Source organism: Streptomyces sp. NPDC001480 (assembly GCF_042894725.1).
In the GTDB taxonomy this organism is placed as follows: Bacteria; Actinomycetota; Actinomycetes; order Streptomycetales; family Streptomycetaceae; genus Streptomyces.
Genome location: NZ_JBIAVX010000016.1, coordinates 1 through 57,671, shown reverse-complemented (window position 1 = coordinate 57,671; position 57,671 = coordinate 1). Strand labels below are relative to the sequence as shown.

General features: G+C 70.8%; 47 protein-coding genes (1 of these 47 running past the window's edge). 29 read left to right on the top strand and 18 right to left on the bottom strand.

Annotated elements, in window-relative coordinates; genetic code table 11:
- The 6 genes from ispG to ACFY01_RS33930 form a co-directional block, all read left to right on the top strand.
- Positions 1-987, top strand: the 3' portion of a protein-coding gene (ispG, locus tag ACFY01_RS33955) for a flavodoxin-dependent (E)-4-hydroxy-3-methylbut-2-enyl-diphosphate synthase (protein ID WP_132856061.1). It extends 171 nt beyond the left edge of the window; 987 of the gene's 1,158 nt are visible here — the last part of the coding sequence; its start codon lies beyond the left edge, outside the window; the stop codon is at positions 985-987.
- Positions 988-1,158: 171 nt separating this feature from the next.
- A complete protein-coding gene (locus ACFY01_RS33950) occupies positions 1,159-2,931 on the top strand; it encodes an alpha-L-fucosidase (protein WP_390739607.1) in 1,773 nt (590 codons plus the stop codon).
- Between the two features lie 101 nt (positions 2,932-3,032).
- The gene (locus tag ACFY01_RS33945; protein WP_390739606.1) at positions 3,033-3,881 is read left to right on the top strand and encodes a GNAT family N-acetyltransferase; all 849 of its coding nucleotides are present in this window, start codon (positions 3,033-3,035) and stop codon (positions 3,879-3,881) included.
- Between the two features lie 29 nt (positions 3,882-3,910).
- Entirely contained in the window at positions 3,911-4,441 is a 531-nt protein-coding gene (locus tag ACFY01_RS33940) for a GNAT family N-acetyltransferase (RefSeq protein WP_390739605.1), read from the top strand.
- Positions 4,442-4,513: 72 nt separating this feature from the next.
- Entirely contained in the window at positions 4,514-6,217 is a 1,704-nt protein-coding gene (locus tag ACFY01_RS33935; RefSeq protein ID WP_390739604.1) for a proline--tRNA ligase, read from the top strand.
- A 72-nt stretch (positions 6,218-6,289) separates the two neighbouring features.
- Positions 6,290-6,511: a hypothetical protein gene (locus tag ACFY01_RS33930; protein WP_390739603.1), complete on the top strand. Its 222-nt coding sequence runs from the start codon at positions 6,290-6,292 to the stop codon at positions 6,509-6,511.
- A 111-nt stretch (positions 6,512-6,622) separates the two neighbouring features.
- Here the strand turns inward: ACFY01_RS33930 and ACFY01_RS33925 are convergent, their stop codons facing one another.
- From ACFY01_RS33925 to ACFY01_RS33915, 3 genes are read right to left on the bottom strand one after another with little or no spacing between them, the layout of a single operon-like run.
- Positions 6,623-7,522 carry an aminoglycoside phosphotransferase family protein gene (locus tag ACFY01_RS33925; protein ID WP_390739602.1) on the bottom strand — a complete coding sequence of 300 codons (900 nt, stop codon included), beginning with the start codon at positions 7,520-7,522 and terminating at the stop codon, positions 6,623-6,625.
- 46 nt (positions 7,523-7,568) lie between these two features.
- Positions 7,569-8,084, bottom strand: coding sequence for a ferritin-like domain-containing protein (locus ACFY01_RS33920; RefSeq protein WP_390739601.1), 516 nt, complete (start codon positions 8,082-8,084; stop codon positions 7,569-7,571).
- Positions 8,081-8,632, bottom strand: a complete 552-nt coding sequence (locus ACFY01_RS33915) for a hypothetical protein (RefSeq protein WP_390739600.1) — start codon at positions 8,630-8,632, stop codon at positions 8,081-8,083. Before ACFY01_RS33915 ends, ACFY01_RS33920 begins: the two co-directional genes overlap by 4 nt.
- Before the next feature lie 195 nt (positions 8,633-8,827).
- Here ACFY01_RS33915 and rimP point away from each other — a divergent pair, with 195 nt between their 5' ends.
- From rimP to ACFY01_RS33870, 9 genes are all read left to right on the top strand, one after another.
- Complete coding sequence (rimP, locus tag ACFY01_RS33910) at positions 8,828-9,325, top strand: ribosome maturation factor RimP (protein ID WP_390739599.1); 498 nt, start codon at positions 8,828-8,830, stop codon at positions 9,323-9,325.
- A 2-nt stretch (positions 9,326-9,327) separates the two neighbouring features.
- Positions 9,328-10,314 (top strand): transcription termination factor NusA, encoded by a 987-nt coding sequence (gene nusA / locus ACFY01_RS33905; protein ID WP_390739598.1) that lies wholly within the window; start codon positions 9,328-9,330, stop codon positions 10,312-10,314.
- A gap of 102 nt (positions 10,315-10,416) precedes the next feature.
- Complete coding sequence (locus ACFY01_RS33900; protein WP_390739597.1) at positions 10,417-10,713, top strand: YlxR family protein; 297 nt, start codon at positions 10,417-10,419, stop codon at positions 10,711-10,713.
- A gap of 145 nt (positions 10,714-10,858) precedes the next feature.
- Positions 10,859-13,960: a translation initiation factor IF-2 gene (infB, locus tag ACFY01_RS33895; protein WP_390739596.1), complete on the top strand. Its 3,102-nt coding sequence runs from the start codon at positions 10,859-10,861 to the stop codon at positions 13,958-13,960.
- 155 nt (positions 13,961-14,115) lie between these two features.
- The gene (locus tag ACFY01_RS33890; protein ID WP_086173326.1) at positions 14,116-14,409 is read left to right on the top strand and encodes a DUF503 domain-containing protein; all 294 of its coding nucleotides are present in this window, start codon (positions 14,116-14,118) and stop codon (positions 14,407-14,409) included.
- A gap of 36 nt (positions 14,410-14,445) precedes the next feature.
- Positions 14,446-14,898: a 30S ribosome-binding factor RbfA gene (gene rbfA, locus ACFY01_RS33885; protein ID WP_361447034.1), complete on the top strand. Its 453-nt coding sequence runs from the start codon at positions 14,446-14,448 to the stop codon at positions 14,896-14,898.
- Positions 14,895-15,800: a tRNA pseudouridine(55) synthase TruB gene (gene truB, locus ACFY01_RS33880; RefSeq protein ID WP_390739595.1), complete on the top strand. Its 906-nt coding sequence runs from the start codon at positions 14,895-14,897 to the stop codon at positions 15,798-15,800. Before rbfA ends, truB begins: the two co-directional genes overlap by 4 nt.
- 255 nt (positions 15,801-16,055) lie before the next feature.
- Positions 16,056-19,580, top strand: a complete 3,525-nt coding sequence (locus ACFY01_RS33875) for a trypsin-like peptidase domain-containing protein (RefSeq protein ID WP_390739594.1) — start codon at positions 16,056-16,058, stop codon at positions 19,578-19,580.
- Between the two features lie 120 nt (positions 19,581-19,700).
- The gene (locus tag ACFY01_RS33870; protein ID WP_390739593.1) at positions 19,701-20,648 is read left to right on the top strand and encodes a bifunctional riboflavin kinase/FAD synthetase; all 948 of its coding nucleotides are present in this window, start codon (positions 19,701-19,703) and stop codon (positions 20,646-20,648) included.
- An 80-nt stretch (positions 20,649-20,728) separates the two neighbouring features.
- Here the strand turns inward: ACFY01_RS33870 and ACFY01_RS33865 are convergent, their stop codons facing one another.
- The 3 genes from ACFY01_RS33865 to eccE form a co-directional block, all read right to left on the bottom strand.
- The gene (locus tag ACFY01_RS33865) at positions 20,729-24,241 is read right to left on the bottom strand and encodes an SCO5717 family growth-regulating ATPase (protein WP_390739592.1); all 3,513 of its coding nucleotides are present in this window, start codon (positions 24,239-24,241) and stop codon (positions 20,729-20,731) included.
- Positions 24,242-24,567: 326 nt separating this feature from the next.
- Positions 24,568-25,320 (bottom strand): hypothetical protein, encoded by a 753-nt coding sequence (locus tag ACFY01_RS33860; protein ID WP_390739747.1) that lies wholly within the window; start codon positions 25,318-25,320, stop codon positions 24,568-24,570.
- Positions 25,321-25,352: 32 nt separating this feature from the next.
- Complete coding sequence (gene eccE / locus ACFY01_RS33855) at positions 25,353-26,690, bottom strand: type VII secretion protein EccE (RefSeq protein ID WP_390739591.1); 1,338 nt, start codon at positions 26,688-26,690, stop codon at positions 25,353-25,355.
- Positions 26,691-26,874: 184 nt separating this feature from the next.
- Here eccE and eccB point away from each other — a divergent pair, with 184 nt between their 5' ends.
- The 3 genes from eccB to ACFY01_RS33840 are packed head-to-tail and all read left to right on the top strand — an operon-like array spanning position 26,875 to position 31,156.
- The gene (gene eccB, locus ACFY01_RS33850; protein WP_390739590.1) at positions 26,875-28,398 is read left to right on the top strand and encodes a type VII secretion protein EccB; all 1,524 of its coding nucleotides are present in this window, start codon (positions 26,875-26,877) and stop codon (positions 28,396-28,398) included.
- 20 nt (positions 28,399-28,418) lie between these two features.
- The gene (gene mycP / locus ACFY01_RS33845) at positions 28,419-29,654 is read left to right on the top strand and encodes a type VII secretion-associated serine protease mycosin (protein ID WP_390739589.1); all 1,236 of its coding nucleotides are present in this window, start codon (positions 28,419-28,421) and stop codon (positions 29,652-29,654) included.
- Complete coding sequence (locus tag ACFY01_RS33840) at positions 29,651-31,156, top strand: PQQ-binding-like beta-propeller repeat protein (RefSeq protein WP_390739588.1); 1,506 nt, start codon at positions 29,651-29,653, stop codon at positions 31,154-31,156. Before mycP (ACFY01_RS33845) ends, ACFY01_RS33840 begins: the two co-directional genes overlap by 4 nt.
- Positions 31,157-31,449: 293 nt before the next feature.
- Here the strand turns inward: ACFY01_RS33840 and ACFY01_RS33835 are convergent, their stop codons facing one another.
- The gene (locus tag ACFY01_RS33835; RefSeq protein ID WP_390739587.1) at positions 31,450-31,743 is read right to left on the bottom strand and encodes a DUF397 domain-containing protein; all 294 of its coding nucleotides are present in this window, start codon (positions 31,741-31,743) and stop codon (positions 31,450-31,452) included.
- A 284-nt stretch (positions 31,744-32,027) separates the two neighbouring features.
- Between ACFY01_RS33835 and ACFY01_RS33830 the strand changes: the two genes are divergently transcribed.
- Both ACFY01_RS33830 and ACFY01_RS33825 read left to right on the top strand, forming a co-directional pair.
- On the top strand, positions 32,028-32,366 hold the full coding sequence (locus ACFY01_RS33830; protein WP_390739586.1) for a WXG100 family type VII secretion target: 339 nt from the start codon (positions 32,028-32,030) through the stop codon (positions 32,364-32,366).
- 34 nt (positions 32,367-32,400) lie between these two features.
- Positions 32,401-32,712: a WXG100 family type VII secretion target gene (locus ACFY01_RS33825; protein ID WP_390739585.1), complete on the top strand. Its 312-nt coding sequence runs from the start codon at positions 32,401-32,403 to the stop codon at positions 32,710-32,712.
- 141 nt (positions 32,713-32,853) lie between these two features.
- Here the strand turns inward: ACFY01_RS33825 and ACFY01_RS33820 are convergent, their stop codons facing one another.
- The 9 genes from ACFY01_RS33820 to eccCa all read right to left on the bottom strand — a co-directional run bounded on the left by ACFY01_RS33820 (position 32,854) and on the right by eccCa (position 45,252).
- Complete coding sequence (locus tag ACFY01_RS33820; RefSeq protein WP_390739584.1) at positions 32,854-33,801, bottom strand: hypothetical protein; 948 nt, start codon at positions 33,799-33,801, stop codon at positions 32,854-32,856.
- A gap of 15 nt (positions 33,802-33,816) precedes the next feature.
- Entirely contained in the window at positions 33,817-34,035 is a 219-nt protein-coding gene (locus ACFY01_RS33815; RefSeq protein ID WP_390739583.1) for a hypothetical protein, read from the bottom strand.
- Positions 34,036-34,283: 248 nt separating this feature from the next.
- Complete coding sequence (locus tag ACFY01_RS33810; RefSeq protein ID WP_390739582.1) at positions 34,284-34,952, bottom strand: hypothetical protein; 669 nt, start codon at positions 34,950-34,952, stop codon at positions 34,284-34,286.
- 10 nt (positions 34,953-34,962) lie between these two features.
- Positions 34,963-37,224 carry a hypothetical protein gene (locus ACFY01_RS33805; protein ID WP_390739581.1) on the bottom strand — a complete coding sequence of 754 codons (2,262 nt, stop codon included), beginning with the start codon at positions 37,222-37,224 and terminating at the stop codon, positions 34,963-34,965.
- Between the two features lie 10 nt (positions 37,225-37,234).
- A complete protein-coding gene (locus ACFY01_RS33800; protein WP_390739580.1) occupies positions 37,235-37,666 on the bottom strand; it encodes a hypothetical protein in 432 nt (143 codons plus the stop codon).
- 51 nt (positions 37,667-37,717) lie between these two features.
- Positions 37,718-39,124, bottom strand: coding sequence for a type VII secretion-associated serine protease mycosin (gene mycP, locus ACFY01_RS33795; protein ID WP_390739579.1), 1,407 nt, complete (start codon positions 39,122-39,124; stop codon positions 37,718-37,720).
- A 25-nt stretch (positions 39,125-39,149) separates the two neighbouring features.
- Positions 39,150-40,697, bottom strand: coding sequence for a hypothetical protein (locus tag ACFY01_RS33790; RefSeq protein ID WP_390739578.1), 1,548 nt, complete (start codon positions 40,695-40,697; stop codon positions 39,150-39,152).
- On the bottom strand, positions 40,697-41,212 hold the full coding sequence (locus ACFY01_RS33785; protein ID WP_390739577.1) for a hypothetical protein: 516 nt from the start codon (positions 41,210-41,212) through the stop codon (positions 40,697-40,699). Before ACFY01_RS33785 ends, ACFY01_RS33790 begins: the two co-directional genes overlap by 1 nt.
- A gap of 77 nt (positions 41,213-41,289) precedes the next feature.
- The gene (gene eccCa / locus ACFY01_RS33780) at positions 41,290-45,252 is read right to left on the bottom strand and encodes a type VII secretion protein EccCa (protein ID WP_390739576.1); all 3,963 of its coding nucleotides are present in this window, start codon (positions 45,250-45,252) and stop codon (positions 41,290-41,292) included.
- Positions 45,253-45,413: 161 nt separating this feature from the next.
- Between eccCa and eccD the strand changes: the two genes are divergently transcribed.
- The 6 genes from eccD (at position 45,414) to ACFY01_RS33750 (ending at position 52,545) form a co-directional block, all read left to right on the top strand.
- A complete protein-coding gene (gene eccD / locus ACFY01_RS33775) occupies positions 45,414-46,883 on the top strand; it encodes a type VII secretion integral membrane protein EccD (RefSeq protein WP_390739575.1) in 1,470 nt (489 codons plus the stop codon).
- 196 nt (positions 46,884-47,079) lie between these two features.
- Positions 47,080-47,367, top strand: a complete 288-nt coding sequence (rpsO, locus tag ACFY01_RS33770) for a 30S ribosomal protein S15 (protein WP_016432306.1) — start codon at positions 47,080-47,082, stop codon at positions 47,365-47,367.
- A gap of 322 nt (positions 47,368-47,689) precedes the next feature.
- A complete protein-coding gene (locus ACFY01_RS33765; RefSeq protein WP_390739574.1) occupies positions 47,690-49,912 on the top strand; it encodes a polyribonucleotide nucleotidyltransferase in 2,223 nt (740 codons plus the stop codon).
- Positions 49,909-51,288, top strand: coding sequence for a M16 family metallopeptidase (locus ACFY01_RS33760; RefSeq protein ID WP_390739573.1), 1,380 nt, complete (start codon positions 49,909-49,911; stop codon positions 51,286-51,288). Before ACFY01_RS33765 ends, ACFY01_RS33760 begins: the two co-directional genes overlap by 4 nt.
- 35 nt (positions 51,289-51,323) lie before the next feature.
- The gene (gene dapB / locus ACFY01_RS33755) at positions 51,324-52,076 is read left to right on the top strand and encodes a 4-hydroxy-tetrahydrodipicolinate reductase (RefSeq protein ID WP_390739572.1); all 753 of its coding nucleotides are present in this window, start codon (positions 51,324-51,326) and stop codon (positions 52,074-52,076) included.
- A 16-nt stretch (positions 52,077-52,092) separates the two neighbouring features.
- Positions 52,093-52,545 (top strand): hypothetical protein, encoded by a 453-nt coding sequence (locus tag ACFY01_RS33750; RefSeq protein ID WP_390739571.1) that lies wholly within the window; start codon positions 52,093-52,095, stop codon positions 52,543-52,545.
- A gap of 81 nt (positions 52,546-52,626) precedes the next feature.
- Here ACFY01_RS33750 and ACFY01_RS33745 read toward each other — a convergent pair whose 3' ends face one another.
- Both ACFY01_RS33745 and ACFY01_RS33740 read right to left on the bottom strand, forming a co-directional pair.
- The gene (locus ACFY01_RS33745; RefSeq protein ID WP_390739570.1) at positions 52,627-53,181 is read right to left on the bottom strand and encodes a hypothetical protein; all 555 of its coding nucleotides are present in this window, start codon (positions 53,179-53,181) and stop codon (positions 52,627-52,629) included.
- Between the two features lie 90 nt (positions 53,182-53,271).
- A complete protein-coding gene (locus ACFY01_RS33740; RefSeq protein WP_390739569.1) occupies positions 53,272-53,508 on the bottom strand; it encodes a hypothetical protein in 237 nt (78 codons plus the stop codon).
- Positions 53,509-53,709: 201 nt separating this feature from the next.
- On the opposite strand from ACFY01_RS33740, the gene thyX reads away from it, so the two are divergent.
- From thyX to ACFY01_RS33725, 3 genes are all read left to right on the top strand, one after another.
- A complete protein-coding gene (gene thyX, locus ACFY01_RS33735) occupies positions 53,710-54,450 on the top strand; it encodes an FAD-dependent thymidylate synthase (protein ID WP_390739568.1) in 741 nt (246 codons plus the stop codon).
- Positions 54,451-54,642: 192 nt separating this feature from the next.
- Entirely contained in the window at positions 54,643-55,542 is a 900-nt protein-coding gene (gene dapA, locus ACFY01_RS33730) for a 4-hydroxy-tetrahydrodipicolinate synthase (RefSeq protein WP_390739567.1), read from the top strand.
- A gap of 167 nt (positions 55,543-55,709) precedes the next feature.
- Entirely contained in the window at positions 55,710-57,395 is a 1,686-nt protein-coding gene (locus tag ACFY01_RS33725; protein ID WP_390739566.1) for a ribonuclease J, read from the top strand.
- Positions 57,396-57,671: the final 276 nt, after the last annotated feature.

Here is a 57,671-nt window from a genome sequence, read left to right as displayed (position 1 = left end):
GCGGAGCTGACCGCGTCCGGCTGCCAGATCGTGCGGGTCGCCTGCCCGACGCAGGACGACGCGGACGCGCTGGCGACGATCGCCCGGAAGTCGCAGATCCCGGTGATCGCCGACATCCACTTCCAGCCGAAGTACGTGTTCGCCGCGATCGAGGCCGGCTGCGCGGCGGTCCGCGTCAACCCCGGCAACATCAAGCAGTTCGACGACAAGGTCAAGGAGATCGCGAAGGCGGCCAAGGACCACGGCACGCCGATCCGCATCGGCGTCAACGCCGGCTCCCTCGACCGTCGCCTGCTCCAGAAGTACGGCAAGGCGACCCCGGAGGCGCTGGTCGAGTCGGCGCTGTGGGAGGCGTCCCTGTTCGAGGAGCACGACTTCCGGGACATCAAGATCTCCGTCAAGCACAACGACCCGGTCGTGATGATCGAGGCCTACCGGCAGCTCGCCGCGCAGTGCGACTACCCCCTCCACCTGGGCGTCACCGAGGCCGGTCCGGCCTTCCAGGGCACCATCAAGTCGGCCGTCGCCTTCGGCGCCCTGCTCTCCCAGGGCATCGGTGACACGATCCGCGTCTCCCTCTCCGCGCCGCCCGTGGAGGAGGTCAAGGTCGGCAACCAGATCCTGGAGTCCCTGAACCTCAAGCAGCGCGGCCTGGAGATCGTCTCCTGCCCGTCCTGCGGCCGCGCCCAGGTCGACGTCTACAAGCTCGCCGAGGAGGTCACCGCGGGCCTGACCGGCATGGAGGTCCCCCTCCGCGTCGCCGTCATGGGCTGCGTCGTCAACGGCCCCGGCGAGGCCCGCGAGGCCGACCTCGGCGTCGCCTCCGGCAACGGCAAGGGCCAGATCTTCGTCAAGGGCGAGGTCATCAAGACCGTCCCCGAGTCCAAGATCGTGGAGACCCTGATCGAGGAGGCCATGAAGCTCGCCGAGCAGATGGAGGCCGACGGCGTGGCCTCCGGCGAGCCGTCGGTGTCCGTCGCCGACTGAACCACAGCGGCTTTTCCACGCCCCGTCACATCTCCTGTGGCGGGGCGTAAGCATTGCTCCCATTCCCTTGACAGATCCGATGTATGACGGGATCTTGAGGGGCGCGCCAGCGACCCTACCCCACCCCATGCGTACGCCCTCGTCTATACATCGGATGACCAAGGGGACCGTATGAGACGCCGCAGACTCCTCGCCCTCTGGACCGCCCTCCTCGCCCTGCTGCTGGCCACCGCCCCCGCGGCCCACGCCGGTACGGCACCCCCGTACCCCGCCCGGCAGGCCACGCTCCGCAACGCCACCGCCGGCCTCTTCCTCCACTGGGGAATGTTCACCGCCCCCAGGCACTACGACTGCGCCTCCTGGGAACAGGCCGTCACCGACGGCGGCTGGAACCCCGACTACTGGGTCGACGAGGCCCGCAAGATCCGCGCGAGCTACATCGTGCTCGCCACCTTCCACTCCCGCCTCGGCTACGCCCGCCCCTGGCCGTCGAAGATCCCCGGCTCCTGCTCGACGAAGCGCGACATCCTCGGCGAACTCGTCGACGCCGCGGCCCAAAAGGGCCTCAAGGTCATCCTCTACATGACCGACGACCCCAAGTGGCACGCCGAGCAGGGTGTCGAGACCCTCGACTCCGCGGGGTACTCCGCCTACAAGGGCCACGACGTCGACCTCACCACCCGCGAGGGCTTCGGCGAGTTCAGCTACGACAACTTCTTCGAGGTCATGCGGAACTACCCGAAGCTCGCCGGCTTCTGGATCGACAACGACAACGAGTACTGGGAGCAGCACCAGCTCTACGAGCAGATCCGGCAGCTGCGCCCGGACATGACGCTGAGCAACAACAACGAGGACACCCCGATCATGGACATGGTGTCCCACGAGCAGAAGACCGGGATGACCCCGCCCTACGACCAGCCCTCGGCCATCTGGACCCCGCAGCCGCGCCTGACCGAGTCCTGCTACAAGGTGCCGGACACCGGTAGTTGGTGGTACGACGGCCAGGACCGGCCGGTGTCCACCGGCCTCAACGTCGACCGGTACATCGCCAACGCGGGCAACTCCATTCTCTCCCTCATGGACTTCACGGCGATGGTCGACGGCCGCTTCCCGCCGGCGCAGGAGAAGTTCATCGACCTGCTGAAGGACTACCTTGGCCCCATCTGGGAGTCCCTGCACGACGTCCGCGCCGGCGGATTCCTGTACGGCGGCATGCAACCGGGCAGCTGGAACGACGGCTCCTACGGCTACATCACCGTCAGCCGCTCCCGTCCCGCCGCCACCCAGTACATCCACGTCACCACCCGCCCGGCCACCGGCGACCAGGTCCGCGTGCGTGACAACGGCTACCGGGTCACGCGCGTCACCGACCTGCGCACCGGAAAGCGGCTCCACTTCGACCAGCGGGACGGCACACTCACCGTCCGGGGCATCACCGACTGGGACCCGTACGACACGGTGTTCAAGGTGCGCACGTCCGGGCACCGCCGCGGCGTCTACCCGGCCGGCTCCGTCAGGGCGAGTCAACCCGCCCTCACCGACGGTGACTTCACGACGTACACCGACAACCAGGGTGTCCTGCCCGCCGGTTACACCCTCGACCTCGGCAAGTCCCGCAAGGTGTCCTACCTGGGGATCAACCAGAGCGAGTGGTCGCCGACGTACAACAGGGAGTCCTTCGGCCGGAAGGAGGACTCCGCGCGGATCAAGGACTACACGGTGTCCGTGAGCGACGACGGGACCGCATGGCGTGAGGTCGACGCCGGGGTGCTGGAAAGCGCCCGCGGTATCCGCTTCATCGACCTCGGCGACCGCCTCCGCACCCGGTACATCCGGCTCGACGTCCCCACCACCTGGTCCGCGGCCACCGTGCCGAACTACTACCGGCAACTGCGCATCGACGAGATACAGGTCGGCTACGGCCATCCCACGAGCCACGGCTGACCCCGGCCGTCCCCCCGCGCCGCCCCCCGCGGGGCGGCGCGGCACAATTTCGGCAGGTACAGTGCGGAGATCAGCAGATCCTCAGGGTGAGGCCCCGCAACGTGTTGACCCAGACCACCTCTCGGGTGCTCGAACCGAGCGACCTGGACGCCGCGCTCGCCGTCCTCGACCGCGAGCCCGTCGCCAACGCCTTCGTGACCTCCCGCGTCCAGATCGCGGGCCTCGACCCGTGGCGGCTCGGCGGCGAGATGTGGGGCTGGTACGAGGACGGCATGCTGACCTCCCTGTGCTACGCGGGCGCCAACCTCGTCCCGATCTGCGCCACCCCGCGCGCCGTACGCGCCTTCGCCGACCGCGCCCGCCGGGCCGGGCGCCGCTGCTCCTCCATCGTCGGGCCCGCCGAATCCACCGCCGAGCTGTGGCGCCTGCTCGAACCGCACTGGGGCCCCGCCCGCGAGATCCGCACCCGCCAGCCCCTCATGGTCACCGACCGCATGCCCGCCGACATCGCCCCCGACGCCTACGTCCGCCGCATCCGCAAGGACGAGATGGACACGATCATGCCGGCGTGCGTGGCGATGTTCACCGAAGAGGTCGGTGTCTCCCCGATGGCCGGCGACGGCGGCCTCCTCTACCAGGCCCGGGTCGCCGAACTCGTGGGCTCCGGCCGCTCGTTCGCCCGCGTCGACGAACGCGGCAAGGTCGTCTTCAAGGCGGAGATCGGCGCGGCCACCTCCCAGGCCTGCCAGATCCAGGGCGTATGGGTGGCCCCCGAGTACCGGGGGAAGGGACTGGCCGCCCCCGGCATGGCGGCGGTCCTGCGGTATGCGCTGGCCGACGTGGCCCCGATGGTGAGCCTGTACGTCAACGACTTCAACACCCCGGCGCGGCGCGCCTACCAGCGGGTGGGCTTCCAGGAGATCGGCGCCTTCATGAGCGTGCTGTTCTGAGAATTCAGGCCCCCCTGTAGTCTCCCCGCATGGACGTCGTGATCGGCCCCCTGGACCTTTCAGCCCATGTCGACGAGGCCCTGGCCGTCCAGGCCGTCGCCTTCGGGCTGGGCCCCGACGAGGTGGCCGTGCGCCGCCAGATCGTTCTGCGCCACATGCAGTACCCCGGAGCGAGGGCCTTCGGCGCCACGGTCGGCGGGCGGCTCGTCGGATTCGTCTACGGCATGCCCAACGACCGCGCCCACTGGTGGTCCACCGTCGTCGAACCGTATCTGCGGGCCCGCGGCCACGACGACTGGCTCGACGACACCTTCGTGATCACCGAGCTGCACGTCCACCCGGGCCACCAGAACCTCGGTATCGGCCGCACCCTGATCACCACGATCACCGACGGTGCCGCCGAACCCCGCTCGATCCTCTCCGCGATCGACACCGACAGCCCCGCCCGCGGCCTCTACCACTCGCTCGGCTACCAGGACCTGGCCCGGCAGGTGCTCTTCCCCAGCGCCCCCAAGCCCTACGCCGTCATGGGCGCCCCGCTGCCCCTGCGCCGGAAGTAAGGATTTCCGGGCGGGGCGGCCCCCCGGCTAACCTCCTAGCCATCACCGTTACCCGGCAGGAGTACGAGAACCATGGCGAACGCACCCGTCCAGCGCATGTCCCAGCTGATGGCGAAAACGCTGCGCGACGACCCGGCCGACGCCGAGGTGCTCAGCCACAAGCTCCTCGTCCGCGCCGGCTACGTCCGCCGTACCGCCGCCGGCGTCTGGAGCTGGCTGCCGCTCGGCAAGAAGGTCCTCGCCAACGTCGAGCGGATCGTCCGTGAGGAGATGGACGCGATCGGCGCCCAGGAAGTGCTGCTCCCGGCCCTCCTGCCGCGTGAGCCGTACGACGCGACGGGCCGCTGGGACGAGTACGGCGCCGAACTGTTCCGCCTGAAGGACCGCAAGGGCGGCGACTACCTGCTCGGCCCCACCCACGAGGAGATCTTCACCCTGCTGGTGAAGGACCAGGCGTCCTCGTACAAGGACCTGCCGGTCATCCTGTACCAGATCCAGCACAAGTACCGTGACGAGGCCCGCCCGCGGGCCGGCATCCTGCGCGGCCGCGAGTTCCTCATGAAGGACTCGTACTCCTTCGACACGGAGGACGAGGGCCTCGCCCAGTCCTACGCCCTGCACCGCGAGGCCTACCAGAAGGTGTTCGCGCGCCTCGGCCTCGACTACCGCATCTGCGCCGCCACCGCCGGTGCGATGGGCGGCTCCAAGTCGGAGGAGTTCCTCGCCCCGGCCGGCGCCGGCGAGGACACCTTCGCGGACTGCCCGAACTGCGACTTCGCGGCCAACACCGAGGCGATCTCGTACGAGCTGAAGCCGGTGGACGCCGACGGCGTGGCCGCGCTCGAGGAGATCCCCACCCCGGACACCCCGACCATCGAGACCCTCGCCGCCCACCTCGGTGTCCCGGCGTCCGCCACGCTGAAGAACCTCCTCGTCAAGGTCGACGGCGAGATCGTGGCCGTGGGCGTCCCGGGCGACCGCGAGGTCGACATGGACAAGGTCGAGGCGCACTTCGCCCCGGCCGCCGTCGAGCTGGTGACGGCCGAGGACTTCGTGGGCCGCCCGGACCTGGTCCGCGGCTACGTCGGTCCGCAGGGCCTGGGGGAGAAGGTCACGTACATCGCCGACCCGCGGGTGGCCCCCGGCACCTCCTGGATCACCGGCGCCAACAAGGAGGGCACGCACGCCAGGAACGTCGTCGCGGGCCGCGACTTCGACGTCGACGCGTACGTCGACGTGGTGGTCGTCCAGGAGGGCGACCCCTGCCCGAAGTGCGGCACCGGCCTCAAGCTGGACCGGGCCATCGAGATCGGCCACATCTTCCAGCTCGGCCGCAAGTACGCCGACGCCCTCAAGCTCGACGTCCTCGGCCAGAACGGCAAGCCGGTCCGCGTCACCATGGGCTCCTACGGCATCGGCGTCTCCCGCGCGGTCGCGGCGCTGGCCGAACAGACCGCCGACGACAAGGGGCTGTGCTGGCCGGCCGAGGTCGCCCCGGCCGACGTGCACGTGGTCGCCGCCGGCAAGGCGCTCCAGACCGAGCTGGCGCTGGAGGTCTCCGAGAAGCTGCGGGCCGCCGGGCTGCGCGTCCTGGTCGACGACCGGGCCGGGGTGTCCCCGGGCGTGAAGTTCACCGACTCCGAGCTGATGGGCGTACCGAAGATCCTCGTCGCCGGCCGCCGCTCGGCCGAGGGCGTCCTCGAGCTGAAGGACCGCAAGACCGGTGAGCGCGAGGAGCTCACGGTGGACGAGGCGATCACGCGCCTGACCGCCTGAAGGCACTCCTCAGGTCCGGACACCTGAAGGCACCTCACAGGCTTCTCCCAGACCGTTCCCCGACCGTAGGGCGTGACAGAACGTCACTACGGAGGGGAACGGTCATGGCGACCAGGGAAGAGGAGCGGGGGCCGCGGCGGCGGCACCGGTTCCAGCACGAGCAGCGCCGACGACGGCACGGACACGTCGGCGAGCGGCTCCGGCGACTCCTCGTCCTCCCCCGGCCTCCAGCCGTCCCCCGACGGCCTCACCTCAGGCAACGGCTCCACCGACGCCACCTCGGGGGCGTCGTGACCACCACAGCCCCGCGCACGACCTCGCCCCCGGCGGCGCCCCCCGCCGCCCTGACCACGTACGAACAGCGCTACGGCCGAAGCTCGGCGCACGCCGGACCGGCCGGGGCCGCTAGAGCCAGCCCGCGAACTCCAGCAGCAGTTCCGCGTCCTGTTCCCGGCCCACCCGGCGGGCCCGTACCCCGGACTCCACCGCGCGGAACAGGGTCCAGCCGCGCAGCCGCTCCTGGTCCACGTCCAGTGACTCCGCGAGCCGCTTGACCCGCCGCCGGGTCGTCGACGCGCCCGACGGCGTGGCGATCAGGTCCTCCACCCGGTCCCGGACCAGCCGGGCCAGGTCGAAGGCGCACTCGCCGACCAGCGGGTCCGGCCCCACCGCCAGCCACGGCATCCGCTCCCCGGCGAGCACCTTGCTCTGCCGGAAGGTGCCGTGCAGCAACTGGTGTTCCGGCGGCGCGGCGAGCAGTTCCGCACGGGCCGCGAGCGCCGCCTCGACCAGCGGGGCGACCTCGGGGTCGGTGGCCGCGCTCGCCCGCATCGCCTCGGCCTGCCGCCCGGTCCGCCCGTCGACGGTCTCGAAGGAGAAGTCCGCCGGAGGCTCCACCCACAGCCGCCGCAGTGTCCCGGCCGCCTCCAGCAGCGCCTTCGACTCGGGCAGCGACCGCACGGACACGTCCGGGTGCAGCCGTTCCAGCAGCAGCACCCCCGCGGTCCCGTCCGCCTCCAGCAGCTGTACGGCGCCCAGGCCGCCCCAGTGCGCCAGTGCCGCGCGCTCGGCCTCCGGCCGGGCCCGGGGCGGGGCCAGCTTCAGCACGGCCGGGGTCCCGTCCGCCCGGCGCACCAGCACGACCAGACTGCTGCGGCCGCCCGGCACCTGCACCCGCTCGACGGTCAACCCGCGTAGCGCGACGGCCTGCCGCACGGCCTCCGACAGCCCGTCCAGCCAGCCGTCACCGTCCCGTGCCGTCTCACCGAGCGCCCTGACGAGACGCTGCGGCGGTTCGAAAGCCATGCGCGAGTCGTTCCCTTCCTGGGTGCCGGCCCCTCCTGGCGCCGGGTCATGCCGTCGGTGTCGCCGAGCCGGAGCCCGAGGCCGGTGCCGGGGTCGCGGACGTACCGGCCGCGGCACCGTTCCGCTCGGCGAGACCAGGGAAGGCTACGCTCTTCCCGCGCCAGCGCACCGCCCGCACCGCGGCCTCCCGCAGCGCCCCGGCGGCCTCGCCGCGCCGCCCGCCCGTGGTCGCCCGCACCACGTCGGAGTAGACCCCGGCCACGCGTTCCTCCAACTCGGCGGCGAGCCGCACCGCCGCCGTGGAGTCCTGCACCGGGAACGGCAGCGCGTACGCCGCGTCCGCGGGCACCGGGGAGCCGCCCAGGTCGCGCACCTCACGGACCAGCGCATCCCTGCGCGCCCGATGCGCGTCGTACGCCGCCCGTGCTTCAGTGCGCCGTCCCGCGCCGATCCGCCCGCCGACCACGCCGTACCCGTACACGGCCGCGTGCTCGGCGGCCAGCGCGGCCTGGAGGGCCTTGAGTTCGCCGTCCCTCGCCTTGGCCCTCGCCTTGTCGCTCACCTGTCACCCTCCGTCAGCAGATACGCGTGCGTCGCCCCGGCCGCCGCCACCGAGGCCAGCAGCCGGGCCAGCTCCCCCTCCACCGTCTCCAGCGCCTTAGCCCGCCGGTCGGCGAGGGCGCGTTCGGCGGCGGCGAGCGCGGCGAGCGCGTCCTTCTCGTCGGTCGGCACGGCCGGCGCCCCTGACGCTTCGGCGGACAGCGACGGGGACGAGGAGGCCGACGAAGCCGAGGAGGACGACCGTGAGGGGGCCGCCGAACCCTCCCCGAACGCCTCCGCGTGGGCCGCGACCTCGGCCCGCAGCGGACCCAGCCGGTCCGCCAGCGCCGGATGCACGGTGAGCACCGCGTCGTACCGCGCCACCAGCCCCTGGCTCTCCCGGGCCGCACGCGCGCGTGCCCGCTCGGACACCGACAGGCCGCCGTCCCCGCCGCCGGAGTCACCGCTTCCGTCGGAGCAGCCCGCGAGCAGCACCGCTCCGGCGGCCGAGGCGAGCAGCGTTCTTCTGCGCGGCCACGAGAGGGCACGCGTGGGAGGGGTGAGGGGCACGGCAGACGTCCTCGGGCACTCGTACGAAGTCGGGGGCGGGCACGCCCGTGATCACCGTACCCGCGCCCCCACCCGGCACCGGTCATCGGCACCGTCCGGGCGCAGGTGGACGGCAACACCCCCTGCGACCCGATACCCTTTGACCAGACACGCGACCCATCCCACAACAGCACACGCGGCCGAGGAGTCACCCGGATGAGCACCACCCAGAGCGAGAGGCTGCGAGAACTGCTGGAACCGCTCGTCACCTCCCAGGGCCTGGATCTCGAAGAGATCGCCGTGGACTCCGTCGGCCGCAAGCGGGTGCTGCGCGTCGTCGTCGACTCCGACACCGGGGCGGACCTGGACCAGATCGCCGATGTGAGCCGCGCGCTCTCGGCGAAGCTCGACGAGACGGACGCGATGGGTGAGGGCGCGTACGACCTGGAGGTCGGAACCCCGGGCGCGGAGCGCCTCCTCAAGGAACCCCGGCACTACGCCCGTGCGGTCGGCCGTCTGGTGAAGTTCCAGCTGGCCGAGGACGGGGAGCTGGTCGCCAGGATCCTGACGGTCGACGACGAAGGTCTCGACCTCGAAGTGCCCGGAGTGAAGGGCCGCAGGGCCACCACCCGCAGACTCGGCTTCCCGGACGTCGTCAAGGCGCGTGTGCAGGTCGAGTTCAGCCGCAAGGACAAGAAGGAAGAGGAGGCGTAGCCGTGGACATCGACATGAGTGCCCTGCGGGGCTTGGTTCGGGAGAAGGAGATCTCCTTCGACCTGCTGGTCGAGGCGATCGAATCGGCCCTCCTCATCGCCTATCACCGCACCGAGGGAAGCCGCCGACACGCGCGCGTGGAGCTCAACCGGGAGACCGGGCATGTGACCGTGTGGGCGAAGGAGGACCCCGAGGACCTCGAGGAGGGCCAGGAGGCCCGCGAGTTCGACGACACCCCGTCCGGCTTCGGTCGCATCGCCGCCACCACCGCCAAGCAGGTCATCCTCCAGCGGCTGCGCGACGCCGAGGACGACGCGACGCTCGGCGAGTACGCCGGCCGCGAGGGCGACATCGTCACCGGAGTGGTGCAGCAGGGCCGCGACCCGAAGAACGTGCTCGTCGACATCGGCAAGCTGGAGGCCATCCTGCCGGTGCAGGAGCAGGTGCCGGGAGAGACGTACCCGCACGGCATGCGGCTGCGCAGTTACGTCGTACGGGTGGCGAAGGGCGTCCGCGGACCCTCTGTCACTCTTTCGCGCACCCATCCCAACCTGGTGAAGAAGCTCTTCGCGCTCGAGGTGCCGGAGATCGCCGACGGCTCGGTCGAGATCGCGGCCATCGCCCGTGAGGCCGGTCACCGTACGAAGATCGCCGTACGTTCCACTCGTTCGGGCCTGAACGCCAAGGGCGCCTGCATCGGCCCCATGGGCGGCCGGGTGCGCAACGTGATGGGCGAGCTGAACGGCGAGAAGATCGACATCGTCGACTGGTCGGACGACCCGGCGGAGATGGTCGCGAACGCGCTGTCACCCGCTCGGGTGTCCAAGGTCGAGGTGGTCGACCTGGCCGCCCGGTCCGCCCGGGTGATCGTGCCCGACTACCAGCTGTCGCTGGCGATCGGCAAGGAAGGGCAGAACGCCCGGCTGGCCGCCCGGCTCACCGGCTGGCGGATCGACATCCGTCCGGACACCGAGCAGGCCGGGGAATAGATCCAGGCCGCAGGGCGCTCAGATCACGACAGTTATATGCACGACAACTGTTCGACCCATGACCCAAAGGGGTGAGGTCGGTACGGGGAGGTAGACTTAGAGGTGTCTGGCCGGACGCATGCCCGAGCATGCCCTGAACGCACCTGTGTGGGGTGTCGGGAGCGAACGGCCAAGACCGGTCTACTACGGATCGTGGCGATCGAGGACGCGTGCGTCCCCGATCCTCGCGGTACGCTGCCCGGCCGGGGTGCGTACGTACACCCCGCCCTGGTCTGTCTCGACCAGGCGGTACGCCGCCGGGCGTTCACGCGGGCACTGCGCGCCCCGGGAGCGCTCGACACAAAGGCGTTGCGCCAGTACGTCGAGCAGACGACAGTTGCTGAGCAGGCAACACCGTAAGACGTGCCGCACGGAACCCCGTGCGGTCTGGTACCTCGCGAGTCGAAAGCAGGTCGAGATTGCGATGAGCACTCGATGAGTACGCGATGAGTACGCCCATGAACTAGGGACGGTCCGGCCGCAACCCGGACCTCAAAGGAGCGAAGTGGCTAAGGTCCGGGTCTACGAACTCGCCAAGGAGTTCGGTGTCGAGAGCAAGGTCGTCATGGCCAAGCTCCAGGAACTCGGTGAATTCGTCCGTTCGGCGTCTTCGACGATCGAAGCGCCCGTAGTACGCAAGCTGACCGACGCCTTCCAGGGCGGTGGCAACGGCAAGTCCGCCGGCAAGCCCGCCCCGCGCAAGGCCGCCCCCAGGCCCGCCGCGCCCTCTCCGGCGCAGGCGGCACGTCCGGCTGCCCCGAAGCCGGGCGCCCCCAAGCCGCCGTCGGCCCCGCAGCCGGCCGCCCCGCAGCCCACGGCCCAGCAGCCGTCGGCTCCGTCGGCGCCCGCGCCTGCCCCCGGCCCGCGTCCGGTTCCGGGTCCCAAGCCCGCGCCGCGTCCGGCGCCGGCCGCCCCGGAGTTCACCGCTCCGCCGGCGCCTCCGGCCCCGCAGACTCCGGCCCCGCAGGCTCCGGCCGCCCAGGGCCCGCGCCCCGGCGCGCGTCCCGGCGCCCCCAAGCCCGGCGCCCGTCCGGGCGGTCCCGGCCAGGGCCAGCGGGGCGAGCGTCCCGCTGCCGCCCAGGGCGGCGGTCGTCCCGGCGGTCAGGGCCCGCGTCCCGGCGGCCGTCCGGCCGGTCCGCGACCGGGTAACAACCCCTTCACCTCCGGTGGCTCCACCGGCATGGCCCGCCCGCAGGCCCCGCGCCCGCAGGGCGGTCCCCGTCCGGGCGGCCCCGGTGCCCCCGGCGGCGGTCCCCGTCCCCAGGCGCCCGGCGCCCAGGGCGGCGGTCCGCGTCCGCAGGCTCCGGGCGGTCCGCGCCCGACCCCGGGCTCGATGCCGCGTCCGCAGGGCGGTCCCCGTCCCGGCGGCGGCCCCGGCGGCCCGCGTCCGAACCCGGGCATGATGCCGCAGCGTCCCGCCGCGGGTCCGCGTCCCGGCGGCGGTGGCCCCGGCGGCCGTGGCCCCGGTGGCGGCGGCGGTCGTCCCGGTGGCGGCGGCGGTCGTCCGGGCGGCGGCGGTTTCGCCGGTCGTCCCGGTGGCGGCGGCGGCTTCGCCGGTCGTCCTGCCGGTCCCGGTGGCGGCGGCGGCGGTTTCGCCGGTCGTCCCGGTGGTCCCGGTGGCGGCGGCGGTGGCCGTCCCGGCTTCGGTGGTCGTCCCGGTGGTCCGGGTGGCCGTGGTGGCACGCAGGGCGCCTTCGGCCGTCCCGGCGGTCCCGCGCGCCGTGGCCGCAAGTCGAAGCGGCAGAGGCGCCAGGAGTACGAGGCCATGCAGGCCCCGTCGGTCGGCGGCGTGATGCTGCCTCGCGGCAACGGCGAAGCCATTCGCCTGTCGCGCGGTGCGTCGCTCACCGACTTCGCCGAGAAGATCAACGCCAACCCGGCGTCGCTCGTCGCGGTGATGATGAACCTGGGCGAGATGGTCACGGCCACGCAGTCCGTCTCCGACGAGACGCTCCAGCTCCTCGCCGACGAGATGAACTACACGGTTCAGATCGTCAGCCCGGAGGAGGAGGACCGCGAGCTGCTCGAGTCCTTCGACATCGAGTTCGGCGAGGACGAGGGGTCCGAGGAGGACCTGGTCGTCCGCCCGCCGGTCGTCACCGTCATGGGTCACGTCGACCACGGTAAGACCCGCCTGCTCGACGCCATCCGCAAGACGAACGTCATCGCGGGCGAGGCCGGCGGCATCACCCAGCACATCGGTGCCTACCAGGTCGCGACCGAGGTCAACGACGAAGAGCGCAAGATCACCTTCATCGACACCCCGGGTCACGAGGCGTTCACCGCCATGCGTGCCCGTGGTGCGAAGTCGACCGACATCGCGATCCTGGTCGTCGCGGCCAACGACGGCGTCATGCCGCAGACGGTCGAGGCGCTGAACCACGCCAAGGCGGCCGACGTGCCGATCGTCGTCGCGGTCAACAAGATCGACGTCGAGGGTGCCGACCCGACCAAGGTGCGCGGTCAGCTGACCGAGTACGGCCTGGTGGCCGAGGAGTACGGCGGCGACACGATGTTCGTCGACATCTCCGCCAAGCAGGGTCTGCACATCGACTCGCTGCTGGAGGCCGTGGTCCTCACGGCCGACGCCTCGCTCGACCTGCGGGCCAACCCGAACCAGGACGCGCAGGGCATCTCGATCGAGTCCCGTCTCGACCGCGGCCGCGGTGCCGTGGCGACGGTCCTCGTCCAGCGAGGCACGCTGCGGGTCGGCGACACGATGGTGGTGGGCGACGCCTACGGCCGAGTCCGCGCCATGCTCGACGACAACGGCAACAACGTCGCCGAGGCCGGCCCGTCGACGCCGGTCCAGGTCCTGGGCCTGACCAACGTCCCGGGTGCGGGCGACAACTTCCTGGTGGTCGACGAGGACCGTACGGCCCGTCAGATCGCCGAGAAGCGCGCCGCCCGTGAGCGCAACGCCGCGTTCGCCAAGCGCACGCGCCGTGTGTCGCTGGAGGACCTGGACAAGGTGCTCAAGGCCGGCGAGGTCCAGCAGCTGAACCTGATCATCAAGGGTGACGCTTCCGGTTCCGTCGAGGCCCTCGAGTCCTCCCTGCTCCAGCTGGACGTCGGCGAAGAGGTCGACATCCGCGTCCTGCACCGCGGCGTCGGTGCGGTCACGGAGTCCGACATCGACCTGGCGATGGGCTCCGACGCCATCGTGATCGGCTTCAACGTCCGCGCGGCCGGCCGCGCGGCGCAGATGGCCGAGCGCGAGGGCGTGGACGTCCGGTACTACTCGGTCATCTACCAGGCGATCGAGGAGATCGAGGCGGCCCTCAAGGGCATGCTCAAGCCGGAGTACGAGGAGGTCGAGCTCGGCACGGCGGAGATCCGCGAGGTCTTCAAGTCGTCCAAGCTGGGCAACATCGCCGGTGTCCTCATCCGCTCCGGCGAGGTGCGCCGCAACACCAAGGCCCGCCTCATCCGCGACGGCAAGGTGGTCGCGGAGAACCTCAACATCGAGGGCCTGCGTCGCTTCAAGGACGACGTCACCGAGATCCGCGAGGGCTTCGAGGGTGGTATCAACCTCGGAAACTTCAACGACATCAAGGTCGACGACGTCATCGCGACGTACGAGATGCGCGAGAAGCCGCGCGCGTAAGCGCTCGGGCTTCCGGGACGGTCCGGTCCGGGGCCGGTCGACGGAGAGTAATTTCCGTCGATCGGCCCCGGCCGTTCGTTGTACGGTTCTGATGTTCCCGCCGATCTGCCGGCGGGCCCGTCAATCCCGTACCGGCGGGTCATCCGGACACACACATGTATGTGGGGACTCTGTCCTTCGACCTCCTGCTCGGCGACGTCCGGTCGCTGAAGGAGAAGCGCTCCGTCGTCCGCCCGATCGTGGCCGAGCTTCAGCGGAAGTACGCGGTGAGCGCGGCGGAGGTGGATCACATGGACCTCCATCGCAGGGCCGTCATCGGCCTGGCGGTGGTCTCCGGCGACGCGGGGCACCTGACCGACGTACTGGACCGGTGCGAGCGGCTGGTCGCCGGGCGCCCCGAGGTGGAGCTGCTGTCAGTGAGACGCCGCTTCCACGGGGACGACGACTGATTTCGAACGTAGAACAGGAAGAACGGGAGACGACCAGTGGCCGACAACGCGCGTGCCAAGAGGCTGGCGGACCTCATCCGAGAGGTGGTGGCCCAGAAGCTGCAGCGCGGGATCAAGGACCCGCGGCTCGGCTCGCACGTCACCATCACGGACACCCGGGTCACCGGGGACCTGCGGGAGGCGACCGTCTTCTACACGGTGTACGGCGACGAGGAGGAGCGGAAGGCCGTAGCGGCGGGCCTGGAGAGCGCCAAGGGCATCCTGCGCTCCGAGGTCGGCCGTGCGGCCGGTGTGAAGTTCACGCCGACCCTCGCCTTCGTCGCGGACGCCCTCCCCGACACCGCCCGGAGCATCGAGGACCTCCTCGACAAGGCGCGCCAGTCCGACGAGAAGGTACGCGAGGCGTCCGCGAGCGCCACGTACGCCGGTGACGCGGACCCGTACCGGAAGCCGGACGCCGAGGACGAGACGGACGACACCGCCGAATGACCCAGAAGCGCACCACGCCCGACGGCCTTGTCATCGTCGACAAGCCGTCGGGCTTCACTTCGCACGACGTGGTCGCCAAGATGCGCGGCATCGCCAGGACCCGCCGCGTCGGCCACGCCGGCACCCTCGACCCCATGGCGACGGGCGTCCTCGTCCTCGGCGTCGAGAAGGCGACGAAGCTCCTCGGGCACCTCGCCCTCACCGAGAAGGAGTACGTCGGCACAATCCGCCTCGGCCAGACCACGGTCACCGACGACGCCGAGGGAGAGATCACCGCCTCGGCCGATGCCTCCAAGGTCACCCGGGAGGCCGTCGACGCCGGCGTCGCCAAGCTGACCGGCGACATCATGCAGGTGCCGTCCAAGGTCAGCGCCATCAAGATCGACGGCGTGCGGTCCTACAAGCGGGCCCGTGAGGGCGAGGACTTCGAGATCCCCGCCCGGCCCGTCACCGTCTCCTCCTTCACCGTGTACGACGTCCGGGACGCGGTCGCCGAGAACGGCACGCCGGTCCTCGACCTGGTGGTGTCGGTGGTCTGCTCCTCCGGCACCTACATCCGCGCCCTCGCCCGCGACCTGGGCGCCGACCTCGGTGTCGGCGGACACCTCACCGCGCTGCGCCGCACGCGCGTCGGGCCGTACAAGCTGGACGCCGCGAAGACGCTGGAACAGCTCCAGGAGGAGCTGACCGTGATGCCGGTCGCCGAGGCGGCCGCGGCCGCGTTCCCACGCTGGGACGTCGACGCCAGGCGCGCCCGGCTGCTCATCAACGGTGTGCGGCTGGAGATGCCGGACGAGTACGCGGGCAGCGGCCCCGTCGCCGTCTTCGACCCCGAGGGACGCTTCCTCGCGCTGGTCGAGGAACAGAAGGGCAAGGCCAAGAGCCTGGCCGTCTTCGGCTGACCCGGACCCGGGGGGCCATGGGCCCTGCCCGTGGAGCGGCGGCCACGGGATGTCGCCGCCGCTCCACGGTCCCCCCTCGGTTCCCCCACCCCTAGGGTGTATCCAGCCGCCCCCGCCTATTCACCCGACCGTGCGGGCGCTCGGAGTGAACGGGGGGAGCGGAAGGGGGCGCTTTCGTCGCACGATCTGTCCCGCTGATCATTCCCGGCCTACCGTCGTGCACAGAGCACGGGTGCACGGTCGGGAGGTTCGATCATGGCGGGACGGGGCCCGCGGACCGGAGGCGGCGCCGGACGGGACCGCGAGGACGCGACCGGCCGGGAGCGGCGGCGGGACACTCCCGGTGAGGACCGGTACCGGGCCCTCGACGCACGTCTGGTCCGGATCCGCGACCTGGCCGGCCGCCCGCGCGGCACCGGCTTCCTCGCCGACCACCACGGCACCCTCGTCACCAGCCACGAGGCCGTCGACGGGCCGGCCCGGCTGGTGCTGTGCACCGCGGACGAGCGGACCTGTGTCGTGACCGCCGACGCCGTCACCCCGCTGCCCGCCCTGGCCCTCGCCCTGGTCCGCACCGAGGGCCTCGGCGTGGAGCCGCTCCCGGTGAGCGCGCGGGATCGGATCACGACCGGCGCGTACGTGCGTATCGCCGCCGGCGGCTGGCGCGAGGCACGGGTACTGGGCGCAGGCCAGGTGACCTACACGGCCACGGACCACCTCCATCTCCTCGACGACGTCCTTGAGTTGGCGATGGGCACGGCGGGCCGGGACGCGCTGCGGCTCGGCGGCGGAGCGGCCGGCGGGCCGGTGCTCGACTGGGAGACCGGTGCCGTGCTCGGCGTCCTCGGCACGGCCCTGCGGTCCGGCGACCGGGAGGCCGGCTTCGCCGTGCCGCTGCGCGCGGCGGCCGACGGCCCGCTCGCCGCACTCCTCGACCGCAACGCCGAGACCGTGCCCGCCTACGGAGCCGACCTCAATCTGGCGGGCGTCCTGGAACTGACCGTCACCTCGGTGGGGCAGGACGGCCCGCCCGGAGCCCTCGCCGGGCGCGTCGGCCGGATCGGCGCCACCGGACCCGGCCCCGTGGAACCCGTCGAACGGACGGAAGTCGTACGTCACTTGACCTCCTTCTCCGAAACCGGCGGCGCCGCCGTCCTCGGCCTCGTCGGCGCCCCGGGCAGCGGCCGTACGACGGAACTCGCGGCCCTCGCCGCCCGCCGCGACCGCGCACCGGAACCGGCGCCCACGCTGTGGCTGCGCGGAGCCGACCTGGAGGACGCCGACGACTCGGTGGCCGACGCGGCGCACCGCGCCCTGGAACGGGCGGCCCGGATCATCGCCGCTTCCCGGACGCCGCTGGCCGGTGACGATGTCCGTGACGCAGGTGACTTCCCTGATGGTGGAGACTTCCGTGGCTGCGGTGGCGTCGGTGACCCGGCCGACGCCGGTGACGCGGTTGGTGCCGGTAACCCTGGTGGCCTGCGCGGTCCGGCCGGCCCGGGGGACGTCACCCCGGAGTGCCTCGCCCGTGTCGCCGGGCGGGCCGGCCGCCCGCTGCTGCTCCTGCTCGACGGCCCCGAGGAGATGCCTCCCGTCCTCGCCCACCGGCTCCCCGAGTGGACCGCGGGAACGGCCAAGTGGCTGCGCGCGACCGGGGCGCGGCTGGTCGTGGCGTGCCGGGAGGAGTACTGGGAGAGCGCCGGGGCCGAGTTCCCGCCGGAGTTGCTGTATCCCCACGCGCCCGCCACCGTTGCCGCCTCCACCCCGGGCCCCACCTCCGCCCCCGCCCCCACCTCCGCCCCTGCCGCCCCGCCCCGTCCGCTCCCGCCCTGCGTGCACCTGACCGACCTCACCCCGGACGAGGCCCGCCGCGCCCGCGCCCGCTACGCCGTCCCCGAGGACGCCCTCACCGACCGCGACGCCCGGCACCCCCTCACCCTCCGCCTGCTCTCCGAGGTCCGCGCCGCCCTGCCGCCGGACACCCCGGCGAGCCCCGCCGACCGGCACGAGGTGTTCTCCGCCTACCTGGACCTGATGTGCCTGCGCGTCGCGGTCCGCCTCGCCGCCGCGAACGGCCTGCGCGGCACCGCCGTACGGCGCCTCGCCGCCCGGGTCTCCCGCCAGGTCCACGAAGCCGCCCGGCGCAGCCTCGGACCCGGGCAGGGCGAGCTGGACCGGGCGACCTTCGAGTCGGTGTTCCCCTGGGGCCCCGCCCCCGCCTGGCTGGGCGGCGGCACCGGCTGGGCGTCCGCCGTCCTCACCGAAGGCCTGCTGGTGCCCGCCGGGAACGGCTACCGCTTCGCCCACGAGGAGCTCGCCGACTGGATCCAGGGCATGCACCTCGACCTGGACGAGGCCCTGCGCGCCCTGGTCCACCGCCGCCGCGCCCCGCGGGACCCGGGGGAGGGCCGGCCCCTGCCCGTCCCGCACCACCGCGTCGGCCCCGTCGTCCAGGCCCTGCTGCTCCTCGCCCGTCAGCACGGCACGGCCGAACTCGCGCGGTACCTGGAGGAGTTGGTCCACGCCCTGGACGCGGACCCCGCCTCGTGGTGGGCCGCGCGCCTGCTCGCCCAGGCGCTGTCGCAGGTCCCCGACGCGACCCCGTACACCGGTGTGCTCCGGCTGCTGGCCGACCGCATCGTCGCCCGGCGGCGCCGGCACCACCCCGTCTCCGCGGACTTCGGCCCCGCCTTCTGGACCGCTCTGCCGATCCCGGACCAGGAGCGCTTCGACCTGCTGCGCCGCCTGGTCCAGGCGGACGAGGCCCCGCAGGAGCCCGCCGGGGTGACGACCCCGCCCGGGCCGCTGTCGTGGCCGGGGTGGCACGACGACGCCTCCGCCCCACCGCCCACCAGCACCCGCTACCTGGACGCCGTGGCCCGGCTGCTCGCCGCCGGCCCCAGCGCCGTACAACCGCACCTGACCCGCTGGTTCGACGACGAACGGCCACTGCCCGCCACCCCGCACGCCACCGTGGCCACGGCCGCGCAGGCGCTGCTGCACACCTACCGGCACGGCGCGCTGGACGACCTCACGGAGGTGCTCGTGGACAGCGCGCACCGGCGCGGCGACGAACTGCTCACGGTGCTCGCCGAGGACGAGGCCTCCGCCGTCTGCCGGGCCGTGGACCGGTGGGCGCACGACGAGCGGCCGGCGCGGCGGGGCGCCGCCATGGCGTACGGACTGCGCGCCGCACCCCACGTACGGACCGAGGCCGACCGCGAGCTGCTGCGTTACGCGGCGCTCGCCCTGCTCGCCCGCCCCGCCGACGCCGGCCTGCACGGCGGCGCCCTCGCCCTTCTCGTCCAGGACCCGCACACCCGCGCCCGCCACCTCCCGCAGGCCCTGCGGCAGTTCGCCACCGGCGACCCGCAGTTCCCGCCGAGCGCCCTCGTCCCCGCCCTCACCACGGACCCCGACCAGGTCCTCGACGCCTTCCGCGCCCGGCTGCGCACCGGGGTGGGACCGGACGCCGCGCTGCGCACCCTCGCCGACGTCACCACACCCCCGCTGGCCGGCCGGGTCGCCGCGCTGGTGCGGGAGGCGGCCCAGCTGCGACCGGAGACCGCCGAGCCCGTGGCGGCGTACGTCGACCGCCGCCTCGACCAGGGCCCGGCCGCCCGCGCCGTGCTGCTGCCCCTGGTCACCGGCCTGCTGGACGGCGGCCCGACGCCCGTCCGGACGGCCCTGGCGGCCGTGCTGGCCGCCCCGGGCACCCCGGCCTCCCGCCCCCTGCGCCGGGAACTGCTGGAATTCCTGCACACCCACGTACCGGCGTGATGACGTGCGCCGGGTCACAGCCCCCATGCCGATGCGGGCCCGGAACCCGCGGCATGGCACCCTTAGACCTGCGTAAGCGGTAAACGGTAGATACGGACACGGGTTCGAGGAGCGGTCACAGTGCAGCGCTGGCGTGGCTTGGAGGACATCCCCCAGGACTGGGGGCGCAGCGTCGTCACCATCGGCTCCTACGACGGGGTGCACCGCGGCCACCAGCTGATCATCAAGCACGCCGTGGACCGGGCCCGCGAGCTGGGCGTCCCCTCCGTCGTCGTCACCTTCGACCCGCACCCCAGCGAGGTCGTCCGCCCCGGCAGCCACCCGCCGCTGCTCGCCCCGCACCACCGGCGCGCCGAGCTGATGGGCGAGCTGGGCGTGGACGCGGTGCTGATCCTTCCCTTCACCACCGAGTTCTCGAAGCTGTCCCCGGCCGACTTCGTCGTCAAGGTCCTGGTGGACAAGCTGCACGCCAAGGCGGTCGTCGAGGGCCCGAACTTCCGTTTCGGCCACAAGGCGGCCGGCAACGTCGAGTTCCTCACCGACCAGGGCGAGATCTACGACTTCGAGGTCGAGGTCGTCGACCTGTACGTGACCGGCGAGGCGGGCGGCGGTGAGCCGTTCTCCTCGACCCTCACCCGGCGCCTGGTCGCCGAGGGCGACGTCGGGGGCGCCCGCGAGATCCTGGGCCGCCCGCACCGGGTGGAGGGCGTGGTCGTCCGCGGCGCCCAGCGCGGTCGAGAGTTGGGCTTCCCCACGGCCAACGTGGAGACGCTCGCGCACACCGCGATCCCGGCCGACGGTGTGTACGCCGGTTATCTGCACGCCCAGGGCGAGGTGATGCCGGCCGCGATCTCCGTCGGCACGAATCCGCAGTTCGACGGCACCGAGCGCACGGTGGAGGCGTACGCCATCGACCGCGTCGGGCTCGACCTGTACGGGCTGCACGTCGCCGTCGACTTCGTGGCGTACGTGCGCGGGCAGGCGAAGTTCGAGTCGCTTCAGGCCCTGCTGGAGCAGATGGCCGAGGACGTGAAGCGCTGCCGGGAGCTGACCGAGGCGGGCCGGTAGACCTGCCGGCGGGACTCCCTGCAGGACCGCGAAGGGCGGCCGGTGCGTTCAACGCACCGGCCGCCCTTCTCCGTGCCGTCCTACTGCTGGGGCGGAGCCTGCGGCGGCTGTGCCTGCGGGGGCTGGCCCTGCGGCGGCTGCGCCTGGGGCTGGCCGGGCTGCGGATAACCGGGCTGCGGCGGGTACGGCTGGCCGGGCTGGCCCTGGGCCGGCGGGTACGGCTGGCCGGGCTGGCCCTGGGCCGGCGGGTAGGGCTGGCCGGGAGCCTGGGGGTACGGCTGACCCGGGGCCGGCGGGTACGGCTGGGCGGGCGGCTGACCCGGCTGGGGGTAGGGCTGACCCGGGGCGTACGGCTGCTGCCCGGGCGCCGGGTACTGCTGGCCGGGCATGGGCTGTCCGGGCATGGGCCGGCCCGGCATGGGCGGGGCGGCCACCGGCGGAGGGTTGCCGTCGTTCGTCCACAGCCCGTGCGACTGCTGGTGCCGTACGAAGTCCTCGGCGACCATGGCCGCGAGGTTGAAGTACGCCTCCCGCACCTTCGGCCGCATCATGTCGAGGTCGACTTCGGCACCGGCGGCGAGATGCTCGTCGAACGGCACGACCACGACGCCCCGGCACCGCGTCTCGAAGTGGCTGACGATGTCCTCCACCTTGATCATCTTGCCGGTCTCGCGCACGCCCGAGATGACGGTGATGGAGCGTGAGACGAGGTCGGCGTACCCGTGCGCGGACAGCCAGTCCAGCGTCGTACTGGCGCTGCTCGCACCGTCCACCGACGGCGTGGAGATGATGATGAGCTGGTCGGCGAGGTCGAGCACACCGCGCATCGCGCTGTACAGCAGACCCGTGCCCGAGTCGGTGAGGATGACCGGGTACTGCCTGCCCAGCACGTCGATCGCGCGCCGGTAGTCCTCGTCGTTGAACGTCGTGGACACGGCCGGGTCGACGTCGTTGGCGATGATCTCCAGGCCGGACGGAGCCTGGGACGTGAACCGCCGGATGTCCATGTACGAGTTGAGGTACGGGATCGCCTGGACGAGGTCACGGATGGTCGCCCCCGTCTCGCGGCGCACACGGCGGCCGAGCGTACCGGCGTCCGGGTTCGCGTCGATGGCGAGGATCTTGTCCTGCCGCTCGGAGGCCAGGGTGGAGCCCAGCGCGGTCGTCGTGGTCGTCTTGCCCACGCCGCCCTTGAGGCTGATGACGGCGATCCGGTAGCAGGACAGCACCGGCGTCCGGATCAGCTCCAGCTTCCGCTGCCGCTCCGCCTCCTCCTTCTTGCCGCCCAGCTTGAACCGCGACGAGGCCGCCGCGGGCCGCCCGCTCTTCGCCTTCTGCTTCTTGTTGTTGAGCAGCCGGTCCGACGACAGCTCCACGGCCGCCGTGTAACCCAGCGGCGCCGCGCCGGGGTTGGTCATCTGCCGCTGGTCGTGCTGTATGGGCTGCGGCCAGGCGGCACCGGCACGCGGGTCCACGGGGGCCTGCGGAGGCAGAGCCGCCTGAGGAGACTGCGGCGGTTGCTCCTGACCCTGCTGGTCGGGGGGCTGCGGGAAGCCGTAGCCGCCCTGGTCGGCGGGGGAGTTGGGGGCGCCCGCGGGGTGGGGGAAGCCATAGCCGGGGGCGGGGGGCTGCACGTCCGGCGCGGGGGCCGGCGCGGGTGCCTGAGGCTGCGGGGCTTGGGGTGCCTGCGGGGGCTGCGGCTGGTTCTGCGCCTGCCGGCCGGGGTCGGGGGGCGGGGGGAAGCCGTAGCCGGCCGGCTGCTGAGGGGCCGGAGGCACGGGCGCACCACCCGGCTGCTGCACCGGAGAGGCGGGGGCCGCCGCGCCGGGCTGCGGGAAGCCGTATCCCGCCTGTGGGTTGGGCGCAGGGGCAGCGGTGTGGGGCGGCTGTGGTGGTGTGGGGGCCGGGGCGTCGGGCTGGGGGAAGCCGTAGCCCTGGCCGGGGTGGGCGGGGGGTGCGGGGGGTGCGCCGGCGGGTCCGGTGGGCTGGGGGAAGCCGTATCCGGCCTGTGGGTTGGGTGCGGGTGCGGGGGCGTACGGCTGGCCCGGCTGGGGGGCGGCCGTCGGCGCCGGGGGCTGGTTCCAGGCGGCGGGCGCGGGCTGGGGCGCCTGCGGCTGGAACGGGGGCTGCTGCTGCGGCACGGGGTCGGGCTGCGGCTGCGGCTGGGCAGGCCACTGGGCCGCCGGGGCGGGGGCGGCGGGCTGGTACGACGGCGGCAGCGGCGGCACCCCGGCCTGCGGCGCCGGCGGGGGAGCCCAGGCCGGCGGGGCGTCCTGCGGCGCGGGCGGGGGTGGGGTGGTGTCCTGGGGCGCGTCGGCCTGCGGAACGGGGTCAGCGGCAGCGATCTCCGCGTCGGAGGCGTCATCCTGAGCCGGCGAAGCCTCGGCGGGAACGGCGTCGGTGGGCTCGGGGTCGGTGGGCTCGGGGGTGGCGGGAGCGGCGTCCTGGACCTCGGCCTCCGCTTCCACCGCGTCCTCGTCCTCGGCCTCGGCCGCCGCGTCGACCTGGGCGTCCGTGTCCGCCGCCTCGGTGTTTTCGGCGGGCGTGTCCTCGGGCGAGGCGTCCGCGGACTCCTCCTCCAGCGGAACGGCGGCCTGCGGCGCGGCCTCCTCGGCGGGCGCGGCCTCTTCGGCGGGGGCATCCGCCGCCACCGGCCCGGCGTCCTCGCCCGAGTCGGCGACAGCTTCGTCGGCATCCTCGGACGCCTCGGCGGCGCCCCCGGACACGCTCCGAAGCTCGATCACGTCGGCTCCCTCGGCCTCGTCCGTGTCTTGTGCCTCCACCTCGGCCACGTCCTTGGACGCGTCAGGCTCAACCGGCTCAACCGGATCAACCGGCTGAGCCGGCCCGCCCGGCCCGCCCGGCCCACCCGGCTCGCCCGAGCCGTCGTCGTTCGACACGTCGGCGCGCTCCGCGATCGCCGCCATCTCGCGCTTCAGCGCGACGGCCGAGAAGCGCATGGTGGCGCCGCTCTCCAGATCACCGTTATCAGCCTCGGGCGGCGCGGTCGGCGCGGGCGGTGCAGGGGGCGCAGGCGGCGCCCACGACTGAGCCTGCCCCTCCGGCTGCGAAGGTTGCTGCGGCGGCTGCGGCTGCTGCGAGGCCTGCGGCTCGAACCCGCTCCCCATCGGCAGCCTCGGCACCGCACCGGGCCCCCCGGTCGGCGGCGCGGGCGGCGTGAAGGGCGCCCCCGGCGCGGGCGCGGGCGGCGTGAAAGGCGCCCCCGGCGCGGGAGCCGGGGGAGGCGGAGTGAAGGGCGCACCCGGAGTCACGGCACCGGGTGCCCGAGTCGCGTGCGGCGGAGGGGCCAGCCCCGGAATCGGAGCGCCCCCGGCATCCGCGTACGGCGATGCGGGCGGCCCCCCGGCCGTACCGGGCGCCCCCGATGCGGGACCGGAGGCCCCACCGGCCCCCGAGCCCTGTCCGGAACCCTCCGCCGCCCCACCCGCCTGCGACGCGTTCTGCGTGTACCAGGCAGGCGGCGCGTAGTCGATGGTGAACTCACCCGTCGTCTCGACGGCGGACTCCGCGTCGGGCTGGTCATCGCCGGGTGTGGCCCAGCCCCCGCGGATCCCGTCCCGATCGCTGCTCACAGTTCCTCCTGGTGTGGTCGAGCACCCTCATGCCGTGCCGGGGCGACCATGTCGTGTCGTTCTCAGTCGTCCGTAGTCGTTCGAGGTAGTCCGATCCACCGGCTCTCCCCCTGGGCCGTCGATGCCCGGTCCACGGGTTCTGGCATCGCACCCGGTACCAGCCTAATCACCACGAGCCGCACCCGGGCAGGCCCGTCCGCCCCTCAGCACAGACCCACCAGGTCACACCCCGCCCCGAAGTGCCCCACCGCGCTGCCGTATTGGCGCACCATCAACGAACAAAACAGACAAGAGCCGTCAAGTCGGGTCAGCAAGCATCTCGTTGCTCAGTCCATCCGCCGTGGCGTACCCAACAATCCGATCTCGGCATCGGTGGGCTGCGTCATCACATACTGCCGATCACGGTCGGCACACCAGAGGGTGACACCGTCGGCGAGCGTGGGCAGGGCCTCCACCTCGACCCGGTTCAGCCCCATGGCGCGGCCCAGTTCCCCGGCCTCGTCCGGCGAGACCCGCTGGATGCCCGCCAGCCGTGCCTGCCGCAGCAGCCGGGGCGCGACCGGGCTGAGGTACGGCAGCAGCGTCAGCACCGACTGCCAGGGACCGGAAGTCACCCGCCCGCGAGGCGGCCGCATGCCGCAGTCCCGCACCACCAGGACCGGCGTGCCGGCCGAGGCGCCCTGCGGTGGCACGCGACCCACGTCGTACACCGCGAGGCCGTTCTGGCCACCGCCCATGGCGTGCACCATCTGTGTCCAGGCCTGCGGACGACCGGTCTCGACGGCGACCCGCGCGCCCGTCGCCGCGGCCCGCAGTGCGAGGACCTGCGCGGTCCACAGCCCGCCGATCAGCACGACGTCGTACGCCGTGGGCCGGTTGAGCCCCAGCACGGCAGGCTGTCCCTCGGAGTCCACACCGGCAACGACCCCGTCGTCACCGATCGGCAGGGCGAGCGAGTCCAGCAGTTGCGCGGGCAGCGCGTGCCGCCCGTGCCGGGGGCCGAGCAGCCCGAAGCCGTTGCGCACCCGGGCGGTCACCCGCTGGGCGGCGGAGGGAGCGGCGGCCTCCGGTGCGGCCACCCGACCGGTGGTCCGCTGTGTCGTCGGGGTCGTCAACGCACACCTCCGAGGGGCAATGTGGCGAGCATGCCGGGCAGTTGCTCCCGGTCGAGCCTGGCGAGGCCCGCGCCGGCCTGCCGGGCGGCGCCCTCCGCGGCACGCCGGGCGGCGACCAGTTCGTCGTCGCTGCGGCCGGTAACCCGCAGATGCCCGCACAATGACACCTCCTGCCGCTCCCCGCGCGCGAGGGTGAGGCTGAAGGTGGTGGCCAGCGCGGGTACGGCCGTGAGCCCGGCGACCAGCTGCGGCAGTGACGCCCCTCGGTCGCCACCCAGTTGGGGCCATCGGCGGATCCAGTACGTGGTGTGCCGACGGTTGTCGCAGCGCCAGCTCCGGCCGGACTCCTGGGTCCGCCGCTCCCGCACCTCGGTCCGCCCGGCGTCGGCCGTCACCAGGGGGTTGGCGCAGGCCGAGGTGGCGAGGGCGGCGATGAGCTCCTCCTCGTCGAGCACGGTCGCGCGGAACCCGGCTCCGGTCAGTCGGCTGGCGAGGTGGTCCGCCGTACGGACCACGCACTTCTGCGCGCCGAAGAGACCGCCCCCGCGCGCGGCCACGGCCTCCGCGCACAGCTCGGGATCCAGCTTCAGCGCGATCCAGGTGATGCGGACCGCCGGAGCGCCGGTCTGTTCCTGAAGGGGCAGGTAGTTGGCGACGGCCACGGACTGCTGGGGCAGGTGCAGCGCGGGCGCCGGCTGCGTGTGCAGCACGACCTGCGCCGACTCCAGCCGTATGCCGTCCACCTCGAGGGCGTCCCGCACCAGCCCGAGCGGCAGCGGCTGACGGCTCCGCTCGGCCCGCAGCGCGGTCGCGTCGGCCTCCACCTGGAGGACGGCGGTGACGAAGGTGCCGTCGCCGACGATTCCGACGGGACGCCGGTCGCGGGCACCGTAGGAGTAGGTGCGCAGGGCGGGCTCGCACTCCACCGCGGGCACCAGCGCGGGTTCGGTGCCCGGCGGTACCGGAGTGTTCGCCGCCCGGCGCTGCCGGGCCCGCAACGCCCTTGCCGTCATCAGCCATTCGGGGAGTGAACGGCCCCGGCGGCTGACCACCGCGAGCAGTACGAGCGCGACGGCCACCAGAGCCGCAGGCACGAGCGCCGCGGGGCCCGTCGCCCAGCCGGTGACCAGCACGGCCGCCGCGAGCTCCAGCAGCACGAGCCGTTGCAGCCGGAACGAACCGCCCTGTCCCGCACGGGCCTTGAGATGCAGCGCGCCCGATGCCTGCTGCCGCGGCCGGGCGGCCGACGGCCGAGGAGCGGTCTCGGGCCCGGGCGCCGCGGCACCCTGGGCCCGCGACCGCCCGCGCGACCGCGTCCGAGTACCGGAAGCCATCACTCCATCCCCCCGTTTTTCTCACAACTCGCTGGTGCCGGCACCACACTTGGGCGCCGGAAGGCCCAGGTACCCTACCCGCCCCTCCCGCCACTGCCGACACCAGGCATAGTAGGGGGCCGGTCTGACATCGGAGGGCGGCCAGGCACGCCTCCGGATGTGACAACGGGGAGAACAGTCACTCATGGCATCACGGCGGGACGAACTCAACGCCTACACGTTCGCGAAGAGGCGCACCCTCGCGGCCTTCCTCCAGCCGTCACCGTCCGGATCGGAGGAAGGCGCGCCCAAGCCGCTGCGCGCGGTCGTGCCCAGCCTCGTCGCGGGCGCGCTGACGCTGGCGGTCTTCGGCGCCTGGGGGATGTTCCAGCCCACCGCGCCCGCCGGCTGGGACAAGCCCGGCACCCGGGTCATCGTGGGCAAGCAGTCCACCACCCGCTACGTCGTCCTCAAGACCGGCAAGGTCACCCGCTTGCACCCGGTGCTCAACCTCTCCTCCGCGCGCCTGCTGATGAACGACGCCGACTACCAGGTCATCCAGGTCAGCGACGACATCCTCGATTCGGGCAAGCTGCCGCGCGGTCCGATCCTGGGCATCCCCTACGCGCCCGACCGCCTCCCGTCCGCCGACGAGGCCGGGAAGGCCAAGCGCTGGGCCGTCTGCGAGCAGCCCGGCGGCAAGGGCGAGACCGTCCAGGAGGCGACCTTCGTCCTCGCCCAGCGGGACGCGGCGAAGACCGACGGTTCGCGCCGCCTCGCCGGCGGTGACGTGCTGTACGTGAAGACCCGCGCCGGCCGGCGTTATCTGGTCGACCCGCGCGGCACGTCGTACGCCGTCACCGGTGCCGAGTCCGACGCGCTGACCACCGCGCTCGTCGGCTCCCGTAAGCCGCAGCTCGTCACCAAGGAGTGGCTCGGCACCCTGCACCAGGGCGCGCCCATACGCTTCCCCCAACTGCCGTCCGGCGTCGGCTCGCCCGCGAACGTCCCGGGCCAGCTCTCCGCGGAGGAGAACAAGGTCGGCATGGTCCTGCGCACCGAGACCGGGGAGGGAACCAAGTACTACGTCGTCCTGCCCGGCAAGGTGCAGCCGATCAGCGACTTCACCGCCTGGCTGCTGATCTCCTCGCCCCAGACGGCACGGCTGAACATGAACGGAAAGGCCCGCACCGTGGGCCTCCAGGACTTCACCGCCGACACCGAGCCCTTCGCCGGACAACCCGCCGACTGGCCCCGCGAGCGGGCCCGCCAGGTCAACTCCGCCTCGTCCGCAGCGGGCCGCGACACCGTGTGCAGCGTGCTGCGCGACGTGGACGACGACAACTCGACGACCCTGAGCACCTGGGCGGGCACCGACTACCCGGCCGCGATCACCGCGGACGGCACCAGCACCTACGTCACCCCCGGCACGGGCCTGCTCTACACCCAGTTCCAGGGCACCGAGACGGGCGCCGGCGCGCTCTTCCTCGTCACCGACACCGGACTGCGGTACGCCGTCCAGGCCAACGGCGACAGCGACAGCCAGAAGTCGGCCATCGGCGCCGACGGCAAGAAGACCTCGGACGGCACCCCCGAGCCCAGCGAGGCCCAGGTCAAGCTCGGTTACGAGAACGTCAGGCCCGCCAAGGTGCCCACGGTCTGGTCGGAGTTCCTGGCGAAGGGCCCGCGCCTGGACACCAACGGCGCCCGTCAGCCGCAGGGTTCGTAGCCCGCCTCTGTTCTACGGACATGATCAATAGGAGCGCCGTACGAGTGCTGCCGACGAAGGCAACCCTGCTGACCGCCGCCGTACTGCTGACCACCCTGGGCGCGGCCCCGCCCGCACCCTCCCTCCGTCTGGACGGCAGCGGAGAGTGCACGTTCCCGGCCAAGCCGATCAAGGGGACCCCCTGGTCCTTGCAGCGCGTCCTGCTCGACGAACTCTGGCAGGGCACGAACAGGGGCAAAGGCGTGCGCGTGGCCGTCATCGACACCGGCGTCGACGACAAGAACCCACAGCTCAGCGCGGTGGTGGACAAAGCGGCCGGCCGTGACTTCCTCGCCAAGGGCAAGGGCGGCGACCCGACCGACGACCAGGTCGGGCACGGCACCAAGGTCGCGGGCATCATCGCCGCCCGTCCCCGCTCGGGCACGGGCTTCGTCGGCCTCGCCCCGAACGCCACCATCATCCCCATCCGCCAGAACGACGCCGACAAGAGCGGTGACTCGGACACGATGGCCGCTGCCATCAACTACGCCGTGACGCAAGGCGCCGACGTCATCAACATCTCCCAGGACACGACGAAGCCCCTGTCGGCCACCTCCACCCTGGCGCAGGCGGTCCGCAAGGCCATCGGCGCGGGGGTCGTCGTGGTCGCCTCCGCGGGCAACGACGGCCTGGACGGCAAGGTCAAGAACACCTACCCGGCCGCCTTCGACGGAGTACTGGCCGTGGCCTCCTCCGACCGCAACAACGAACGCGCCACCTTCTCCCAGGCGGGCACCTTCGTGGGCGTGGCGGCCCCCGGCGTGGACATCGTCTCCACCGTTCCCGGCGGAGGCCAGTGCACCGACAACGGCACCAGCTTCTCGGCCCCCTTCGTCGCGGCCGTGGCGGCCCTGCTCAAGGAGAAGTACCCGCACTGGACCTCCGCCCAGATCATCACCCGGATCGAGCAGACGGCCGAGCGCTCCGTCAACGGCCACGACAACTACGTCGGCTGGGGCGTCGTCGACCCGGTCCGGGCCGTCCAGGAATCCGGCACCGACGACCCGCCGTCCTCGCCCACCCCGGACCCCGGCCTCAGCAAGGCCCCGGCCCCCCAAGTGGCACCGTTCTCCCTCGCGGAGACCCCCGAGGAACGCGACCAGCGGTACGCCACCTACGCCCTCGGCATCACCGTCGTGCTGGTGGCGGTCATCGCAGGCGGGGCCGTCGTAACGCGCGACCTGCGCCGCCGTCACCGAAAGGAACCCTCAGCGTGAGCTTCGGCCCACCTCCGTCGATGTACACCGAGTCCGCACTGGCGGCGGACAAGACACGCCAGAAGCGCCGCAGACGGGTCCTCAGGACGGCCGCGGCGTCGGCGGCCGCCGCCCTCTGCGTAGGCGCGGGCCTGCTGTGGTACCAGGCCGGTGACAAGGGGACCGGCGGTGCGACACCGGTCGCCGCACACCAGGCGCTCGACGAGGTCCGCGAGACCGTCGAGAAGGCCCCCGTCTCGCCCGAGGGCCAGATCGTGACCCAGCACAACGAGGAGAAACTCTCCAAGAACACCGAGACCAACCCGCGCTACGCCCCCGGCGCCTGGGCCACGAGGAAGATCATCGCGAGGGGTGTGGCCAACCGGATCGAGGGCTACAAGATCGAGCCCACGTACGACGAGAAGGCCTGGACCCTCAAGCTGGCCGGCCACATATGCGCCACCAGCAGGGACGTCACCGCCGACGGCCGTACCGCGGTCGTCATCCAGCCGCCCAAGGCCAAGGGCGCCAAGACCGAGGGCGTCTGCGACCAGGTGGTCTTCCTCGACCTCGACACGGGCAGGAAGCTCTGGCAGGAGAAGATGCCCTCGGCCGACTTCGCCTACGTCACCAACACCAACCTCACCCTCACGAAGGGCGTCGTCGCCGTGGCCTGGGGCCATGGCTCGGTGGCGTACGACATGAAGACGGGCAAGCGGCTCTGGAACACCACCACGGTGTCCCAGTGCCACGACAAGGGCTTCGCCGGCGGCCGCGCGCTCCTGGCGCTGGTCGCCTGCGGTGAGGAGTCCGACGCCGCCTACCGTGTGGAGAAACTGGACCCGCGCACCGGCAAGACCCGGTGGACGTACAAGCTCGCCGACGGCGTCCAGGACGTCCACCTGCCCTCCTCCGACCCGCCCGTCCTGGCCGTGTCGGCGGGCGACTCCGAGACCACCGACCTGATCACACTCGACGCCGACCACGGCAAACGCCTGGCCACCATCTCGATGGGCGGCTACGAGCCCAAGTGCGGCAAGCGGTACTCCTTCGCCGGGTACTTCGGCACGGTGGAAGACTGCGACGGTCTGGTCGTGGGCCGCGACCGGCTCTACGTCATGAGCAAGGAGCAGACCGACATCAAGCAGCCCTCCGACTGGATCGTGGCCTTCGACGTCGACAAGGGCACCTCCGTCGGCAAGTTCGAGGGCCGTCCCTTCCAGATGGTCGTCCCCCTCCGCACGAGCGGCGACGACCTGCTCGTCTACCGCAGCAGCATCGACACCGTGCAGCCCGCGGCCGTGGTCAGCTGGAACCCCCGCACCGACAAGGAGACGCCGTACCTCCTTTTCAAGCTCCCGGAGGACGACGAGTACGACCTCAGCGACCCGGAGAAGACGGAGATCACCTACGAGCAGGGCAACGTCTTCTTCTCACCGCGCGAACTGGCCCGGGACGACGACCACCCGACGTATCCGGTGCTGTCGGTCCTCGGGGTCGGCACGGCGGGCCTCAAGCACTGAGGTGAAACGGGCCGGCAGAGGCGGGGGGGGGGGGGGGGCCCCCCCCGGGGGCCCCCCCCCCCCCCCCCCCCCGGGGGGGGCGGGCGGGGGGGCCCCGGGGGGGGGGGGGGCGGGCGGGGGGGGGGGGGCCCGGGGGGCGCCCCCCCCCGCGGGGGGGGGGGGGGGGGGGGGGGGGGGGGGGGCGGGGGGGCCCCCCCGCGGGGGGGGGCGGGGGGGGGGGGGGGGGGGGGGGGGGGGGGCCCCCGGGGGGCCCCCCCCCCCCCCCCGCCTCTGCCGGTGTTCCGCTCTCTTGGCTACTCGGTCGGCAGGCTGCCGTTGTGCGGCGCGGGCTCCAGGTCGAACTCCCCGTCGCGCGCACCGAGTACGAAGGCCCGCCACTCCGCCTCCGTGTACCGCAGCACGGTGTTCGGGTCGAGCGAGGACCGCATGGCGACGGCCCCGCCGGGGAGGTTGGCGATCTCGACCCGCTCCTCGTGCTCCTCCGTACCGGGCGCGCACTGCCACTCGACGCCCGAGATGTCGAGGGCGTACAACTCGTCCCGCTCGCGCTCCTTGCGCGCCTTGATCTCCTCAGCCGTCTCGGTCATCCCGCAGCGACCCCTCTTCCCGACGTACGAACGCTGTGCCGGTCACAGTACTGGCCCCCAGAACTTCCCTGTGTCGCCTTTGCAGTTGGAAGCGCCACGTCAAGTGACTAGAGTGGCTCCGGGTGCCACGCATGTGGTACCGCACGGGGGCGGTGCGACGCTGCGGCCGCGCGTCGCGCGAGAGCGCAGCAGGTCTTGCCCGCCAGGAGGGCCCGGACAGCCGTCCGGGTGAACCCGTCGCGGTGGTGAAGGTCACCGCCGCTTCAACAGGAGGGCAAGAACGTATGGCTTCGGGCGTTGACCTCAGCGCACACGCGCTCACAGGTCTGGCGAACGACATCCGCGACTTCCACCACCAGGTGAGCGAGCGGGTCACCTCGCTCAACCGCGTCGTGGACATGATCCAGGCCGGCTGGAAGGGCGCGGCGGGCAAGGAGTTCGACACCGTTCAGCAGGGTGTGAACAAGAACCTCAAGAAGCTCCAGGACGATCTCGTCGACCTCGAAGAGGCGATGAGGGCGAGCATCGGCGGCTTCACCGACCAGGAGCAGGAGCGCATCTCCGACATCCGGAAGGTGGACAACTCCTACGAGGTCACGAGCCGCATCACCGACCTCGCCTGAGCCCGACGCCACACCCACCAGGGAGACACGTTTCATGAGCTTCGAAGCCGACCGTACCGCCGTAAACTACGACACCGTCACGCAGGCCGCCAGCGACGTCCGCAACACCGCCAAGAACCTCGCGGAGCAGCTCGAGACCCTCATGCGCAGGGTCAAGGCCGTGGCCGAGACCTGGGAGGGTGAGGCGAAGACGGCCTACACCGAGATCCAGCGGGACAGCAGCGACCAGATGGACCAGATGGCCCAGAAGCTGGGCCGCATCGCCCAGCTCCTGGACGACTCGGTCATCGGCTACCAGGACACGGACAAGGGCAACGCGGCGCGCTTCCGCATGCTGATGGGCTGACCCGGCCCGACCGAGAGGGGAGGCGGCACCAAGCTGCCTCCCCTTGCCGTTTCCCACCGCACGCTCAGCTACCATGACGATTCGGACCAATTGGATGTCTCCGACACCGCTCACGACAACCGCAGGCCGGTACCACCACCACTACGGCACCCATTCGGGCGCGGGCGGTCCCATGGCGTGGTGGGAGTGGCTCATCCTGATCGCCGCCGTGATCCTGCTGATCTGGCTGCTGGTCAAGTACCGGACGCGGGAGTAGCGGCAGCGGAGGGCAGGGCGGGCGGCGAGCAGTGGTGGACGCGCGGCGGAACGCTCGGCGAACTGCCGCAGGTCCTGCCACTCCCGCGGCGTGAGCGGCTGGGAGTCGAAGCGGCGTTCGGAGCCCTCCGGCGGAGACACCGTGTAGAGCCCCATGCCCTGCGCTCCCGTGCACGTCGCCGTCCCCCATGCCGTGCCGCCCCGGAGCCCCGAGCGCTTGTCGAAGCCGCCGTAGGCGCCGTCGTGACGGGTCTCGGCGGTGTTGGCGAACGGGCCGTACGAAGCCATCAGCCGCAGTTCGTCTCCCAGCACGCAGAACTCGACCGGGGCCGTCCGTGCCGCTGTTTCCCGTACCCGCGATCGCGAGCGGGTGCCCGCGCACGTGCCTTCGGCCCGGTCGGCGCTCTTGCGGGCGGTCGTCGACCGGGAATCGACCGTGGAGATCGTGCTCCCCGGCTCGGCCGTACAGCCGAACTTCCCGGCTGCCTTCCGTGCCGTCTCCGTGGCGATACGAGCAAGCCGGGCCGAGGCCGAAGGACCGGCGCCGTCGGTGTCGGTGTCGGTGTCGGTGTCGGCATCAGCGGTGACCAGGATTCCGCTGCCCCGGCTGGGCTTCCAGTTCGCACAGTCCAACACAACCGACACACCGACGCCGCCCTCCGGCTCGGCGACGAGAAACCCCGACCAGCCGTTGCCGAGCGGTATCGGCAGCACATCGTCGCCTTGTTGGAACGTGTAGACGCCGAACGGACTGATACTGCCGGCGGACGGCTCGATGTGCACCTCGACGCCATTGACCTGGCAGGCCACCGATAGGCCTGCCGGCGCGCTCACGTCGGACGAGGGGCGCTAGTGCCAGCTGGACAGTTTCAGACCAGCCTGCCCACCCAGGCGCGCGTGCTTCCCGCTCATCGCCAGCGTGTCGTCGACCGGCAGCATGCCGCCACACGCCCTGCCGACCCGTGCGGACGGAGCGAAGTTCCAGTACCAGGCGTAGCCGCCGGCCAGGAGGGCCAGCATGCTCACTATCGCGACGACGTAGGTGCGTCGTATTTTCGTTACGGACATGGAAGGTGTCAGCTCTCGTCAAGAGGCAGAGGTATCATCATTTCCGGCGAGGGGAACCTGCTTGTCTAACTGCCACGGAGAGATCCAGGTCCTTGTCGAGGCTGCCCGATCCCGGGGTGAATTTGATCCGCAGGGCATCATGAAGAGGCCCATCTTCTCCGCATCCAGCGCACGAAAGCACAATAGGGGCTGCGCCCAGAGTGGTAGCTCGATAACGGATCACCGGCGGCCTCCGGTAGCTGCTTCCATTATGCCTTGGGTGGCATGATGAACTTTCCTGGAAGGTCCGAGTCGTCCTTGCAGTCCAAGGCCTTGGCCAATGCAATACTGCCGGAGTGCATGACGATGAGGTTGTTCTTTCGTTGTTCTGTCGGTGAGCCATCCGGCTCATAGCGATTGTTCGTCTCGCCTCGAATCGTGAAAGTCTGCCGACTTCCATCAGACTCGAATTTTGTGCTGGAGCAAGCCATGTAGATCACGGCTCTCTGGCTGCTGGTCAGCGCTAGAGCGCCCATTTTGTAGGCGGCGAAGGAGGAGGCCACTTTGTTACTCTGCGGGACTTCGGTGGCGAATGAGAAGGAGATGGTCAAATCACTCAGGTCTTTCTTCGACCGGTAGATCCAGCAGAGTCCGACCTTCCCACCACCGGTGACTCCCTTGCTGCGGTATTCGGAAACGAGGTCCTGTGCCGTTCCGGAGGCGCCCTCATGCGCGGACGAGGTGGTGTACGAGTCGGATCCCAGCAGGTCAGTCACGGCACTGGCTGCGGGACCGGTCAAGGATCCGCTGCAGTCCTTATCGGCAGTCTTGGCAGGATCGGCTGCACCGTCGTTGCCGTCGGACTGGCACGCGACGGCCCCGGAAAGGGCAAGCAGAGCGAGCGCCAGGGGCCTGGCGAGAGTGCGGGCGAGCTTCACGGTGTCCTCATCAATCCCCGGTCTGTGGGCGCACGCCCTGCTGGTTCTCGCGATCGGTTCCCTTGCCGTAGCCGGCGGTCAAGTCAGTCTCCAAGGTCTGTGCGAAATTACTGTCGTCAGGACTGATGTGATGCCGGTTCAGGAAATCAGTCATCGGATAACTTGCGTTGAACTCACCGGCCTTGAAGATCTCGTTGCGCTGTTTCTGGATGTCGTCTCCGCTGTCCTTCTGGTTGGACTCGGCCCAGTCTCCGATCCCATCACCAAGGACCTGTTCAACGAGTGCCTCACCATGCTCCATACCGAGTGGGATCAGCGTGCCGGCCACGCCTGCGGCGGCCACCGGCGGCAGGAACGCCGCTCCTGTGGCAACACCGACTCCTGCACCGAACTCGATCCAGGAGGCGCGCTTCTCCAGCGCATCGTTGTATTCCTTGTCCTTCTTCAGGCCTTCGGCTTCCACTTGGTCGGCCCTGGACTGGTCGAGCATGCCCTGGACTTCGGCGCCGGTCCGCAGTGCCTCGCGAACGCGTGGCTCGTGGATGTGACCGTTGGCATCGACCTGTGCCTCCATGCCAGTCGACGTGTAGACGCGTTCAGCGGTGGCGACTTCCGAGTAGGCGTCAGGGTGCTGACCCAGCGCGCTGAGGAACTTGCGGGCACCGTCCATGCCGAACTCGGCATGCCCATGTGCCCCCTTGTCGGGGGCGAACATGCTGTCCGTCCTGTTCTCGTTCAGGGCCCAGTTGACGTCGTCGATGTAGCCCGCGGTCATGCGGCCGATGCTCCCCGACAGCGCCTCTTCCTTCTTCAGGAGCGCGGGATCGCCGTATGCCTCCACTACCTTTTCCATCACCTTCGCTCCGTCGTCGGTACGAACGAGCTTGGGTGTGGGGTCGTCGTAGGCGTGGCCCAACGTCGCGGATTCCAACGCATGGCCCAGACTCTCGTGGCCGTATTTGTTGGTCAGGCCGTCGTTGGTGTTGTCGTTGGGCCAGTCGCGGTCCTGGGCGAAGTACTTGAACGCGTCGACGCTCTTGTGATCACGTGTGTCGTCGGGGGTGAGGTCCAGCTTGCTGTTGAAAAAGTCCGCAGAAGCCTTGGGGTTGTGGCCGAGCGCCTCCATGAAACCGGTCATCGGGTCCTGCCCGACACCCTTACCATCCCAATTCAACTTCGGCATCATGCCCATGGAAGGTGAGTGCCAGGCCTGGCCAGGCTTGATCCGCCCTTCATGAGTCAGTCGGCGTTCCGTAGCGAAAGCGGCGTTCCCGTAATCGTGCAGGAACCTCGAGTCGTACGAGCCGTCGCGCATGAGGTTGCTCATGATCTGGAACCCGTAGGCAGACGATCCGCGTGTTCGCACGATGTCGTCGCCGGACTTGATCATGTCCGCCTTCCACTTGGCCATGTCCGGGCTGTCGGAATGCGACGCGCTGGCCAGAGTGAAGCTCCAGTTCTTCTGGAGTTCTGCGAGCTGTTTGGGGTGGTCCACCCCGAGTCGGGAGCCATCACTGGGATCGCCCATGTCGGCCCAGTAGTCGAGTGTGCCCTTGGCTCCGACTTCGACCGCGAATCGTTCCGCGAAGTACTGATCGCCCTTGTTGTCCTTGAGGTACTTGTTCAGGCGGCTGATCTCTGCGGCGGTGGCGTCGTCGCCCTTCTCGACAATCTTTGCCGCGGCCTTCGCGTCCTCGGCGTCCTGCACCTTGCCCGCCTGCCTGAGCGAGTCGTAGTCGGTGCCTGAGAAGTTGTTGTCGTCCTTGCCCACCAGCGTGCGAAGAGCACGGGAGGCAATGTCGTCCGCATCGTTGGCCTTGTCGACGGCGGCCTTGATCTCGGAGCGGACACGGTCGAAGTCCTTCTGATCCGGATCGGGGCCGTCGTAGTCCTTGGGTCGGCGATCCGGATGGATCAGGTAACTGACGGTTCCGTCGGGATCGATGCGTATTCCTTGGTCGGGAGCGGCCTTGACGATGGCCTGTAGTTTCTCCTTGGCCGCCTTGAACTCCGTATGAGCGTCGCGAAGAATGTTCCGGATGCTCTCGGCCTCTTTGGCCGCGTCCCCGAACTCCTTGGCGGTCTTCTTCACAAAGGGTTTGGTGACGCCCGCGTTCTCGCCTTTCCAGTCGGCCTTCTCGGCCTTCCTCTGCATGCCGTTTTCGGCCGTCTCCTGAAGGGTCTGCAGCTTCTTGACCGTTTCCGACCAGTCATCGACGGCATCCTGAAGGCTGCCCAGACGAACGTTGAGGGCGTCGTCAAAAGTCACCACGATGAATGCCTCACTTGAAGTGCTTGTCGATCTCTTCGACGGAAAGGTTGGTCACGAGGATCTCTTCGTGCTTCGTGTGCGTCATGACGGTGTCCTCGAGGTGGTTGTGGATGTGCGCGCACGCGCTGAGCAGCGCCTCCGACTGGGAACGCCACCTGTCCCAGGCCGTCCACAGGGCCGCGCCGGTCTTGAAGCCGTCAGTGTTCAGATCGTTGGCAGCCTTGTCCGTCTGAGCACCCGCGTGAAACGCATCGGTCTCGAGGTGGTGGTAGAGCGTCTGCGCGTCGTTGCCCACGGCCTTGAGGTCCGGCGACGTCACGGTGTAGTCGGAGCCGCCGCCTCCTCCACCTCCGCTCGCGGCAAGCTGGTTGAGCTCCATGCTGCTGTGCTGGCGGGCCGTGGCCTTGCTACGAGCCTGCCCCCACATCTCATCGAACGACACGGTGGTCCCTTCGGATGTCACTGGCGACTGATCGGTTGCGTGCTCGCTCGCTCACGGGTGCTGACCCGGGCGGGGCGCTCCCTCGGATGGGGTGCCAGTGACGTGGCCTTGGGGTGGACCGAAGGACGGGTACTGCTGTTGTTGGTGTGGTGCGTACGGTTGGTACGCGGGCGGCATCGGCGGCGCGGCCGGAGCCGGAGTCGACCGGCGGCGGCGTGCGCGGAGTACCGGGATGGTGACGCCGGCCCCCAGGAGTGCGGCGATCGCGATGCCCAAGCCGATCCACAGGGAGGTGTTTCCGTCGTCGCCCGACTTGGATGCCGTGGCTCCTGGTTTGGCATCGTTCTTTCCGGCGTCTGTCGAGCCGGTGGACTCGGAGGCATTGGCAGACGGGGACTTGGAGGCTGCGGCGGCCAGGTCGGGGAGCGGGTACTCGTCCGCCGGCCCCGGGTCGCCGGGGTTCTGCAGCGCGGCACGGGGGCGGACGATGCCGTATCCGAAGTCGTCGTTCCGGGTCCAGCTCTTTTGGTTGCCCTTCATCGTGTTGATGAGGACCCGCAGCACCTGGTTGTTCGTCCAGCTGGGGTGCTTGGACCAGATGAGGGCGGCGGAGGCGGAAGCGATGGCGGTAGCGTCGCTGGTGCCCTGGCTCTTGCAGATCTGGCTTCCACCGAGGCAGGCGTGGAACATGCCGACGCCGGGAGCGGTGACATCGACCTCCGAGCCGTGCTGGGAGAACGCGGCTCGCTTGATCTTCTGAGTGATCGCGCCCACTCCCACGACGCCGGGAGTGGAGGCCGGGTACTGGGGGAGATTGGAGGTGTCACCGCTGTTGCCCACACCCGCGAAGATCAGTTTTCCCTTGGCGATGGCGTACTTGACGGCAGCCGCCAACTCCGGGGTGCTGACGTTCTTACGACCAGGTGAGTTACCAGTCGCCATGGAGATGTTGATGATCTGCACTTTGGAATCTGCCGCGTAGCGGATGGCCTTCGACATCGTCGCGGCGTATTCGGATCCCTCGTCGACCTGACCGAACTGCTCGGTGGAGTAGCGCATTCGGATAGGGAGAATCTTGGCTCCTGGGGCGAGCCCAAATGAGCCGTCCAGGGAACCTCGTGCGCCTGTGGCCGCGATCAGCGCGGCTATGTCGGTGCCGTGGCCGGCGATGTCGGTGTGCTCGTCCCCTCGCTGGGTTGAGTAGTCCTTGCCGTTGAGGACCTGCCCCTTGAGGTCGACCAGGGAGTCGTCGACCCCCGAATCGATGACGGCCACCGTGACGCCACGACCGGTGCTGGTCTTCCACATCTCGTCGGCGTGCATGGCATCGAGGTGCCATTGCCGCGCCCGGACCGACTCAGCATAGGCGGGGGTGGCGGCGATGCCGACGAGCAGCAGGCCGAGAACGGCCGACGCCGTTGGCAGTGGTCGCAGTGTCCGCTTGCCTCTGGTGAGCATGTGCCTTCCTGGGGTGGTCTCGGGCTCAGTCGATTACTGGAGGAAGAGCCCGGCGACTGTCCCGTGTCCAGGTCTCTTCGTCCTCGGAGAGGTAATCCGGACGTTGACCCTCCTGCTGCTGATCCTTTCGTGCGCCGGAGGGACGACCTGCCGCTCCTCCGATGCGTCCGGCCTGCGAACCATGTGTCGGCTCACCGGTATTGGACGACGAACGGACGAGTCCCGACCCACCAGCGGTGAAAGGACGTCCGCCATTGCGGCCAGGCTGCCCCGGACGGCCGCCGACGACTCCGCCGGTCTCCGAAGCGAGGCGACGACCGCCGACCAAGCCGCTGCCGGGGCTGGCTCCGCTACCGGCAGGAGAGCCCGGGGACATGCCCCGCCCCAAGGGAGTACGGCCCTGAACGTTCTCCTTGCCGATGACTGTTCCGCGCGGGATGCCGCTCGTTGCACGGCCGGGATTCGTGACCGGACGGCCCCCCACGATCCCGGTCTCCCGGGGCAGGCGAGGAATGCCTCCGATCGGCTTGCCCAATCCGGGCGTCTGGGGGAGACGCCCGGAAACAGGAATGCGCGCGGGAGGTGTCAGGCCGGGGCCGCGCCCGCCACCGCTGAAGGTAGGCGGCACGGAGGTCGGCTGATCGGGCAGCGGCACACCTCGGTGAGGCAGGTGGCCTTCGGAGGGAGCCGGGGTGACAGGGGGCGCAGTCCGCGGCAGCGTGTCCGTGCTGTCGATGTCCAGGGCGACGGGCTGAGACTGCTGGGCGCGGTGCCCTCCCTGACTTGCGGAGATGTGATCCGTGACGGCGGGCGAGCCCAGATGCGCGGCGGGGTGGGGGACGGTGCTGCCGCCACGCTCAGCAACGTAGCCGCTGCTCGAACTGCCGCCATCCGAGTACGTGCTACCTCCAGCCGCGTGGCTTTTGCCGTCGCCGACCCACCAGTTGCCCGAACCCGTCTTCCCCGCCGGCGGCGAAAACGTAGGCGGCGTCACGCTGTTCACCTGCTGAGCCGAGTACTCGTACGACTGCGCCAGCTTTCGCATCTGCTGGGCCGCCTCGGCGCGAGCCGCGTCGATGCGGGCCTGGGCCGCTGTCGCGTCGGACTGGGCGGACGTGGCCAGCTTCCGCGCGTCGGGGTCGTTGTGGGAGCCCGGCTGCCTGGCCGCCGCGATCGTCGCGTGGGCGTCGGCGAGGTCCGCCTTGGCCTGGTTCGTCTCCGAGGTGTCAGGCATGGCGGCCTTCGCCTCGCTGATGGCCTGAGACACCGTCCCCATCCAGTTCGAGGCCACCTCGGCGTACTGTCCGAGCCGGAGGGTTGCGCTCGCCGTCTGGCCGCCCCAGTCCCGGAAGGAGTCGCCTGCCTGACCCTGCCACTCCAGACCCTTGACGTGTGCCATGAGGTCGTCGCCGATCTTGGTGATCGTCGAGGCGGCCTTGGCGAGTTTTCCGGCGAGGTGGGAGGCGCCGGCCGAGCTGGCTTCGTCCAACATCGCTGCCAGTTGCTCGTGGGTCATGGACTCGAAGTCCGTACGAGCGAGTTGCGGTTCTCGCCGCGCGGGCTGCTCACCCATTACAGGCCCTCCTCGCTCTCCGCCGCAGGCGTCGACGTGGGCGACGCGGTCCGCTGATCGGCGTACGGATCCCGGTCAGCCACGTAGTACTTCTCGGTCTGCGCGTTGACCTGCTTCATCCGCGCCCGGATGTCCTCATCCAGATTCGCGTAGCCCACCCGCGAAGCGTGCACCGCCAGTCCCATCCCCTCGATCTGCGCGCTGAGCGCCTTGGAGAGGTTCTCCAACTCGTCGTGGACGAGGGTGTACGAGTCGTAAAGGAACTGTGCTTCCTTGAAGTCGGAGGAGCCCAGCTGGGCGCGGGCCAGTCGGTCCTGGCCGACCTTGCCCGGGGCTGCCTCCGACTTGTCGAGCTCGAGCAGGAGCTCGTCGACGCGCTTCTTGAAGTTCTTCATGGCGGTGTGCTGGATGTCCAGCGCCATCTGCGGGTTCACCCCGGCCAGGCTGTCGAACGACGTGCCCGTGTCCGGTGCGCCGTGGGCACCGCCCGATCCGCCGCCCCCGTTCGAACTCACCTCAGCTGCCTCCCCGTTCTCCCCGTTCGCTTCGTTCGCTCGTTCATCCGAACGAAGTAAAGACTCGATCAATCACTCTAATGGCGTTGCGGAAGCAACCCCACCTGAATCAGCGACGCACCACGCTTGCGTGACACGAACACGCCACGGCCGGGCGGCATCGGTCGGGCTCGGACGTTGCCCAGGATGTCGCCCTCGCTCGGATCGCCGGAGAGGACGAGGCCCTGTGCGCCGAGCTCCTTCACGCGCTGCATGAAGGACTCGTACATCGCGCGCGAGGCGCCGGCCTGGCTGCGGGCGATGATGAACTTGACGCCGACATCGCGGGCGAAGGGCAGGTGCTCCACCAACGAGGCCAGTGGATTGCCCGAGTTGGTGGCGACCAGCTCGTAGTCGTCGACGATGACGAACAGCTGCGGGCCGTTCCACCAGCTGCGGTCGCGAAGCTGCTGCGGCGTGATGTCCGGCTTCGGCGCGCGCATCTCCATGAACTGGCGGATCGCGTCCATGTGGACCTGCATCGCCGACGCCATCGGGGCGTACTCCAGCAGGTGTTCCTCCGACACGGCCTCCAGCATCGTGCGCCGGTAGTCACCGACGACGATCCGCGCCTCGGCGGGTGTGTAGCGTTCCGCGATCTGCTTGGCGATCAGGCGCAGCAGGTTCGTCTTGCCGGACTCGCTCTCGCCGAAGACGAGGAAGAACGGGTCGGTGTCGAGATTGACGAACACCGGCTCCAGGTTCGCCTCGTCGATGCCGATCGCGATGCCGTGCTGCGGGAACTCGAAGCCCTTGGGGAGCTGGTCGGCCGGCAGCTTGCGCGGCAGGAGACGGACCGTGGGGGCCGCCGGGCCCTGCCAGTTGGCCTTGGCCGCCTGGACGAGCTGCGTCGTCGCCTCGGCCAGGTCGTGCGACGAGGGTGAGGCGTCGATGCGCGGCAGGGCCGTCATGTAGTGCAGCTTCTCCGGCACCTGGCCACGGCCGGGGACGCCAGACGGCACGTTCACCGCCACCTTGCGGTCGAACTCGGAGTCCATCGGGTCACCCAGCCGCAGCTCCAGCCGGCCCAGGATCTGGTCCTTGAGGGCCGCCCGGACCTCCATGTACCGGGAGGCGGAGACGACGACGTGGATGCCGTAGCCCAGGCCGCGGCCCGCGATGTCGTTGACGACACCCTCCAGGCCCTCGAAGTCCGTCTTGAAGTTGCCCCAGCCGTCGATGACCAGGAAGACGTCACCCCAGGCCTCGCCGGGCAGCTCACCCGCCGCGCGGCGCCTGCGGTACGTCGCGACGGAGTCGACGCCGTTGGCGCGGAAGAACTGCTCGCGGCGGTTGAGGATGCCCGCCACCTCCGCGACCGTACGGCGGACCCGCTCAGGGTCCAGCCGGGACGCGGTCCCGCCCACGTGCGGCAGGTCCGACAGGGCCGCCAGACCGCCGCCACCGAAGTCCAGGCAGTAGAACTGCACCTCGTGCGGTGTGTGCGTGAGCGCGAAGGACGCGACCAACGTGCGGAGCAGCGTGGACTTTCCGGACTGCGGTCCGCCCACGACCATCATGTGGCCCGCCGCGCCGGAGAAGTCCCGGTACAGCACCTCGCGCTTTTGCTCGAACGGCTTGTCGATCAGGCCGATCGGCACCGTCAGACCGCCCAGGTGCGTGTACTCAGGCGCCTGGAGGCCGCGTTCCGGGGACACGGACAGCGCCGGCAGCAACTGGTCCAGCGTGGGCGCCTGGTCCAGCGGGGGAAGCCACACCTGGTGCGCGGGAACACCCTGGCCCTCCAGCCGCTGCACGATGACGTCCAGCACCGTGTCGGCCAGCGCGTCGTCATCCGGACGGGCGCCCGCTGCCTGCGCCTGCGCCAGGTCGGGCGCCGCGTAGGCCACCGGCACGGGAGGGGCGGTGAAGAGCGCCGGGCGGCGCTCGACGGGCAGGCTGCCCTGCGCGACCTCGGGACCACCCGCGCGGTACGTCCCCGACACGTACGCCGCCTTGAAACGCACCATCTCGTCCGTGCCGAACTTCAGATACCCGGAGCCGGGGACGGAGGGGAGGTGATAGGCGTCGGGCACGCCCAGGGCCGCCCGGGACTCGGCCGCGGAGAAGGTCCGCAGGCCGATCCGGTACGACAGGTAGGTGTCCAGCCCCCGAAGACGGCCCTCCTCCAGACGCTGCGAGGCGAGCAGCAGGTGCACACCCAGGGACCGGCCGATGCGGCCGATCTGAATGAACATGTCGATGAAGTCCGGCTTGGCCGTGAGGAGTTCGCTGAACTCGTCGATCACGAGGACGAGGGACGCCAGCGGCTCAAGGGGCGCACCGGCGGCGCGGGCCTTTTCGTAGTCGTGGATGTTGGCGTAGTTCCCGGCCGAGCGCAGCAGCTCCTGCCGCCGCTGCAACTCACCCCGGATCGCGTCACCCATGCGGTCGACCAGCGTCAGATCGTCGGCCAGGTTGGTGATCACGGCCGCGACGTGCGGCATCTGCGACATGCCGGCGAAGGTCGCGCCGCCCTTGAAGTCGGCGAGGACGAAGTTCAGCGTCTCGGAGGAGTGGGTGACGGCGAGGCCCAGCACGAGGGTGCGCAGCAGTTCCGACTTGCCGGAGCCGGTGGCACCGACGCACAGGCCGTGCGGCCCCATGCCGTCCTGGGCCGCCTCCTTGAGGTCCAGCATCACGGGCTGGCCGTCCTCGCCGACGCCGATCGGCACGCGCAGCCGCTCCGGGACGGAACGCGGCCGCCAGGTGCGGGTGACGTCCACGGAGGCGGCGTCGCCCAGCCCCAGGAGGTCGGTGAAGTCCAGGTTGGCGAGCAGCGGTTCGTCGTCGTCCCCGCCACCCATGCGCAGCGGCGCGAGCTGCCGGGCCAGCGCCTCGGCGGCAGGCAGGGACAACCCGTCGGGCACGCCCTCGAAGGCGACACCGCCGCCGGAGTCCAGCCACAGCCGGTCCGGGCGGACGACGATCGACAGGTCGCCGCGAGGCTGGTCCAGCTCTCCGGGGACGACCTCCACGATCGTCACCCCCTGAAGTCCCTCTGCCGCGGCGAACGCCGATGTGGGGGGCACCATGCCGCCGTCCAGGACCACCAGGATGTGCGGCTGGTCCAGCACGGGCTGGCCGTCGCGGCTGAACCGGGGGCGGCCGTCCAGCCGGCCCGCGAGCAGCTGCTCCAGTTCGCCCAGGTCGTCGCCGAAGAGACGGCGCGTGCCCGCCCCGTCGAACTGGCCCGCCAACTGGCAGTGCGGCAGCCACTTCGTCCAGTCCCAGCGGGCCACGGAGCCCGGCGAGGTCACCACGGCCACGACCAGGTCGTCGGGGGAGTGGAGGGTGGCCGCCTGCGCCACCAGCGCACGCGCCGCCGACCGGGTGCACTCCGCGTCGCCGGACACCGTCACGTGGTAGAAGGCACGCAGCGAGACCGCTACCGGCAGGCCGTCCAACTGGCCGTGCACCGCCAGGAACCGCTGCATGGCGCCCGCGCACAACGGCTCCAGCTCGTCCACCGGCGCGGTGTGCGGTGCCACCAGGGGAGTGGACAGCTGCTGCGGCCCCACCCCTATGCGGACCTGCCCGAAGTCGAGGTCCCCGACGCGCCGTTCCCACACCCGGCTGCCCTCGGCGACCACCGACCAGAGCTGCTCCGGCGACGGATGCAGGTACAGCTGCGCGTCACGTTGCCGCAGCGCGGTCTTGCGGACCGCGCGCCGGGTCTGCGCGAGGTAGCGGAGGTAGTCGCGGCGCACATCCGCCATTTGCCCTTGCGTACCCCGGCGGTAGCGGACGATCTGCGAGACCACCATCGCGGCCGTCGACATCAACATCACCACGCCCATGATCCGCATGAACGGGTGGGCGTTCGGCGAAGCGAAGTAGAACACCACCGACGAGCCCATGCCGAGGGTCGGCAGGACCTGCATCAGCATGCCCTCCTGCTGCCCGCGCGGCAGCTCGGGAGGAGCCTCCAATTGCAGCTCATCCACGGGCACTTCGGGCGGTAGGGTGCGTGGCGGGCGCTTGATGACGATCTGGCTCACCGGAGCATCAATCCCCTATACGGACGATCGGTTGATCACCGGCACCCCCGTGGCGACGGTCGTCCTCCGTGTGCAGGCGATCCTACTTGTCAGCACTGACACCACCTGCCGGTAGGGTGACGCCCGCAGCGTACGCATCCGCGAACAGGGGGTAAGTGAAGGTGAGTACGACCGCGGCAACGGGATTCTCCAGGGTCACGGTGGTGGCGCCCGACAGCCGGATCGACGTGGCGCTGCCGGTGGACATCGCCGTCGCCGACGTCTACCCGGAGATCCTCCGCCTCACGGGCCAGACCCAGCCGGCCGGAACCCCGACCGGCTACCACCTGGTCCGCCGGGACGGCAGCGTCCTCGACGGTGCCCGGACCCTCGCGGACGAACGAGTGCTCGACGGCGAAGTGCTCAGCCTGCGTCCCTTCGCCGAGTCGCTTCCGCCCGCGGTCTACGACGACGTCTCGGACGCCGTCGCCTCCGCCGTGGTACGCGACCGGCACCTGTGGAGCGACGAACTGCTGCGCGTGGCGGGCCTGACCGGCGGCGCGCTGTTGCTGCTGCTGTGCGGCTTCGTGCTCTGGTACGCCGAGCCCGTGCGCCACGACATGTACGGGCTGCCCGGCATCATCGCCGCAGGCCTCGGCCTGTTGCTGACCGCTTTCGCGGGCGTACGCGCGCGTGTGTACGGCGACCGGGCCGCGGCCGTCGCCGTGGGTCTGGGCGCGCTGCCCCTGCTGATGATCGCGGGCTCCGGAATCGTCGCACCGCCCCACGGGCAAGGGCCGGGCAAGCTCCAGTTCATGCTGGGCTGCGTGGCCGTCCTGGTGGTCTCGGTCGCGCTGGTGGCACTCACCCCCGGAGGGGACGCGCCCTTCGTGGCCGCCTCCTTCCTCGCGGCGGTCGGCACCCTGGTCACTTTCGCGGCCATCCTCACTGAGGCGTCCGCCACCGCCACCGCCTCGGTGTGCGCCCCCGCCGCCATCGGACTGGTGGCCTTCCTCCCCGGTCTTTCGGCCCGCTTCGCCCGCCTCCCCATCGGTTACGCCTCGCCGCGCTCCGCCACGCACGACGACTTCGACCCCGACCCCGCCCAGGGCCCGGACGCCGACCCGCTCGACGCCGAGCACATCGCCGCCCAGGCCCGCCGCGGCCACGAGATGCTGCTCGGCCTGGTGGGTGGCACATCGGCCGTGGTGGTGGCCGCCGCGGCCGTCCTCGGCTTCTCCGACAACGTCTGGGGCCAACTGCTCGCCCTGACCACGGGCCTGGCCATGCTGATCCGCGCCCGGCTCTTCCGGTACACCTCCCAGGTGGCCTGCGTCCTGGTCGCCGGCCTGGCCGCCGTCGCGCTCCTGCTGCTCGGCCTCGCCCTGCACCCGCCGGCCGACGCCGTCGCGGACCTCGTCCTGCACGGCGACAGCGGAGCGCTCGACCTGCGCACCGCCTGGCTGACGGCGGCCGTCGCGGCCGGGGCCGCGCTGATCACCGCGATCGGCCTCGTCATCCCGCGCAAGGGACTGTCACCCTTCTGGGGCCGATTCCTCGATCTCGCCGAGGGGACCGTCCTGCTCACCCTGGCCCCGCTCTGTCTCGCGGTGCTGGGTGTCCTCACCGAGGTGCGTTCCCTGGTCGGATAGGGCGGCGCAGCGCCGCCCGCGGGCACTGGTACCCTGAGTGACGGCCGTTTGTGTACGCACCCCCGGAGCCATGCAGGCACCCCTGCAAACCCTGGAGGCCGCGCCCAGCGGACCCCCGCCTCCGAGTAACGGAAGCCTCCCCGAGATGAAGACCGGGGGCACTCGGTGGCCATTCGCAGACCATAGAGGAGTACGCGTGTCGCTCGACGCCGCTACGAAGAAGCAGATCATCGCCGAGTTCGGCCAGAAGGAGGGCGACACCGGCTCCCCCGAGGTCCAGGTCGCCATGCTCTCGCGCCGGATCTCCGACCTGACCGAGCACCTCAAGACGCACAAGCACGACCACCACTCCCGCCGTGGTCTGCTGATCCTGGTCGGTCAGCGCCGTCGCCTGCTGCAGTACCTGGCCAAGAAGGACATCCAGCGCTTCCGTACGCTGGTCGACCGCCTCGGCATCCGCCGTGGTGCGGCGGGCGCCAAGTAAGACGCTGTGAGGGGAGCGGTTCCCGGAGGGTTCGGGGGCCGCTCCCTTTGCCGTACGTGCCCGCCGTACGGCGGAAACGTGCGGAGTGTCACCCACGCTTTGTAGTGTGGTAGCACAACGCAATACGCAGGACACAGCACGACAAGAAGAGGGGAAGCGCGACTCGCCGCCGCCGGTCCTCGGTAGTGGCCCCCGGGGGAAGTGAGCCCCGGGTGCTTCGATCGAAGACCGGCCCGCACCAGACGGAGCGCTTCTCCGCCACCGTCCCCCCGCCACACGGGCGAGGAGGGACGAAAGACGACAAGTAACGGAGAAAACGCTAGTGGAGAACGAGACCCACTACGCCGAGGCCGTCATCGACAACGGCGCCTTCGGCACCCGTACCATCCGCTTCGAGACGGGCCGCCTGGCCAAGCAGGCCGCCGGTTCCGCCGTGGCGTACCTGGACGACGACACCATGGTGCTGTCGGCCACCACCGCCTCCAAGAACCCCAAGGACCAGCTCGACTTCTTCCCGCTGACGGTGGACGTCGAGGAGCGCATGTACGCGGCCGGGAAGATCCCCGGTTCCTTCTTCCGCCGTGAGGGCCGGCCGAGCGAGGACGCGATCCTCACCTGCCGTCTGATCGACCGCCCGCTGCGCCCGTCCTTCAAGAAGGGCCTGCGCAACGAGATCCAGGTCGTCGCCACGATCATGGCGCTCAACCCCGACCACCTGTACGACGTCGTCGCGATCAACGCCGCGTCCGCGTCCACCCAGCTGGCCGGTCTGCCCTTCTCCGGCCCGATCGGCGGCGTCCGCGTCGCGCTGATCCGCGGCCAGTGGGTCGCCTTCCCGACGCACACCGAGCTCGAGGACGCCGTCTTCGACATGGTGGTCGCCGGTCGCGTCCTGGAGGACGGCGACGTCGCCATCATGATGGTCGAGGCGGAGGCCACCGAGAAGACCATCAAGCTGGTCGAGGGCGGCTCCGAGGCGCCCACCGAGGAGGTCGTCGCCGCCGGTCTGGAGGCCGCGAAGCCCTTCATCAAGGTGCTGTGCCGGGCCCAGGCCGACCTCGCGTCGAAGGCCGCCAAGCCGACCGCCGAGTTCCCGATCTTCCTGGACTACCAGGACGACGTCCTCGAGGCACTGACGGCCGCCGTCCGCCCCGAGCTCGCCCAGGCGCTCACCATCGCCGGCAAGCAGGAGCGCGAGTCCGAGCTGGACCGCGTCAAGCAGCTCGCCGCCGAGAAGCTCCTGCCGGAGTTCGAGGGCCGCGAGAAGGAGATCTCCGCCGCGTACCGCTCGCTGACCAAGACCCTGGTCCGTGAGCGCGTCATCAAGGAGAAGAAGCGCATCGACGGCCGCGGTGTCACCGACATCCGCACGCTGGCCGCCGAGGTCGAGGCCATCCCGCGGGTCCACGGCTCGGCCGTGTTCGAGCGTGGCGAGACCCAGATCCTGGGCGTCACCACCCTCAACATGCTCCGCATGGAGCAGCAGCTGGACACCCTCTCCCCGGTGACCCGCAAGCGCTACATGCACAACTACAACTTCCCGCCCTACTCCACCGGCGAGACCGGCCGCGTCGGCTCCCCGAAGCGTCGCGAGATCGGCCACGGCGCTCTCGCCGAGCGCGCCCTCGTGCCGGTGCTGCCCACGCGCGAGGAGTTCCCCTACGCGATCCGCCAGGTGTCCGAGGCCCTCAGCTCCAACGGCTCGACGTCCATGGGTTCGGTCTGCGCCTCCACCATGTCGCTGCTGAACGCCGGTGTGCCGCTGAAGGCCCCGGTCGCCGGTATCGCCATGGGCCTTATCTCCCAGGAGGTCGAGGGCGAGACGCACTACGTCACCCTCACCGACATCCTCGGCGCCGAGGACGCCTTCGGCGACATGGACTTCAAGGTCGCCGGCACCAAGGAGTTCGTCACCGCCCTCCAGCTCGACACCAAGCTGGACGGCATCCCGGCCTCCGTCCTCGCCGCGGCCCTCAAGCAGGCCCGCGACGCGCGTCTGCACATCCTCGACGTGATGATGGAGGCCATCGACCGGCCCGACGAGATGAGCCCGCACGCCCCGCGGATCATCACCGTCAAGATCCCGGTCGACAAGATCGGTGAGGTCATCGGCCCCAAGGGCAAGATGATCAACCAGATCCAGGAGGACACGGGCGCCGAGATCACCATCGAGGACGACGGCACGATCTACATCGGCGCCGCCGACGGCCCCTCCGCCGAGGCCGCCCGCGCCACGATCAACGGCATCGCCAACCCGACGATGCCCGAGGTCGGCGAGCGCTACCTCGGTACGGTCGTGAAGACGACCACCTTCGGTGCGTTCGTCTCCCTGCTGCCCGGCAAGGACGGTCTGCTGCACATCTCGCAGATCCGCAAGCTCGCCGGCGGCAAGCGCGTGGAGAACGTCGAGGACGTCCTCGGCGTGGGCCAGAAGGTCCAGGTCGAGATCGCCGAGATCGACTCCCGCGGCAAGCTCTCCCTCGTTCCGGTGATCGAGGGCGAAGAAGGCTCCGACGAGACGAAGAAGGACGACGCCGAGCAGTGACGTCCCGTAGCTCCAAGGCGACGGCCCGCACCTCTTCGGAGGCGCGGGCCGTCGCCCGTACCCAAACCCTCATCAAGGGCACGAACGGCATCGGCACGGTCCGCAAGACCACCCTCCCCGGCGGCCTGCGCATCGTCACCGAGACCCTGCCCTCCGTGCGCTCCGCGACCTTCGGCATCTGGGCGCACGTCGGCTCCCGGGACGAGACGCCGTCCCTGAACGGCGCCACCCACTACCTGGAGCACCTGCTCTTCAAGGGCACGCAGCGCCGCTCCGCCCTGGACATCTCCGCCGCCGTCGACGCCGTCGGCGGCGAGATGAACGCGTTCACGGCGAAGGAGTACACGTGCTACTACGCACGCGTGCTCGACACCGACCTGCCGCTCGCCATAGACGTGGTCTGCGACATGCTGACCGGCTCCCTCATCCTCGATGAGGACGTCAACGTCGAGCGCGGCGCGATCCTCGAAGAGATCGCCATGACCGAGGACGACCCGGGCGACTGCGTACACGACCTGTTCGCGCACACGATGTTCGGCGACAACCCGCTCGGCCGCCCGGTCCTCGGCACGGTCGACACGGTCAACGCCCTCACCGCCGACCGCATCCGCCGCTTCTACAAGAAGCACTACGACCCCACCCATCTGGTGGTGGCGTGCGCCGGCAACGTCGACCACAACAAGGTCGTACGACAGGTCCGCGCCGCCTTCGAGAAGGCGGGCGCCCTCAAGAGCGACGACTCGGTACCGGTCGCCCCACGCAACGGCCGGCGCGGCATCCGCACCGCCGGCCGCCTCGAACTGCTGGCCCGCAAGACCGAGCAGGCGCACGTCGTCCTCGGCATGCCCGGCCTGGCCCGCACGGACGACCGCCGCTGGGCCATGGGCGTGCTCAACACGGCCCTCGGCGGCGGCATGTCGTCCCGCCTGTTCCAGGAGGTCCGGGAGAAGCGCGGCCTGGCCTACAGCGTGTACTCGTACACCTCGGGCTTCGCCGACTGCGGCCTGTTCGGCGTGTACGCGGGCTGCCGCCCGAGCCAGGTGCACGATGTGCTCAAGATCTGCCGCGACGAGCTCGACCACGTGGCCGAGCACGGCCTGTCCGACGACGAGATCGGCCGCGCCATCGGCCAGCTCCGGGGCTCCACGGTCCTGGGCCTCGAGGACACCGGCGCGCTGATGAACCGTATCGGCAAGAGCGAGCTGTGCTGGGGCGAGCAGATGTCCGTGGACGACATGCTGGCTCAGATAGCGGCCGTCACGCCGGACGAGGTGCGCGCGGTGGCGCGCGACATCCTGGGACAGCGCCCGTCGCTGTCGGTCATCGGCCCGCTGAAGGACAAGCAGGCCGCACGGCTGCACGACGCCGTGGCCTGATCCCCTGCCATCCCCTCGCTAAGGAAGCAACAGACATGAGCAAGCTGCGCGTGGCGGTCCTCGGGGCCAAGGGACGCATCGGTGCCGAGGCCGCCCGGGCCGTCGAGGCCGCCGAGGACATGGAGCTGGTCGCCGCCCTGAGCCGGGGCGACAAGCTGGAGACCCTGGCCGAGACCGGAGCCCAGGTCGCGGTGGAGCTGACCACCCCTGCCTCGGTCATGGGCAACCTGGACTTCTGCGTGCGCCACGGCATCCACGCGGTCGTCGGGACCACGGGCTGGACCGACGACCGCCTCGCACAGCTGAAGGGCTGGCTGGCGCAGTCCCCGCAGACCGGTGTGCTCATCGCCCCGAACTTCTCCATCGGGGCCGTACTGACCATGAAGTTCGCGCAGATCGCCGCGCCGTACTTCGAGTCCGTCGAGGTCGTCGAACTGCATCACCCGAACAAGGTGGACGCCCCCAGCGGCACCGCCACGCGTACCGCCCAGCTCATCGCCGAGGCCCGGCGACAGGCGGGCGCGGCCCCGGCTCCGGACGCCACGGTCACCGCCCTGGACGGCGCGCGGGGCGCCAGCGTCGACGGTGTCCCCGTGCACGCCGTCCGCCTGCGCGGTCTGCTGGCCCACCAGGAGGTGCTGCTGGGCGGCGAGGGCGAGACCCTCACCATCCGCCACGACTCCCTCCACCACAGCAGCTTCATGCCGGGCATCCTGCTCGGCGCGCGCCGCGTCGTCACCACTCCGGGCCTGACCTTCGGCCTGGAGCACTTCCTGGACCTGGGCTGATCCGGGGCCTCCTGACATGCGCGCGAAGATCTCCTATGCCGTCACGGCCGCCGTCCTGGTCTTCTACTTCGTCCTGGTCGGCAGCCGTGGCGTCATGCTCATCCAGTCCGGCACGGTCCTCACCGTCACCTTCGGGGTCGCGGTCCTGATCCTGCCGGTGATCGGCCTGTGGTTCCTGTGGAAGAACACCCAGTTCGTCCGCAAGGCCAACCAGCTCGCCGCGGAACTCGACGCCGAGGGCGGCCTGCCCGTGGACGAGCTGAAACGCACCCCTGGCGGCCGTATCGACCGCGACTCGGCCGACGAGGTCTTCGCCAAGCGCAAGGCCGAGACTGAGGCGGCACCCGACGACTGGCGCAGCTGGTTCCGCCTCGCCGTCGCCTACCACGACGCCCGCGACACCCCGCGCGCGCGCAAGGCGATGCAACGGGCGATCGCCCTGCACGACGGCAGGCCCGTCCAGACCTGAGCACCACACCGACGCGAAAGGGGCCGGTCCGCACCACCGCGGACCGGCCCCTTTCGTGTTGTCCCCGGAGGCGGCAACCGGTCAGCCCCGCCGGTTCTCCGCCGCCCACGCCTCCACCGCGTCGGCCGCCCGGTCGAAGGCGGCGCCCCGGCCCACGAAGTCCAGGTTGTGCGTGGTCAACAGCGGCGGCAGGTCCTGCGCGCCGCGATCCCGGCGTACGAGGGTCAACGCCTGCCCCTGCACCGTGCGGGGCAACCCCAGCCAGCGCACCGGCTGCTGGAGCGTGCGCACCGCGACGATCCGCTCCCAGGGCGTGGTGCGGGTCAGGAAGAAGCCCACCTGGCGCACTCCGCGCCCGCTCACCCAGACGCCCATGCGCAACAGCCGCAGCGAGCCGAGGATGATCACCACGGCGGCGGCGAAGACCGCCCCGGCCGAGGACGGCGAGTCGGTCAGAGCGATGAGAACCGCGGCGAACAGCACGAACGAGGCGAGCATCAGGCACAGCGCCGCCACGGCCACGCGCCACGGGCCGGGCCGGTAGGGCCGGCGCCAGCGGTCGCGGTCGTCGTGCGGCAGCGGGCTGTCGGGTGTCGCCTCGAAGGTGCGGTCGGCCGCCAGGAAGGGCAGGGGCACGGCGGGTCCTCACTCACTCCATGCGTGGGCTGTGCCCGGTGAGGCTATCCGCCTGTGTTCCCGCTCACCACCCGAGGGGGGCCGGAAGAGTCAGTGGCCCTGTGAGGCCTGTGATTGCTGTGTCTGCCCGGCGGTCGGGGTCGACAGCGTCGGCGTGCCGATGACCAGGGAGCCCACCAGCCCGGCGACGATGGTCAGCCCGAGCAGCCAGCGCCCGGCCATCTGGCCCACGGAGGCCCGCTCACGGGCCGGGGGAGTGACATTGCTGCGGAACTTGTCGGCTTCGGCGACGAAGGCGAAGGGTACGGGCTCGCGCCGACGGAACATCGGTAACGCGTCTCCTCTCGGGGTCGAACTGCTGTGTCTCACCAACACAGACGCACGGGTCCCCCAAAAGGTGCCCGCTTGACCCGAATTCACAGAACTTCACCGAAGATGTCGCGTCCCGGCACCGAACGGCCCGATGTCAGAGCCGGGCCGTAGAGTGGGCGCCGCCCGAGAGAAGCAGTGGGAAGGACCCCCCGAGCCGTGACCGACACCCCCGCCGGCGACCTCAAGCCCGGTTTCCGCAGCGACGTCACCGTCGAGCTGGTCAAGCACACCGCCTCCGACGCCGACGTGCTGTTCGCCGCCCGCGTCTCCACGGTCGGCGAGCAGTCCCTGGAGGAGCTGGACAAGGACCCGGAGCGCTCCAAGGGGCTGATCAACTACCTCATGCGCGACCGGCACGGCAGCCCCTTCGAGCACAACTCGATGACGTTCTTCATCAGCGCCCCGATCTTCGTCTTCCGCGAGTTCATGCGGCACCGCGTGGGCTGGTCGTACAACGAGGAGAGCGGCCGCTACCGGGAGCTCCAGCCGGTCTTCTACGTCCCCGACGAGGCCCGCAAGCTCGTCCAGGAGGGCCGCCCCGGCAAGTACGTCTTCGTCGAGGGCAGCCAGGCGCAGCAGGAGCTGGTCGGCCGCGTCATGGAGGACTCCTACCGGCAGGCGTACGAGGCCTACCAGGAGATGCTCGCCGCCGGCGTCGCCCGGGAGGTGGCCCGCGCGGTCCTGCCCGTCGGCCTGTTCTCCTCGATGTACGCGACCTGCAACGCCCGCTCGCTGATGCACTTCCTCGGCCTGCGCACCCAGCACGAACTGGCCAAGGTGCCGTCGTTCCCGCAACGGGAGATCGAGATGGTCGGCGAGAAGATGGAGGCGGAGTGGGCCAGGCTCATGCCGCTCACGTACGCCGCCTTCAACGCCAACGGGCGCGTCGCGCCGTAGCTCGGCACAGATGTGCGGTCAGCCTCCCGAAGTGTCCGTATTGCGGCATTTGGAGAAGTTCATCTAGCCTGATCGAACGGACCCGGCACTGCTTGAACCCCCGAGCAGGCAGTGCCGGGTTCCATGTTTGTCCAGACTTTTCGGGCACCCCGCGGGCAGACCACTCATTGCGCACCGAGTAGCGTGTTACCCATGGCTCCGACCTCGACTCCGCAGACCCCCTTCGGGCGGGTCCTCACCGCCATGGTCACGCCCTTCACGGCGGACGGCGCACTCGACCTCGACGGCGCGCAGCGGCTCGCCACGCACCTGGTGGACGCAGGCAACGACGGCCTGATCATCAACGGCACCACCGGCGAGTCCCCCACCACCAGCGACGCGGAGAAAGCGGACCTCGTACGAGCCGTACTGGAGGCGGTCGGCGACCGCGCCCACGTCGTGGCCGGAGTCGGCACCAACGACACCCACCACAGCATCGAGCTGGCCCGCGCCGCCGAGCAGGTGGGCGCACACGGCCTGCTGGTCGTCACCCCGTACTACAACAAGCCCCCCCAGGAGGGCCTGTACCGGCACTTCACGGCCGTCGCCGACGCCGCCGAGCTGCCGGTCATGCTCTACGACATCCCCGGCCGCAGCGGTGTCCCGATCAACAGCGAGACGCTCGTCCGCCTCGCCGAGCACCCGAGAATCGTCGCCAACAAGGACGCCAAGGGCGACCTCGGCCGCGCCAGCTGGGCCATCGCCCAGTCCGGCCTCGCCTGGTACTCCGGCGACGACATGCTCAACCTGCCCCTGCTCTCCGTGGGCGCGGTCGGCTTCGTCTCGGTCGTCGGCCACGTGGTCACCCCCGACCTGCGGGCCCTGGTGGAGGCCTTCGTCTCCGGCGACGTCCAGAAGGCGACCGAGATCCACCAGAAGCTGCTCCCGGTCTACACCGGCATGTTCCGCACCCAGGGCGTCATGACCACCAAGGCCGCGCTCGCGCTCCAGGGCCTGCCCGCCGGACCGCTGCGCGCGCCCATGGTCGAGCTCACGCCCGAGGAGATTGCCCAGCTCAAGATCGATCTTGCTGCCGGCGGGGTACAGCTCTAACACCAGACTTCGCGCGGGCCCACCGCGCGCCAAGGCTCCACAACCGAAAACCAACAGAATCAGCGGGCCACCGGTGCCCGCACCCCACAACGACAACTGCTTCTGCACGAACGTCACGCGCGCCACGTGCCCAACCGGTACGTGGCGCGCGTGGTGAGGAGAGTCTTTTGAGTCATCCGCATCCTGAACTGGGCCCGCCCCCGCCGCTCCCCGAGGGTGGCCTCCGGGTCACCCCGCTCGGCGGCCTCGGCGAGATCGGCCGAAACATGACGGTCTTCGAGTACGGCGGCCGTCTCCTGATCGTCGACTGCGGGGTGCTCTTCCCCGAGGAGGAGCAGCCCGGAATCGACCTGATCCTGCCGGACTTCTCGTCCGTCAGAGACCGCCTCGACGACATCGAGGGCATCGTCCTCACCCACGGCCACGAGGACCACATCGGCGGCGTCCCCTTCCTCCTCCGCGAGAAGCCGGACATCCCGCTGATCGGCTCCAAGCTGACCCTCGCCCTCATCGAGGCCAAGCTCCAGGAGCACCGCATCCGCCCCTACACGCTCGAGGTCGCCGAGGGGAACCGGGAGCGCATCGGGCCCTTCGACTGCGAGTTCGTAGCGGTCAACCACTCCATCCCCGACGCCCTGGCCGTGGCCATCCGCACGCCCGCCGGCATGGCGGTCCACACGGGTGACTTCAAGATGGACCAGCTCCCGCTGGACAACCGCCTGACCGACCTGCACGCGTTCGCGCGGCTGAGCGAGGAGGGCATCGACCTCCTCCTCGCCGACTCGACGAACGCCGAGGTCCCGGGGTTCGTGCCGCCCGAGCGGGACATCTCCAACGTCCTGCGCCAGGTCTTCGCGGGTGCCCGCAAGCGGATCATCGTGGCGAGCTTCGCCAGCCACGTGCACCGCATCCAGCAGATCCTCGACGCGGCGCACGAGTACGGCCGCCGGGTCGCCTTCGTCGGCCGCTCGATGGTCCGCAACATGGGCATCGCCCGCGACCTGGGCTACCTGAAGGTCCCGCCGGGCCTGGTGGTCGACGTCAAGACGCTCGACGACCTTCCGGACCACGAGGTGGTCCTGGTCTGCACGGGGTCCCAGGGCGAGCCCATGGCCGCGCTGTCGCGCATGGCCAACCGCGACCATCAGATCAGGATCGTCGACGGCGACACCGTCATCCTGGCGTCGTCACTGATCCCCGGGAACGAGAACGCGGTGTACCGCGTGATCAACGGCCTGACCCGCTGGGGCGCGAACGTCGTCCACAAGGGCAACGCCAAGGTGCATGTTTCCGGACACGCGTCCGCGGGCGAGTTGCTGTACTTCTACAACATCTGCCGCCCGAAGAACCTGATGCCGGTGCACGGCGAATGGCGCCACCTGCGGGCCAACGCCGAGCTCGGCGCCCTGACCGGCGTTCCGCACGACCGGATCGTGATCGCCGAGGACGGCGTGGTCGTCGACCTCGTCGAGGGCAAGGCGAAGATCTCCGGCAAGGTCCAGGCCGGTTACGTGTACGTCGACGGGCTCTCCGTCGGCGACGTGGGCGAGCCGGCGCTGAAGGACCGGAAGATCCTCGGCGACGAGGGCATCATCTCGGTCTTCGTGGTCATGGACTCATCCACCGGCAAGATCACCGGCGGCCCGCACGTCCAGGCCCGTGGTTCCGGCATCGAGGACTCCGCCTTCACGGACGTCATCCCGAGGATCACGGAAGTACTGGAGCGGTCCGCCCAGGACGGGGTCGTGGAGCCCCACCAGCTCCAACAGCTCGTCCGCCGGACCCTCGGCAAGTGGGTCTCGGACACGTATCGCCGCAGGCCAATGATCCTCCCGGTCGTGGTGGAGGTCTGACCTGCGTACGACCCCTCGTACGCGTGAACCTGGAGCGGGGCCCCTCGATTTGCATCGGGGCGCCCCGCTCCAGTACGTTTACGGCTCCGCCCGATCGGGAACCCAAGTGCTTCATGCGCTGGACGTCGGTCTCCCGGACCGGGTGGAAAATCCGACTCAGAACTTCTGATAAAGTCGGAACCGCCGGAAAGGGAAACGCGAGAGCGGGAACCTGGAAAGCACCGAGGAAATCGGATCGAGAAAAGATCTGATAGAGTCGGAAACGCAAGACCGAAG

Bases quoted from the DNA above. Each gene is read 5' to 3' on its own strand.
- mycP (WP_390739579.1), bottom strand. From the start codon at position 39,124: ATGCTCACCAGAGGCAAGCGGACACTGCGACCACTGCCAACGGCGTCG.
- eccB (WP_390739590.1), top strand. From the start codon at position 26,875: ATGGCATCACGGCGGGACGAACTCAACGCCTACACGTTCGCGAAGAGG.
- truB (WP_390739595.1), top strand. From the start codon at position 14,895: ATGACCCAGAAGCGCACCACGCCCGACGGCCTTGTCATCGTCGACAAG.
- ACFY01_RS33740 (WP_390739569.1), bottom strand. From the start codon at position 53,508: ATGTTCCGTCGGCGCGAGCCCGTACCCTTCGCCTTCGTCGCCGAAGCC.
- rimP (WP_390739599.1), top strand. From the start codon at position 8,828: ATGAGCACCACCCAGAGCGAGAGGCTGCGAGAACTGCTGGAACCGCTC.
- ACFY01_RS33790 (WP_390739578.1), bottom strand. From the start codon at position 40,697: ATGGGTGAGCAGCCCGCGCGGCGAGAACCGCAACTCGCTCGTACGGAC.
- ACFY01_RS33940 (WP_390739605.1), top strand. From the start codon at position 3,911: ATGGACGTCGTGATCGGCCCCCTGGACCTTTCAGCCCATGTCGACGAG.
- dapB (WP_390739572.1), top strand. From the start codon at position 51,324: ATGAGCAAGCTGCGCGTGGCGGTCCTCGGGGCCAAGGGACGCATCGGT.
- ACFY01_RS33925 (WP_390739602.1), bottom strand. From the start codon at position 7,522: ATGGCTTTCGAACCGCCGCAGCGTCTCGTCAGGGCGCTCGGTGAGACG.
- eccE (WP_390739591.1), bottom strand. From the start codon at position 26,690: ATGGCTTCCGGTACTCGGACGCGGTCGCGCGGGCGGTCGCGGGCCCAG.
- dapA (WP_390739567.1), top strand. From the start codon at position 54,643: ATGGCTCCGACCTCGACTCCGCAGACCCCCTTCGGGCGGGTCCTCACC.
- ACFY01_RS33750 (WP_390739571.1), top strand. From the start codon at position 52,093: ATGCGCGCGAAGATCTCCTATGCCGTCACGGCCGCCGTCCTGGTCTTC.
- mycP (WP_390739589.1), top strand. From the start codon at position 28,419: ATGATCAATAGGAGCGCCGTACGAGTGCTGCCGACGAAGGCAACCCTG.
- ACFY01_RS33835 (WP_390739587.1), bottom strand. From the start codon at position 31,743: ATGACCGAGACGGCTGAGGAGATCAAGGCGCGCAAGGAGCGCGAGCGG.
- ACFY01_RS33825 (WP_390739585.1), top strand. From the start codon at position 32,401: ATGAGCTTCGAAGCCGACCGTACCGCCGTAAACTACGACACCGTCACG.
- ACFY01_RS33875 (WP_390739594.1), top strand. From the start codon at position 16,056: ATGGCGGGACGGGGCCCGCGGACCGGAGGCGGCGCCGGACGGGACCGC.
- ACFY01_RS33890 (WP_086173326.1), top strand. From the start codon at position 14,116: ATGTATGTGGGGACTCTGTCCTTCGACCTCCTGCTCGGCGACGTCCGG.
- ACFY01_RS33815 (WP_390739583.1), bottom strand. From the start codon at position 34,035: ATGTCCGTAACGAAAATACGACGCACCTACGTCGTCGCGATAGTGAGC.
- ACFY01_RS33830 (WP_390739586.1), top strand. From the start codon at position 32,028: ATGGCTTCGGGCGTTGACCTCAGCGCACACGCGCTCACAGGTCTGGCG.
- ACFY01_RS33950 (WP_390739607.1), top strand. From the start codon at position 1,159: ATGAGACGCCGCAGACTCCTCGCCCTCTGGACCGCCCTCCTCGCCCTG.
- ACFY01_RS33935 (WP_390739604.1), top strand. From the start codon at position 4,514: ATGGCGAACGCACCCGTCCAGCGCATGTCCCAGCTGATGGCGAAAACG.